General features: G+C 70.7%; 47 protein-coding genes and 1 tRNA gene (2 of these 48 only partly in view). 26 read left to right on the top strand and 22 right to left on the bottom strand.

Going from position 1 to position 57671, the window contains the following annotated elements:
* The 4 genes from ACZ303_RS01045 to pepN form a co-directional block, all read left to right on the top strand.
* On the top strand, positions 1-865 hold the 3' end of the coding sequence (locus tag ACZ303_RS01045; RefSeq protein ID WP_467333718.1) for an endo-alpha-N-acetylgalactosaminidase family protein. Its footprint begins 2240 nt before the window's first position; 865 of the gene's 3105 nt are visible here — the last part of the coding sequence; its start codon lies beyond the left edge, outside the window; its stop codon occupies positions 863-865.
* Between the two features lie 99 nt (positions 866-964).
* Positions 965-1846 carry a helix-turn-helix domain-containing protein gene (locus ACZ303_RS01050; protein ID WP_467333720.1) on the top strand — a complete coding sequence of 294 codons (882 nt, stop codon included), beginning with the start codon at positions 965-967 and terminating at the stop codon, positions 1844-1846.
* A gap of 11 nt (positions 1847-1857) precedes the next feature.
* Positions 1858-2163: a chorismate mutase gene (locus ACZ303_RS01055; protein ID WP_467333722.1), complete on the top strand. Its 306-nt coding sequence runs from the start codon at positions 1858-1860 to the stop codon at positions 2161-2163.
* Positions 2164-3033: 870 nt separating this feature from the next.
* Positions 3034-5748 (top strand): aminopeptidase N, encoded by a 2715-nt coding sequence (pepN, locus tag ACZ303_RS01060; protein ID WP_467333724.1) that lies wholly within the window; start codon positions 3034-3036, stop codon positions 5746-5748.
* A gap of 87 nt (positions 5749-5835) precedes the next feature.
* Here the strand turns inward: pepN and atpF are convergent, their stop codons facing one another.
* The gene (atpF, locus tag ACZ303_RS01065) at positions 5836-6390 is read right to left on the bottom strand and encodes a F0F1 ATP synthase subunit B (RefSeq protein ID WP_467333726.1); all 555 of its coding nucleotides are present in this window, start codon (positions 6388-6390) and stop codon (positions 5836-5838) included.
* Between the two features lie 268 nt (positions 6391-6658).
* On the opposite strand from atpF, the gene ACZ303_RS01070 reads away from it, so the two are divergent.
* A complete protein-coding gene (locus tag ACZ303_RS01070; protein WP_467333728.1) occupies positions 6659-8041 on the top strand; it encodes a pyridoxal phosphate-dependent decarboxylase family protein in 1383 nt (460 codons plus the stop codon).
* A complete protein-coding gene (locus ACZ303_RS01075) occupies positions 8038-9492 on the top strand; it encodes a lysine N(6)-hydroxylase/L-ornithine N(5)-oxygenase family protein (RefSeq protein ID WP_467333730.1) in 1455 nt (484 codons plus the stop codon). The genes ACZ303_RS01070 and ACZ303_RS01075 overlap by 4 nt, the downstream gene beginning before the upstream one ends.
* Here ACZ303_RS01075 and ACZ303_RS01080 read toward each other — a convergent pair.
* Positions 9448-11256, bottom strand: coding sequence for a bifunctional metallophosphatase/5'-nucleotidase (locus ACZ303_RS01080; protein ID WP_467333732.1), 1809 nt, complete (start codon positions 11254-11256; stop codon positions 9448-9450). The two genes, ACZ303_RS01075 and ACZ303_RS01080, sit on opposite strands and share 45 nt — an antisense overlap.
* Before the next feature lie 148 nt (positions 11257-11404).
* On the opposite strand from ACZ303_RS01080, the gene ACZ303_RS01085 reads away from it, so the two are divergent.
* Both ACZ303_RS01085 and pyk read left to right on the top strand, forming a co-directional pair.
* Complete coding sequence (locus ACZ303_RS01085; RefSeq protein WP_467333734.1) at positions 11405-12115, top strand: SIMPL domain-containing protein; 711 nt, start codon at positions 11405-11407, stop codon at positions 12113-12115.
* A gap of 145 nt (positions 12116-12260) precedes the next feature.
* Entirely contained in the window at positions 12261-13688 is a 1428-nt protein-coding gene (gene pyk, locus ACZ303_RS01090; RefSeq protein WP_467333736.1) for a pyruvate kinase, read from the top strand.
* Between the two features lies 1 nt (position 13689).
* Here the strand turns inward: pyk and ACZ303_RS01095 are convergent, their stop codons facing one another.
* Both ACZ303_RS01095 and ACZ303_RS01100 read right to left on the bottom strand, forming a co-directional pair.
* Positions 13690-14463 (bottom strand): transposase, encoded by a 774-nt coding sequence (locus ACZ303_RS01095; protein WP_467333738.1) that lies wholly within the window; start codon positions 14461-14463, stop codon positions 13690-13692.
* A gap of 110 nt (positions 14464-14573) precedes the next feature.
* Positions 14574-14646 (bottom strand) — tRNA-Leu (locus ACZ303_RS01100).
* 99 nt (positions 14647-14745) lie between these two features.
* On the opposite strand from ACZ303_RS01100, the gene ACZ303_RS01105 reads away from it, so the two are divergent.
* A complete protein-coding gene (locus ACZ303_RS01105) occupies positions 14746-15396 on the top strand; it encodes an ANTAR domain-containing response regulator (protein WP_467333740.1) in 651 nt (216 codons plus the stop codon).
* Between the two features lie 68 nt (positions 15397-15464).
* Here the strand turns inward: ACZ303_RS01105 and ACZ303_RS01110 are convergent, their stop codons facing one another.
* From ACZ303_RS01110 to ACZ303_RS01135, 6 genes are all read right to left on the bottom strand, one after another.
* Positions 15465-16181 carry an ABC transporter ATP-binding protein gene (locus ACZ303_RS01110; RefSeq protein WP_467333742.1) on the bottom strand — a complete coding sequence of 239 codons (717 nt, stop codon included), beginning with the start codon at positions 16179-16181 and terminating at the stop codon, positions 15465-15467.
* Complete coding sequence (locus tag ACZ303_RS01115; RefSeq protein ID WP_467333744.1) at positions 16178-17044, bottom strand: ABC transporter ATP-binding protein; 867 nt, start codon at positions 17042-17044, stop codon at positions 16178-16180. The genes ACZ303_RS01110 and ACZ303_RS01115 overlap by 4 nt, the downstream gene beginning before the upstream one ends.
* Entirely contained in the window at positions 17041-18879 is a 1839-nt protein-coding gene (locus ACZ303_RS01120) for a branched-chain amino acid ABC transporter permease (protein ID WP_467334591.1), read from the bottom strand. Before ACZ303_RS01120 ends, ACZ303_RS01115 begins: the two co-directional genes overlap by 4 nt.
* A gap of 5 nt (positions 18880-18884) precedes the next feature.
* Positions 18885-19814: a branched-chain amino acid ABC transporter permease gene (locus ACZ303_RS01125; protein WP_467333746.1), complete on the bottom strand. Its 930-nt coding sequence runs from the start codon at positions 19812-19814 to the stop codon at positions 18885-18887.
* 246 nt (positions 19815-20060) lie between these two features.
* The gene (locus tag ACZ303_RS01130) at positions 20061-21278 is read right to left on the bottom strand and encodes a branched-chain amino acid ABC transporter substrate-binding protein (protein WP_467334593.1); all 1218 of its coding nucleotides are present in this window, start codon (positions 21276-21278) and stop codon (positions 20061-20063) included.
* 560 nt (positions 21279-21838) lie between these two features.
* Positions 21839-22267 carry a MarR family winged helix-turn-helix transcriptional regulator gene (locus ACZ303_RS01135; protein ID WP_467333748.1) on the bottom strand — a complete coding sequence of 143 codons (429 nt, stop codon included), beginning with the start codon at positions 22265-22267 and terminating at the stop codon, positions 21839-21841.
* Positions 22268-22403: 136 nt separating this feature from the next.
* On the opposite strand from ACZ303_RS01135, the gene ACZ303_RS01140 reads away from it, so the two are divergent.
* Positions 22404-23288 (top strand): MBL fold metallo-hydrolase, encoded by an 885-nt coding sequence (locus ACZ303_RS01140; RefSeq protein ID WP_467333750.1) that lies wholly within the window; start codon positions 22404-22406, stop codon positions 23286-23288.
* Positions 23289-23376: 88 nt separating this feature from the next.
* On the opposite strand, the gene ACZ303_RS01145 is transcribed toward ACZ303_RS01140, so the two are convergent.
* Together ACZ303_RS01145 and ACZ303_RS01150 are read right to left on the bottom strand one after the other, a co-directional pair.
* Positions 23377-23859 carry a PaaI family thioesterase gene (locus tag ACZ303_RS01145; RefSeq protein ID WP_467333752.1) on the bottom strand — a complete coding sequence of 161 codons (483 nt, stop codon included), beginning with the start codon at positions 23857-23859 and terminating at the stop codon, positions 23377-23379.
* A gap of 81 nt (positions 23860-23940) precedes the next feature.
* Positions 23941-26229, bottom strand: a complete 2289-nt coding sequence (locus ACZ303_RS01150) for an FdhF/YdeP family oxidoreductase (RefSeq protein WP_467333754.1) — start codon at positions 26227-26229, stop codon at positions 23941-23943.
* A gap of 196 nt (positions 26230-26425) precedes the next feature.
* On the opposite strand from ACZ303_RS01150, the gene polA reads away from it, so the two are divergent.
* From polA to ACZ303_RS01170, 4 genes are all read left to right on the top strand, one after another.
* Positions 26426-29143 (top strand): DNA polymerase I, encoded by a 2718-nt coding sequence (gene polA, locus ACZ303_RS01155; protein WP_467333756.1) that lies wholly within the window; start codon positions 26426-26428, stop codon positions 29141-29143.
* Between the two features lie 190 nt (positions 29144-29333).
* On the top strand, positions 29334-29468 hold the full coding sequence (locus ACZ303_RS01160) for an SPW_0924 family protein (protein ID WP_467333758.1): 135 nt from the start codon (positions 29334-29336) through the stop codon (positions 29466-29468).
* Between the two features lie 18 nt (positions 29469-29486).
* Entirely contained in the window at positions 29487-30530 is a 1044-nt protein-coding gene (gene pgfA, locus ACZ303_RS01165; RefSeq protein ID WP_467333760.1) for a cell envelope lipid trafficking protein PgfA, read from the top strand.
* 16 nt (positions 30531-30546) lie between these two features.
* Positions 30547-30738 carry a hypothetical protein gene (locus ACZ303_RS01170; protein WP_467333762.1) on the top strand — a complete coding sequence of 64 codons (192 nt, stop codon included), beginning with the start codon at positions 30547-30549 and terminating at the stop codon, positions 30736-30738.
* Between the two features lie 69 nt (positions 30739-30807).
* Here ACZ303_RS01170 and ACZ303_RS01175 read toward each other — a convergent pair whose 3' ends face one another.
* Together ACZ303_RS01175 and ACZ303_RS01180 are read right to left on the bottom strand one after the other, a co-directional pair.
* Positions 30808-33561 carry an ATP-dependent RNA helicase gene (locus tag ACZ303_RS01175; protein WP_467333764.1) on the bottom strand — a complete coding sequence of 918 codons (2754 nt, stop codon included), beginning with the start codon at positions 33559-33561 and terminating at the stop codon, positions 30808-30810.
* Between the two features lie 45 nt (positions 33562-33606).
* On the bottom strand, positions 33607-34425 hold the full coding sequence (locus ACZ303_RS01180; protein ID WP_467333766.1) for a class I SAM-dependent methyltransferase: 819 nt from the start codon (positions 34423-34425) through the stop codon (positions 33607-33609).
* Between the two features lie 534 nt (positions 34426-34959).
* On the opposite strand from ACZ303_RS01180, the gene rpsA reads away from it, so the two are divergent.
* The 6 genes from rpsA (at position 34960) to ACZ303_RS01210 (ending at position 40169) form a co-directional block, all read left to right on the top strand.
* Positions 34960-36468 carry a 30S ribosomal protein S1 gene (rpsA, locus tag ACZ303_RS01185; RefSeq protein WP_467333768.1) on the top strand — a complete coding sequence of 503 codons (1509 nt, stop codon included), beginning with the start codon at positions 34960-34962 and terminating at the stop codon, positions 36466-36468.
* Between the two features lie 232 nt (positions 36469-36700).
* On the top strand, positions 36701-37645 hold the full coding sequence (locus ACZ303_RS01190) for a PAC2 family protein (RefSeq protein WP_467333770.1): 945 nt from the start codon (positions 36701-36703) through the stop codon (positions 37643-37645).
* A gap of 25 nt (positions 37646-37670) precedes the next feature.
* Complete coding sequence (coaE, locus tag ACZ303_RS01195) at positions 37671-38270, top strand: dephospho-CoA kinase (protein WP_467333772.1); 600 nt, start codon at positions 37671-37673, stop codon at positions 38268-38270.
* Between the two features lie 216 nt (positions 38271-38486).
* Positions 38487-39068, top strand: a complete 582-nt coding sequence (locus ACZ303_RS01200) for a hypothetical protein (protein WP_467333774.1) — start codon at positions 38487-38489, stop codon at positions 39066-39068.
* 32 nt (positions 39069-39100) lie between these two features.
* Positions 39101-39427, top strand: a complete 327-nt coding sequence (locus ACZ303_RS01205; protein ID WP_467333777.1) for a hypothetical protein — start codon at positions 39101-39103, stop codon at positions 39425-39427.
* Positions 39428-39434: 7 nt separating this feature from the next.
* On the top strand, positions 39435-40169 hold the full coding sequence (locus ACZ303_RS01210; RefSeq protein WP_467333779.1) for a WXG100 family type VII secretion target: 735 nt from the start codon (positions 39435-39437) through the stop codon (positions 40167-40169).
* A 274-nt stretch (positions 40170-40443) separates the two neighbouring features.
* On the opposite strand, the gene ACZ303_RS01215 is transcribed toward ACZ303_RS01210, so the two are convergent.
* Positions 40444-41178, bottom strand: a complete 735-nt coding sequence (locus ACZ303_RS01215; protein WP_467333781.1) for a hypothetical protein — start codon at positions 41176-41178, stop codon at positions 40444-40446.
* A 145-nt stretch (positions 41179-41323) separates the two neighbouring features.
* On the opposite strand from ACZ303_RS01215, the gene ACZ303_RS01220 reads away from it, so the two are divergent.
* Positions 41324-43489 carry a tetratricopeptide repeat protein gene (locus tag ACZ303_RS01220; RefSeq protein ID WP_467333783.1) on the top strand — a complete coding sequence of 722 codons (2166 nt, stop codon included), beginning with the start codon at positions 41324-41326 and terminating at the stop codon, positions 43487-43489.
* Here ACZ303_RS01220 and ACZ303_RS01225 read toward each other — a convergent pair.
* The 4 genes from ACZ303_RS01225 to ACZ303_RS01240 form a co-directional block, all read right to left on the bottom strand.
* A complete protein-coding gene (locus tag ACZ303_RS01225; RefSeq protein ID WP_467333785.1) occupies positions 43486-43758 on the bottom strand; it encodes a DUF6343 family protein in 273 nt (90 codons plus the stop codon). The two genes, ACZ303_RS01220 and ACZ303_RS01225, sit on opposite strands and share 4 nt — an antisense overlap.
* 125 nt (positions 43759-43883) lie before the next feature.
* On the bottom strand, positions 43884-45317 hold the full coding sequence (locus ACZ303_RS01230; protein ID WP_467333787.1) for a WGR domain-containing protein: 1434 nt from the start codon (positions 45315-45317) through the stop codon (positions 43884-43886).
* 110 nt (positions 45318-45427) lie between these two features.
* Entirely contained in the window at positions 45428-46000 is a 573-nt protein-coding gene (locus ACZ303_RS01235; protein WP_467333789.1) for a methylated-DNA--[protein]-cysteine S-methyltransferase, read from the bottom strand.
* A gap of 4 nt (positions 46001-46004) precedes the next feature.
* Complete coding sequence (locus ACZ303_RS01240; RefSeq protein ID WP_467333791.1) at positions 46005-46934, bottom strand: glycerophosphodiester phosphodiesterase; 930 nt, start codon at positions 46932-46934, stop codon at positions 46005-46007.
* 224 nt (positions 46935-47158) lie between these two features.
* On the opposite strand from ACZ303_RS01240, the gene uvrB reads away from it, so the two are divergent.
* The 4 genes from uvrB (at position 47159) to ACZ303_RS01260 (ending at position 53372) form a co-directional block, all read left to right on the top strand.
* A complete protein-coding gene (gene uvrB / locus ACZ303_RS01245; RefSeq protein WP_467333793.1) occupies positions 47159-49279 on the top strand; it encodes an excinuclease ABC subunit UvrB in 2121 nt (706 codons plus the stop codon).
* 159 nt (positions 49280-49438) lie between these two features.
* Positions 49439-50017 (top strand): TerD family protein, encoded by a 579-nt coding sequence (locus ACZ303_RS01250; RefSeq protein ID WP_467333795.1) that lies wholly within the window; start codon positions 49439-49441, stop codon positions 50015-50017.
* 136 nt (positions 50018-50153) lie between these two features.
* Positions 50154-52145, top strand: a complete 1992-nt coding sequence (locus tag ACZ303_RS01255) for a TerD family protein (RefSeq protein ID WP_467333797.1) — start codon at positions 50154-50156, stop codon at positions 52143-52145.
* 201 nt (positions 52146-52346) lie between these two features.
* Positions 52347-53372, top strand: coding sequence for a TerC family protein (locus tag ACZ303_RS01260; protein WP_467333798.1), 1026 nt, complete (start codon positions 52347-52349; stop codon positions 53370-53372).
* A 29-nt stretch (positions 53373-53401) separates the two neighbouring features.
* Here ACZ303_RS01260 and ACZ303_RS01265 read toward each other — a convergent pair whose 3' ends face one another.
* From ACZ303_RS01265 to ACZ303_RS01275, 3 genes are all read right to left on the bottom strand, one after another.
* On the bottom strand, positions 53402-54685 hold the full coding sequence (locus ACZ303_RS01265) for an MFS transporter (RefSeq protein ID WP_467333799.1): 1284 nt from the start codon (positions 54683-54685) through the stop codon (positions 53402-53404).
* Positions 54686-55070: 385 nt separating this feature from the next.
* Entirely contained in the window at positions 55071-55727 is a 657-nt protein-coding gene (locus ACZ303_RS01270) for an MBL fold metallo-hydrolase (RefSeq protein ID WP_467333801.1), read from the bottom strand.
* Positions 55728-55736: 9 nt separating this feature from the next.
* Positions 55737-56426 (bottom strand): maleylpyruvate isomerase family mycothiol-dependent enzyme, encoded by a 690-nt coding sequence (locus tag ACZ303_RS01275; RefSeq protein WP_467333803.1) that lies wholly within the window; start codon positions 56424-56426, stop codon positions 55737-55739.
* Between the two features lie 221 nt (positions 56427-56647).
* Here ACZ303_RS01275 and uvrA point away from each other — a divergent pair, with 221 nt between their 5' ends.
* Positions 56648-57671, top strand: the 5' end (the start) of a protein-coding gene (gene uvrA / locus ACZ303_RS01280; protein ID WP_467333805.1) for an excinuclease ABC subunit UvrA. Its footprint extends 1934 nt past the window's final position; 1024 of the gene's 2958 nt are visible here — the first part of the coding sequence; its start codon is at positions 56648-56650; its stop codon lies beyond the right edge, outside the window.

The raw sequence follows: 57671 nt of genomic DNA on the forward strand, positions 1-57671 counted from the left end.
CGTCATCGGCCCCGGCGCAGCGGCCACCGTCGGCCAGCGCCTGACCCGCCTGCGCCCCGGCACCTACGCCGCATCCGTCCAGGTCGAGGTCGGCGCCACCGCGGGGGAGCGGCGCCGGGCCGCCCTGGAGGTCCGCACCGCCGACGGAATCACCGCCACGAACTGGACGGACACCTCCACCGCCGTCAACCACGTCGCCGCCGACCGCAAACACGGCACCCGCTTCCAGCGCATGTTCACCTGGTTCACCGTGCCCGCCGGCGGCGGCCCGGTCACCCTCACCCTGACGGCCGCCGCGGGCAGCGCACGGATACGGTTCGACGCCCTGCGCGTCGTCCCCGGACGGCGCGCCACACTCGACGGCGCCCTCCTCTTCGAAAACTTCGAGCACGTCCCCCAAGGATGGGGACCCTTCGTCAAGGGCGACGCCGGCGGCGCCACCGACCCCCGTACACACATCGCCCAACGCCACGCCCCCTACACCCAGCGCGGCTGGAACGGCAAAGCCGTCGACGACGTCATCGACGGCACCCAGTCCCTGAAATCACGCGGCGAGAACCGGGGAATCGTCTACCGCACCGTCCCGCACACCGCCCGCTTCACCCCCGGACACCGCTACCGCGTCACCTTCCGCTACGAGAACGAAACCGCCGGCCAGTACGCCTGGATCACCGCCGTCGACGAACCCGGCACCCGGGAACTGCGCAGCACCCCACTCCCCGCCGCCACCACGCCCACCACCCACACCTACGAATTCACCGCACCACCGGCCGGCGAGGCATGGGTCGGACTGCGCAAGACCGGCGACAGCGGCACCGCCGAATTCGTCCTCGACGCCTTCACCGTCCACCGGCTCGACGACTAGCCCCCCGCCACGCTAGGGGGAACGCCGCCCTCTGGCGGGGGAGAGGACCATCGAGGAAGATCCGTCCTGGACGAAGCCGACAGGGCGGGAGGCCGGGGCATGTACCAGACCTGGATGCGGTACTTCACCCCCGCACCGGTCCACCACCGGCTCGGCCTCGTCTGCCTCGGCGTCGGCCTCCAGCACGGCGCCCTCCCCGCCGTCGGCCCCCGCACCCTCGACCACCACGTCGCCGTCGTCATCAGCGCGGGCACCGGCTGGCTCCGCACACCCGACGGCCGCACCCACACCGTCACCGCCCCCGCACTCCTCTGGCTCACCCCCGGCACCCCCCACCACTACGGCGCCGCACCCGGCCACGGCTGGGACGAGAGCTTCGTCGACTTCACCGGCCCCGCGGTCGCCGCCTACACCGAACTCGGCTGCATACAACCCCATCGGCCCCTCGTACCCCTCACCGACACCACCGCCGCCCGCGCCGCCGTCCACCGCATCGCCCGCGCCGCCCGCCGCGGCAACCCCCTCCTCGAAATCGAGACCTCCGCCGCCGTCCACGAACTCCTCATCGCCCTGCGCCGCGCCCGCCTCGACCCCGGCGACCCCGTCCTCCAGGCCCTCGCCCGCGACGCCTTCCTGCCGCTGTCCGTCGCCCAGCACGCCGCCCGCCACGGCATGACCCCCACCGAACTGCGCACCGCCGTCCGCCGCGGCGCCGGGTGCAGCCCCAAGGACTACCTCCTCGGCATCCGCCTCGGCCGCGCCAAGGAACTCCTCGCCGCCACCGAACTGCCCGTCTCCGCCGTCGCCCGCCGCGTCGGCTACACCGACCCCGCCTACTTCAGCCGCCTCTTCACCCGCCGCGTCGGCACCGCCCCCGTCCGCTTCCGCGAAGGCCAGGGCCGCGCCGTACCCGGCGGCTGGAGCGACCGCGTCCCCGATCCGGACCACCCGCCGGTCATCGGACCCCGCCCGTCCGCATAGGCTCGGTGACCATGAGCGACAGTGCCAACGACGAGTCCGTGACGGCCGAACTGAGCCGGCTGCGCGACAGCATCGACAACATCGACGCCGCGGTGATCCACATGCTCGCCGAGCGTTTCAAATGCACCCAACAAGTCGGCCACCTCAAGGCCGCCCACAAACTCCCCCCGGCCGACCCCGCCCGCGAGGCCCGCCAGATCACCCGCCTCCGAGAACTCGCCGAAAACGCGAAACTCGACCCGGCGTTCGCGGAGAAGTTCCTCAACTTCATCATCGCGGAGGTAATCCGCCACCACGAGACGATCGCCCGGGCGTAAGAGGGGAGGGCCGCAGGGCGGCCCGGGGCGGGCCGGGCGCGGTACGGGGACGGCCTCTCCCGACCGGCCGACACCACCGACGACCGACTCGTCGGCCCGTCCGATCCGGCGGCTGCCGGATCCGACGCGACGAGCCGGCGGCACCTCTGCGTGCTGCCCGACGCCGCCCGCCACCCCTTCCCGCCGCGACGGCGAGCGACTCCGACCGTGGGGGTCCGGCGGCGTGGGAGCCTGCTGGCTGGGGGCGCCTGCGTCGGCACGTCCCGAGCCTGTCCGGTGTTTGCCTCCGGCGGCTGCGGCCGCCAGTTCTTCCCGCCGCGAGGGCGAGCTGCCCCATCGTGAGGGTCCGGCGGCATGGAAGCCTGCCTGCTGTGAGGCGTGGGGCATCCTGGGCCTGTCCGGTGTTTGCCCCCGGCGGCTGCGGCCGCCAGTTCTTCCCGCCGCGAGGGCGAGCTGCCCCATCGTGAGGGTCCGGCGGCATGGAAGCCTGCCCGCTGTGAGGCGTGGGGCATCCTGGGCCTGTCCGGTGTTTGCCTCCGGCGGTTGGGGCCGCCACCTCTTCCCGCCGCGACGGCGAGCGACTCCGGCCGTGGGGGTCCGGCGGCATGGAGACCCCCGCCAGGTGGGCGGTCGGCCGCCCCGGCCCGTACGCCCGGCGGCCGCGTCCGCCAGCCCCCCCGCCGCCACGGCGAGCCCCGCACGGCGGCCCGCCGAGGCGGCCGACCGGCCCGGGCCTCGACCGGCCCGCCCCCGCCGCGACAGCGAGACGCGCCAAAGGCCGCACCCACCCCCGCCGCGACGGCGAGACGGCCCACCCCCAACCCCCAAACCCCCAAAGGCCAGCGCCCAGCGATACGGCAGCATGAGCCCATGCCCGTACTGACGCGCGACGAAGCGCAGACCCGTGCCCGCCTCCTCGACGTCCACCGGTACGAGGTCGACCTCGACCTCACCCGTGGTGACGAGATCTTCGGATCCACCACCGTCATCCGCTTCACCGCCCGCCACCCGGGCGACACCTTCGTCGAACTCCGGCCGGCCACCCTCCGCACCGTCACCCTCGACGGCAGACCCCTCGACCCCGCCACCCTCGACGACAACCGGCTCCCCCTGCCCGGCCTCGCCCCCGGCGCCCACGAACTGCGCGTCGAAGCCGACATGCGCTACTCCCGCACCGGCGAGGGCATGCACCGCTTCACCGACCCCGCCGACGGCGAGACCTACCTCTACACCCAGGCCTTCCTCGAAGACGTCCAGCGCGTCTTCGCCGCCTTCGACCAGCCCGACCTCAAGGCCGTCTTCGACGCCACCGTCACCGCACCCCCCGCCTGGACCGTCCTCGGCAACGCCACCGCCACCCGCGTCGGCCCGCCCGCCGAAGGGCGCTGGCGGCTGGCCACCACCAAGCCCCTCAGCACCTATTTCGTCGCCTTCGCCGCAGGCCCCTGGCACTCCGTGCACACCGAACACGCCGGCCTGCCCTTCGCCCTGCACTGCCGCCGCTCCCTCGCCCCCCACCTCGACGCCGACGCCGAGGAAATCCTCGACATCACCCGCCGCTGCTTCGACCGCTACCACGAGATCTTCGACGAGCCCTACCCCTTCGACTCCTACGACCAGGCATTCGTCCCGGAGTTCAACGCCGGCGCCATGGAGAACCCCGGACTCGTCACCTTCCGCGACGAATACATCTTCCGCTCGGCCGTCACCGACACCGAACGCCAGACCCGCGGCGTGACGATCGCGCACGAGATGGCCCACATGTGGTTCGGCGACCTCGTCACCCTCCGCTGGTGGGACGACATCTGGCTCAACGAGTCGTTCGCCGAGTACATGGGCTACCAGGTCCTCGCCGAGTCCACCCGCTTCGACGGCGCCTGGACCGACTTCGCCTGCGCCCGCAAGAGCTGGGGCTACGACGCCGACCAGCGCCCCTCCACCCACCCCGTCGCCCCCGCCCCCGAAGCCGTCCACGACACCGCCTCCGCCCTCCTCAACTTCGACGGCATCTCCTACGCCAAGGGCGCCTCCGCCCTCCGCCAACTCGTCGCCTGGCTCGGCGAGAAGGACTTCCTCGCCGGCATCAACGACCACTTCACCCGCCACCGCTTCGGCAACGCCACCCTCGCCGACTTCATCGACTCCCTCGCCCGCGCCTCCAGCCGCGACGTCCACACCTGGGCGCAGAGCTGGCTGCGCACCAGCGGAGTCGACACGATCACCCCCCACGTCACGGCCGACGACGCCGGAGCCCGCGACCACCAACCGGTCCCGCCGCCCCCCGGCCACCCCACCGCCGACACCCCCCAGCCCACCGCGGGGGCCTGGCGGCTCGACCTCCACCACGACGGCACCCGCCCCCACCACCTCGCCATCGGCCTCTACGACCACCCGCAGACCGACCACCCGCAGACCGACCACCCGCAGGCCGACCACCCGCAGGCCGACCACCCGCAGGCCGACCACCCGCAGGCCGACCACCCGCCGACCGACCACCCCACCGACGGCACCGACCGCGCCGAGCTCGTACCCCGCGACCGCGTCGCCATCGACCTCCCCGCCGGCGGCGGCACCCACAGCATCGAACTCCCCGGCCCCCGCCCCGCCCTGCTCCTCCTCAACGACGGCGACCTCACCTACGCCAAGGTCCGCCTCGACCCGCACTCCTGGGACACCGCCCTGCGCTCCCTCTCCGCCCTCCCCGACCCCCTCAGCCGTGCCGTCCTCTGGAACGCCGCCCGCGACATGGTCCGCGACGGCGAGCTCGCCCCCGCCGCCCACCTCGACGCCGCCCGCGCCCACCTCCCGTACGAGACCGACACCGCCGTCACCGCCGGCGTCCTCGCCTTCGCCCGCCACCACATCACCGACCGCTACACCACCCCCACCGCCCGCCCCATCGCCCTCGCCACCCTCACCGACCTCTGCCACGACCTCCTGCACCGCACCGAGACCCCACAAGGCGACCACACCGACACCCAGGGCCTGCGCCTGACCGCCGTCCGCACCCTCATCGACAGCTGCACCACCCCCGACACCCTCCACACCTGGCTCCACGACGACACCGTCCCCGGCGGCCCCGCCCTCGACCCCGAACTGCGCTGGCGCGCCCTCACCCGCCTCGCTGTCCTCGGCGCCACCACCCCGCGGGAGATCGACGCCGAACTCGCCCGCGACCCCAGCGCCACCGGGCGGGAAGGCGCCGCCCGCTGCCACGCCGCCCTCCCCGACCCCGCCGCCAAGGCAGCCGCCTGGGAGGCCATGTACACCGGCGACGAGCTCTCCAACTACCTCTTCGCCGCCACCGCCGACGGCTTCTGGCAGGCCGACCAGCTCGACCTCCTCCGCCCCTACCGCGACCGCTACCACCCCGCCGCCGTCGCCCTCGCCGCCCGCCGCGGCCCCGCCCTCGCCGCCCTCGCCGGCACCCGCGGCTTCCCCCACCCCCTGATCGAGGAGCGCACCCTCGCCCTGGGCGAGGAGTGCCTGCGCACCGCCGACCCCACCCCGGCCCTGCGCCGCAAGCTCGTCGACCAGCTCGACGACCTCCGCCGCGCCCTGCGGATCACGGCCGCGCGGGCATAACGCCCTGCACAAACGGCGAGGCTCCCGGAACCCTGTCCAGGGTTCCGGGAGCCTCGCCGTACGAGCCCGCGACGCGCGGGCCGCGTATCAGTCGCGCTTGTCGCTCACCGCGTCCGACGGCTCCGCCGTCCGCAGCTCCTCCAGGAAACGGTCCACGACGCCGCTCTCCCGGGCGAAGTCCGTGACCGGCTCGCCGACGATCCGGCCGGCCAGCTCCGTGGCCAGCACGCCGACCTGCTCACGCAGCTCGGCCTCGGCGACCGCGCGCTCCGCGTCGATCACGGCGTGACCCGCGGCGATGATCTCCTCGCGCTGGCGCTGACCCTCGGCCCGCAGCTCGGCGATGATCGCCGTACCCTGCTCGACCGACTCCTGACGCAGCCGCGCCGCCTCGTGGCGGGCCTCCGCCAGCAGCTGCTGGTACTCGGCGTGGACGCGCTCGGCCTCCGCGCGCGTCGCGTCCGCCTCGTCGAAACGGCCCTCGGTGGCCTTCTCGCGCTCGACGAGGACCTTGCTGATCCGGGGCAGCAGCACCTTCGCCATGACGGCGAAAAGGATGAAGAAGAGGACGAACCCAAGGACGAGCGGCGCGGGCTCGGGCTTGAGCGGCCCTACGTCGATAGCGAGAAAGTTCATGGCCATGGGTGCAGATTAGTCGACGCGCCGCCCCGGGTCCGCCCCGCACCCCATTAGCAGACTCCAGCCGGCCCCGCCGCAGGGCGGTCCCCCCATCGGGCGAAACCCATCCGGAGCACCGTCACCGAACGTGCCGCGCCGGTAACTTGATGCAATTGACGCCTGCCAACGCCCTGCCGCACCCGCATCGACGGGTTCACAGTCCCTCCCGACGACTCCGCGACCCCCTCCCGGTATCCCAGCAAATTAGCTCAAAAGGGTCACCATCATGTCTGTGTCCGACATCGCACCCCTCGCCGGCGGCCCCCACGGCCCCCACGCGCTCCGCCCCCTCCTCGACACCACCCTCCAAGCCCTCGCCCAAGGCGCCACCACCCGCGCCGGCCCACTCCCCGCCGGCGGCCCCGACGCCGTCACCGCACGCCTACGAGCCGCCGCCACCCCCGTACTCCCCGAAACCGGCACCGGAGCACACGACGCCCTCCGCACCCTCGTCCAAGCCCTCGCCGAAGGATCCGCCGACCCCGCCCACCCCCACTGCGCGGCCCACCTGCACTGCCCACCGCTCGCCGTCGCCACCGCAGCCGACCTCGCCGCCGGCGCCCTCAACGCCTCCCTCGACTCCTGGGACCAGGCGCCCGCCGCCTCCGCCCTCGAAGCCCTCACCACCCAGGCCCTCGCCGCCCTCGCCTACCCCCACCGCCCCACACCCGACGCCCTCGTCACCACCGGCGCCACCGAGTCCAACCAACTCGCCCTGCTCCTCGCCCGCGAAGCCGCCCCCTGGCCCCTCCACATCATCTGCGGAGCCAACGCCCACCACAGCATCCACCGAGCCGCCTGGCTCCTCGGCCTCCCCAGACCCCACACCCTCCCCACCCCCACCGGCGTCATCAACCCCACCGACCTCAAAACCGCCCTCACCGCACTGCACAACGCCCCCACCCTCGTCATCGCCACCGCAGGCACCACCCACACCGGCCAGATCGACCCCCTCACCGACATCGCCGACCTCTGCACCACCCACCACACCCCCCTCCACATCGACGCCGCCTACGGCGGACCACTCCTCTTCAGCGACACCCTCCGCCCCGCCCTCGACGGCCTCGACCGCGCCCACACCATCGCCCTCGACCTCCACAAACTCGGCTGGCAACCGATCGCCGCCGGCCTCCTCGCCGTCCCCGACACCGCCGACCTCCACCCCCTCGCCACCCACGCCGACTACCTCAACGCCCCCGACGACACCGAAGCCGGCCTCCCCGACCTCCTGAACCGCTCCCTGCGCACCACCCGCCGCCCCGACATCCTCAAGATCGCCGTCACCCTCCGCGCCCTCGGCCGCCAAGGACTCGGCGCCCTCGTCGAACGCGTCTGCGCCACCGCCCACCAACTCGCCGACCTCATCGACGACCACCCCCGCTTCGACCTCTACACCCGCCCCACCCTCAGCACCGTCCTCTTCCGCCCCACCCACACCGACGACCACACCACCGCCGACATCCGCCGCCAACTCCTCCACAACGGCCACGCCACCCTCGGCCGCACCACCACCCCCGACGGCCTCTGGCTCAAAGCAACCCTCCTCAACCCCCACACCACCACCGAAGACCTCCGCACCCTCCTCACCCTCGTGGAAGGCCACACCCCTCAATGACCAACAACAACAAACCACCCCAGAACCCCAAGAACACCCCCCGCGCCACCCCCGACCACCCCCTCGACCTCGCCGGCATCGGCATCGGCCCCTTCAACCTCTCCCTCGCCGCCCTCGCCCACGGCCTCCCCGACCTCCACACCGCCTTCTACGACCAGACCCCCACCTTCCGCTGGCACCCCGGCCTCCTCATCGACGGCACCACCCTCCAAGTCCCCTTCCTCGCCGACCTCGTCACCCTCGCCGACCCCACCAACCCCTGGACCTTCCTCAACTACCTCAAAACCCGCGAACGCCTCTACCCCTTCTACTTCGCCGAGCGCTCACACATCCAACGCGCCGAATACGACGCCTACTGCCGCTGGGTCAGCCAAAACCTCCCCCACCTCCACTTCAACCACCAGATCGACGCCCTCCGCTGGAACCCCGAACGCAACCTCTTCGAAATCGACTACACCCAACTCGACACCGACGGCGAAGCCGAAGCCCTCGGCCGCGCCTACGCCCGCAACCTCGTCCTCGGCGTCGGCACCACCCCCCACATCCCCGAACCCCTCCGCCCCCTCGCCGAAGCCCCCACCGTCCCCGTCATCCACTCCGCCGACTACCTCGACCACCGCGACACCCTCCTCGCCGCCGAACACATCACCGTCATCGGCGCCGGCCAATCCGGCGCCGAAGTCTTCCTCGACCTCCTCCGCAACCGCCCCGCCGGCCGCGAAAAACTCCACTGGCTCGCCCGCACCCCCGCATTCGCCCCCATGGAATACAGCAAACTCGGCCTCGAACAATTCACCCCCGACTACACCCGCTACTTCCACACCCTCCCCGAATCCGTCCGCAACCAACTCCTGCCACAACAATGGCAACTCCACCGCGGCATCGACGCCGGCACCCTCGCCGACATCCACGACGAGCTCTACCGCCGCAGCCTCCACGGCGGCTGGCCCGACACCGTCCTCACCCCCGGCGTCTTCGTCCGCACCGCCGGCCGCGTCGGCACCACCCGCGTCGAACTCCACCTCGAACACGCCCAACAAGGCACCCGCTCCCGCATCACCACCGACGCCGTCGTCCTCGCCACCGGCTACCGCGAACGCCGCACCGACACCCTCCTCGCCGCCCTCGACCCCTACATCCGCCGCGACCACAGCGACCGCCCCCGCATCGACGAACACCACCGCCTCGTCCTCGACCCCCTCGTCACCGGCGCCATCCACGTCCAGAACGCCGAACGCCACACCCACGGCATCGGCACCCCCGACCTCGGCCTCGCCGCCTGGCGCAGCGCCGTCATCCTCAACGCACTCACAAAAAAAACGGCCTACCCCCTCCCGGAGCGGACCGCCTTCACCACCTTCGGCCTGGAGCCGCGACCACAGCCACGGCCCCACACCAACCACCACTCAGAAGACCGGCACACCGTCCCGCGTCAACTTCCAGTCCACTGACGCAAAACGGCCCACATCAATAGACCCCTGGGCCTTCACCCACGCGATCAACGTATTACGGATCTCCTCCGAATTGGCCCACACCTGCTTCGCCCGCGCGACATGCGGGAAATTACCCCCACCACTCGCCCGGTAATTATTCACCGCCAACACAAACTGCGCCGCGTCATCCAGCGGCTTCCCGTCGAACGACAACTTCCCGATCCGCGCCCCCGGCGCCTTCGCGATGTCGATCTCGTACGAGAGGCCGCTGACCGCATCATAGTTGTAATCCGGAATACTCTCCGCATTCGTCAGACGCGCCGGATCCACCGGATCACCCGCAGCCGTCCGCACGTAATACCGCGCCGAGAACTCCAAATACTCCCGCAACTGCGCACCCGTCAACACCCGGGCCTCCAGCGTGTTCTCGAACGGATACAGACCCGCCACCTCGCGAATCGTCACCTTCCCCGCCCGCACCGCCGCCGTACGCGAGAAACACGACGCCTGCGACAAAACCGGCAACGACGCGTACGCCGTACCCGCCAGCGCCGCCCGCACCGTCTCCGCCTGCACATGATTGATGAAATCGATGATCGGCGTGTCCTTGTACGGAGCCTCCGCCGCACCCATCGCCGCCGACGACGTACCGATCACCTGATTCACATACGCCACCACCTTCTCGTGCTCATCACGCAACAGACCCGTGATCCGCCGATCCTCGGCAGCCGTATTGGAGTTCAACACCTTCGCCGACACCGACTCCACCCGCCAACAACCCCGCTCCCACACCAGACCGAAGTCGAACAGCGTCAACCGCTGCCCCCACTTCAACGGCTCCGAGAGCACAACCTCCTTACCCGTCTTCTTATTGGCCACCCGATACTCCGGAATCTCCGTATGCGCATGACCCACCAGAATCGCATCGATACCCGGCACCTGCTCGGCCACCAACGCCGCCGCATTCTCCACATACGGCAACTGATCCCCGTACGACGACGTACCACTCGAACCCGAATGCGCCGACACGATCACCACATCCGCCCCCATCGACCGAAGACGCGGCACCCACTTCGCCGCCTGCTCCTCCAGCCCCGGGAACGTCATCTTCCCCTGCACATTCGCCTTGTCCCAGATCGCGATCCCCGGATTCGTCAACCCCAGAATCGCCACCTTCACATCACGACCATGCGGCGTACGCACCCGCTTCATCACATACGGAGCGAACGCCGGCCGCAGAGTCTTCGCATCCAGCGCATTCGCCCCCAGCAGCGGAAAATCACACTGCTCCTCGAACTTCCGCAGCACCGGAATACCATAATTGAACTCATGATTGCCCAGCGCCGCCGCGTCATAACCGATCGCGTTCATCGCCTGCGCCATCGGATGCACCGGACCATGCTTCCGCGTGATCGGATCCACCTTGGCGTAGTAATACGACAGCTGCGTACCCTGAATCGTGTCACCGGCATCGATCAGCAGCGTATTCCGGCGCCCCTTCTCCGCCCGCACCTCATTCACCAGCGTCGAGATCTTCGCCAGCCCCACATCGTTGTGAGCCTTGTCGTCGAACTCCGCATCGGTGAAATAGTCCCAGTTGAAGACATTCCCGTGCAGATCCGTCGTGCCCATCACCGTGAACGCGTAGCGAGCCTTCCGGTCACCCCGCACCGGCCCCGCCTCAGCCGCCTCGGCCGACCCGACACCCCCCGCCCCCACCAAAGCCACACCCGCACCCGTCGCCGCGGTACGCCCCAGAAAATCCCGCCGGTCCAGCGCCACTTCAATCTCCCCACTCGGTCATATCGCGTCACATACAACGCGCGTAGATTCTGGCCCCGAGACCCCCGCCCCCAACACCCCCACAAGGTTGCGATCCGGTGACCGACCAGTAACCTCACCCCCACAACCCACCTGAGACGCTGACCCCATGACCACACCCCAACCCCTGCCCTACGGCACCCCCGACACCCCCCGCCTCGCCGTCCGAGGCGAAGCCCGCCTCGAAGTCGACCCCGAAATCGCCCGCATCACCATCACCATCAGCGCACGCGGCACCGACCGACGCACCGCCCTCGAAGACCTCACCCACCGCAACAAACAAGCCCTCGACCTCCTCAAGTCCTACGGCGACACCGTCGAAAAACTCGAAACCGGCTCCTTCACCATCACCCCCCAACTCACCGACAAGGGCCGCAACGAACGCATCCGCGCCTACCACGGCAGCGTCCGCCTCACCGCCACCCTCAACGACTTCACCACCCTCGGCGAACTCACCACCCGCCTCGCCGACCTCGACCTCACCCGCATCGACGGCCCCTGGTGGGCCTTGCGCCCCACCTCACCCGCCCACCGCCAGGCCCGGCAGCAAGCCGTACGCGAAGCCGTCCAACGCGCCCGCGAATACGCCGAAGCCGTGGGCGCCCACCTCGACGCCCTCATCGAGCTCGCCGACGACGGCGCCGAGAACGCCGGCGTCCCCGGCCCATCCCCCTACGCCGGCGCGCGCCCCCGCTTCGGAGGCGCACCGGCCGCCCCCGGCGGCGCCGCCCCCGCCCCCGCACTCGACCTCGAACCCCGCCGCCAGACCGTCCACGCACAGGTCAGCGCACGCTTCACCATGAGCCGCCCCAGCCTCTGAAACACCAGCGCGGGGCGCACGCCAAACGCTCATCAGAGCACCCCCGCGCACGTTTCACATCTCGTCAACAAGCTTTTACTCAAAGGCCGTTGAGGTGTCTCCGGCAGCCAATTGCCTACCCATCAGTAGGTCATAAGGTCGTGCCATGCGCCGAGCAAAAATCGTCTGCACCCTGGGGCCCGCCACCGACTCGTACGAGCAGATCAAGGCACTCGTCGAAGCCGGCATGGACGTCGCACGCTTCAACCTCAGCCACGGCACCTACGCCGACCACGAGGCGCGGTACCAGCACGTACGAAAAGCGGCCGAGGAAACCGGCCGCAACGTCGGCATCCTCGCCGACCTTCAAGGCCCGAAGATCCGCCTCGGTCGATTCCACGAAGGCCCCGTACTCCTCGAACGCGGCGACGAATTCACCATCACCGTCGAAGAAGGCGTCCAAGGCGACCGCCACACCTGCGGCACCACCTACGACGGCCTCGCCACCGACGTCACCAAAGGCGAACGCATCCTCGTCGACGACGGCCGCGTCACCCTCGAAGTCACCGAGGTCGACGGCCCCCGCGTCAAGACCATCGTCATCGAAGGCGGCATGGTCTCCGACCACAAGGGCCTCAACCTCCCCGGCGTAGCCGTCTCCGTCCCCGCCCTCTCCCGCAAGGACGTCGAAGACCTCCGCTGGGCCATCAACACCGGCGCCGACATCATCGCCCTGTCCTTCGTCCGCAGCGCCCACGATATCCACGACGTTCACCGCGTCATGGACGAGGAAGGCCGCCGCCTCCCCGCCATCGCCAAGATCGAAAAACCCCAGGCGGTGGAGAACCTCAACGGCATCGTCGACGCCTTCGACGGCATCATGGTCGCCCGAGGCGACCTGGGCGTCGAAATGCCCCTGGAAACGGTCCCGATCGTTCAAAAGCGCGCCATCAAGCTCGCCAAGCGCAACGCCAAGCCGGTCATCGTCGCCACGCAGATGCTCGACTCCATGATCGACGCGTCCCGCCCCACGCGCGCGGAAGCCTCGGACGTCGCCAACGCGGTCATCGACGGCACCGACGCGGTGATGCTGAGCGGCGAGACGAGCGTGGGCAAATACCCTGTCGAAACGGTCAAGACGATGGGCCGCATCGTCGCGGCAGCGGAGGAGGACGTCCTCGCGAAGGGCCTCCCACCGCTCAGCGAACGCAGCAAGCCCCGCACCCAGGGCGGCTCGGTGGCCCGCGCCGCCGCCGAAATGGGCGACTTCCTGGGCGCGAAGTTCCTGGTGGCCTTCACTCAATCCGGTGACACGGCCCGGCGGCTCTCGCGCTACCGGTCACCGATCCCGCTCCTGGCGTTCACGCCGGAGCCGGGGACGCGATCGCAACTGAACCTGACGTGGGGAGTGGAGACGTTCCTGGGCCCGATGGTCCAGACGACGGACGAGATGGTCGACCAGGTCGACGAGTACCTGCTGAGGATCGGCCGCTGTCGCCAGGGCGACATGGTCATCATCACGGCGGGGTCCCCGCCGGGGGTGGCGGGGACGACGAACCTGGTGCGGGTGCACCACATCGGGGAGGACCGGTAGGTCAGTATTTGGGGCCGATGTGGGCGTCCATGAGAGCGACGGAGTCGCGGCGTGCGACGGAGATGTTGAACGGGTCCTTGCCGCGACGGGTCATGGTCCACTCGACGCCGACCATGTCGAGGGCGTAGGCGTAGATGCCGAGGATGTCCTCGGATTTGTTGGCGAAGAAGTACCGGGGGTACTCGTAGCGCTTGCGCTCACCCGCGACGAGGCGGGTGGTCCAGTTGGTGATGCGGCAGCCGTCGGAGTGGATGAGGCCGCGTATGAACTCCCACGGGTGTTCCTCCACGATGGCATCCTGCCAGTCATGGAGCTGGATGAGCCGTTCGTGCTTCTTGCCGGGGCCATGCTGAGGGAACAGGCAAGTCCAGTGCTGTGTACAGGACTTCACTTCAGTACAGCCGTGTTTTTGGCGGCGGCTTACGCGGTATTGGGGCATGACCGCGCGCATCGCCGCTTCGGCGGCTTCGATCAAGCCGGGCCATGCGTCGGCGCAGAAGATGGACAGGTGGTGTTGCTTGGGCTTGGAGATGATGTGACCGTCGCCGAGATAGAGGCCGAACAGGTAGGCATACGCCTTGTGGTCCAAGTCGCAGCCTGTGCACTTCGGGCAGTGGTTGGGGCGGACGAAGACCTCTCCTCGGCGTCTCCGATCTTCATGCCTCCACCAGCTGATGGTTCCCAGAGGTATGCCGAACTGCGCCGCCACCACTTTGTTGGACACGCCGTCCCGCATCATCGCAACCGCGCGAGTGCGCGTTTCGAGGTCGTACATAACAGCGAGCGTGGCTGGGATTCGGCACAGCCGAGGCTGGTTCGTGGGTGCGTTCACCGCACTGAGTGAAGATCGCCAATCATTGGCTGACCTTGGAAACGAAGGGAAAGTGCCCCGAGTCGGATTCGAACCGACGCTGTATGGGTTTTGAATCCATGGCCTCTACCGCTGGGCTACCGGGGCTAGCCTATGAAACCAAGGTTAGCGGAAACCCTCCGTGCGTCAAACATACCGCAGCTAGGTAGGCTCATGAGGCACCACCTGCCCTGATCGAGGAGACCCGTGACCGCCGCCGAGCCCACGCCGCCCGTCGACGACGAGCAGCCGCACACCCCTCCGCACACCACCCGCGTCGTGATCGCCGAGGACGAGGCCCTGATCCGCCTCGACCTGAAAGAGATGCTGGAGGAAGAGGGCTACTCCGTCGTGGGCGAAGCCGGCGATGGTGAGACCGCGGTCGCGCTGGCCCGGGAGCACAAGCCGGACCTCGTGATCCTGGACGTGAAGATGCCCGTCCTCGACGGGATCTCCGCCGCCGAGCAGATCGCCGCCGACTCGATCGCCCCCGTCCTGATGCTGACCGCGTTCTCCCAGCGCGAGCTCGTCGAGCGGGCCCGGGACGCCGGCGCGATGGCCTACCTCGTGAAGCCGTTCAGCAAGAGCGACGTCGTGCCCGCCATCGAGATGGCGGTGTCGCGGTTCACCGAGCTGAAGGCCCTGGAGCAGGAGGTCGCGGACCTCTCCCAGCGGCTGGAGACGCGGAAGCTCGTCGACCGGGCGAAGAGCGTGTTGCAGACGCAGTACGGGCTGACGGAGCCGGCCGCGTTCCGGTGGATCCAGAAGACGTCGATGGATCGCCGGCTGTCGATGCAGCAGGTGGCCGAGGCGGTCATCGAGGACGCCGAGGAGAAGAAGTCGGCGAAGGGGCAGTAGCCCCGCGCAGCGAGTGCATGGGCCCGCCGGTGATCGTTCCGGCGGGCCCTTCGCGTGCGTACGTACCCTCAGTCCTCGCCCAGGTAGGCCTTCCGTACTGACTCGTCGTGCAGCAGGTCCGCCCCCGTCCCGGACAGGACGATCTTGCCGATCTCCATGACGTGACCATGGTCGGCCAGGGAGAGCGCGGCCTGTGCGTTCTGTTCGACGAGGAGGATCGTCGTGCCGCCGGCCTTGAGCTCGGCGATGGTCTCCATGATCTTCTGCATCATGATCGGCGAGAGGCCCATGGAGGGCTCGTCGAGCATGAGGAGCTTGGGGCGGGACATCAGGGCGCGCCCCATGGCGAGCATCTGTTGTTCGCCGCCGGAGAGCGTGCCCGCGGCTTGGCGTGAGCGTTCGCCGAGGATGGGGAAGAGGTCGTAGACGCGCTGGGTGTCCTTCCGTATGCCGTCGGCGTCCTTGCGGAGGAACGCTCCGAGCTGGAGGTTCTCGGCGATGGTGAGGCGGGGGAAGATGTGGCGGCCTTCGGGGGAGTGGGCGAGGCCGAGGGCGACGATCTTGTGGGCGGGGGTGCCGGTGAGCGGGCGGCCGTCGAAGCGGATCGTGCCGGCGAGGGGTTTGAGGAGGCCGGAGAGGGTGCGGAGGGTGGTGGTCTTGCCGGCGCCGTTGGTGCCGATGAGGGTGACGACCTGGCCGGCCTCGACGGTGAAGGTGATGCCCTTGACCGCTTCGATCTTGCCGTAGGCGACGCGGAGGTTCTCGACTTCGAGGAGGGGGGTCATCGGTTGTCCTCCGTACGGGCGTCGGCCTCTGCGGCTTCGACTTCGGCGAGTTCTTCCTGGCCGGGGGCGCCTTCGAAGGGGGTGCCGAGGTAGGCGGCGATGACGCGTTCGTCGGCCTGGACGATGTCCGAGGTGCCTTCGATGAGCTTTTCGCCCTGGACGAGGACGGCGACGCGGTCGCAGAGGTTGAAGATGAAGCGCATGTCGTGCTCGATGACGAGGACGGCGGTGCCTTGGGCGCGGATGTCGCGGACGAGGGTTTCGGTGGCGCGGGTTTCCTGGGGGTTCATTCCGGCGGTGGGTTCGTCGAGGAGGAGGAGGCCGGGGTCGCTGGCGAGGGCGCGGGCGATTTCGAGCTTGCGTTGTTCGCCGTAGGGGAGGTTGCGGGCGAGGTGGTCGGCTTTGGCGGCGAGGCCGGTGAAGTCGAGGAGTTCCATGGCGCGTTGTTTGGAGGCGGCTTCGGCGCGGTGGAAGCGGGGGCTGCGGAGGAGGGCGGAGAAGAGGCCTTCTTTGGTGCGGGTGTGGCGTCCGACGAGGACGTTTTCGAGGACGGTCATGTTGGCGAAGAGGCGGATGTTCTGGAAGGTGCGGGCGATGCCGGCCTGGGTGACGAGGTGGGGTTTGGGGGGTAGGACGGTGTCGCGGTAGGTGACGGTGCCTTCGGTGGGTACGTAGAGGCCGGTGAGGCAGTTGAAGAAGGTGGTTTTTCCGGCGCCGTTGGGGCCGATGAGGCCGACGATTTCGCCGGGGGAGACGGTGAGGTCGACGCTTCGTACGGCGGTGAGTCCTCCGAAGCGCATGGTGACGCCGGTGGCGCTGAGGACCGGGGTTTTGGTCGCGGTGGTGGTGGCCATGGGGGTCATGCCTCCGCTTTGGTGATGCCGACGGTGTTGTCGGGGAGGCGTGGTTCGGGTACGGCGAGTTGGTCGGTCTCGTGGAATTCGAGTTGTTTGCGGCGGTCGGCGACCAGGCCCTCGGGGCGGAATCGCATCAGGAGGATGAGTGCGACGCCGAAGAGGAGGAGTTGGTAGTCGGCCATGAAGTCCATCTTGTTGGGGATGAGGTAGAGCAGTGCCGCGCCGATGACGGGGCCGCTGATGGTGCCCATTCCGCCGAGGATGACGGCGGCGAGGAGGAAGGCGGAGTTGGGCGGGACGGTGCCGGCGAATTGGTATTGGTCGGGGGTGGCGGTGGTGATGACGTGGGCTTGTACGGTGCCGGCGAGTCCGGCGAGGGAGGCGCCGAGGGCGAAGGCGAGGAGTTTGAGGCGGAAGGCGTTGATGCCCATGGCGGTGGCGGCGGTCTCGTCCTCGCGGATGGCGACCCAGGCGCGGCCGATGCGGGATTCGGCGGCTCGTCGGAAGACGAGGACGACGAGGAGGGTGGCGAGGAGCATCAGCAGGTAGTAGTTGCCGAAGCGGCCGATGGGTGCGCCGAGGATGTCGTGTGTTTGGCCGAAGTTGAAGCCGAGGATTTCGAGTTCGGGGATGTTGGGGATTCCCATGGCGCCGTTGGTGATGTCGGGGCCGGTTTTCCCGTTGAGGTTGAGCATGGTGATGCGGAAGATCTCGCCGAAGCCGAGGGTGACGATGGCGAGGTAGTCGCCGCGGAGTCGCAGGGTGGGGGCGCCGATGACGATGCCGAAGACGAGGGAGGCGCCGATGCCGGTGAGGACGGCTGCCCAGAAGGGGAAGTGGACGCCGATCGCGGATTCGGGTGAGCCGGAGACGAGGGCGGCGGCGTAGGCGCCGACGCCGAGGAAGGCGACGTAGCCGAGGTCGAGGAGGCCGGCGAGGCCGACGACGACGTTGAGGCCGAGGGCGACGGTGGCGAAGATCAGGATGCTGGTGGCGAGGTTGGTGTAGGCGTCGTTGGTCTGGGTGAGGGGGAAGCAGGCGGCGGCGATGAAGGCGGCGGCCAGGGTGATGTTGCGGTGTTTGGCGGTGAGGTTGCTGAGGCGGGTGGTGAGTCCGGCGCGGGCGAGTGCGAGGAGGCCGGCGCAGGTGAGGAGGAGGTAGCCGACGAAGAGTTCGCCGTATTCGGTGTCGATGCCGTAGGTGAAGAGGTGGAGGCCGAGGGCGTAGGCGGCGGCGATGACGAGGATTTCGGCCCAGGTGGGGAGTGGTTGGGGGCGGGGTGGTCGGCGGGTGGTGAGGGTGTGGCGGAAGCGGCGCCAGGGGGTGGGTGGTGTGGTGCCGCCGGCGTCGTCGTAGGGCTGGTCGGTGGGGAGGGCGAGGGTGCCGATGAGGGTGATGAGGGTGGTGGTGGCGGCGATGTAGCCGCCGGGTTCGAGGTTGGCGAGGCCGCCGAGGTCGGTGGTGATGGCGCCGAGGGTGTACCAGGTGGTGGCGAGGGTGCCGAGGGCCAGGAGGAGGGTGGGTGCGGTGGAGCCTGCGGGGGTGAGCCAGCGCAGGCCGGGGGTGGGGCGTCCGGCGAGGGCGAAGAGGAGGGTGAGGAGGGCGCCGGTGAGGGTGATGGTCTGGAGGCCGCCGGGGTAGCCGTTGACGGTGAGGTTGCCGGGGAAGGCGGTGGTCCAGGTCCAGGCGAGGAAGGTGGAGATGATGGTGAGGGTGGCGCCGGTGAGGGTGGTGAGCCGGGCGGCGGTGGTGGGGAGGGGGATGAGTTGAGTGGGGCGGGCTGCTGTGGGGTGGTTCGTTGTGGTGGTTGTCTTCTTGTTGGTCGTCTTCTTGTTGGTCATGGGGGTCACGCCCGATCCGCGACGCGTTCGCCGAGCAGCCCTTGTGGGCGGAGCAGCAGGACGAGGATGAGGAGGACGAAGGCCCAGACGTCTTTCCAGGAGCCGCCGCCGAATTGGGTCATGCCGGGGATCTCCTCGATGTAGCCGGTGGCGAGGGCTTCGGCGACGCCGAGGACGACGCCGCCGAGCATGGCGCCGTAGATGTTGCCGATGCCGCCGAGGACGGCGGCGGTGAAGGCTTTGAGGCCGGTGATGAAGCCCATGCGGAAGTCGACCTGGCCGTATTTGAGGCCGTGGGCGACGGCGGCGATGGCGGCGAAGGCGGCGCCGATGGCGAAGGCGATGACGATGATGCGGTCGGTGTTGATGCCCATGAGCTTGGCGGTGTCGGGGTCCTGGGCGGTGGCCTGCATGCCGCGGCCGGTGCGGGTCTTGGCGACGAAGAGGCCGAGGGCGAGCATGCACAGGGGGGCGGCGACGAGGAGGAAGATTTCGCCGCGTTGGACGGTGGCGCCGAGGATGTCGAGGGATTCGCCCTTGAACTGGGGGAAGACTCGGGCCTTTTTGGCGTCGGGGTACCACTTCCAGATGGCCTGTTGGAGGGCGATGGACAGGCCGATGGCGGTGATGAGGGGGGCGAGGCGGGGGGCGTTGCGGAGGGGTCGGTAGGCGAAGCGTTCGGCGGCGACGCCGACGGCGACGGAGGCGAGGATGCCGCCGAGGATCATGAGGGGGAGGGCGAGGGCGAGTGCGGTGCCGTCGGGGAGGATGAGGTGGGCGGTCAGTGCGCCGAAGCCGCCGACCATGAAGATCTCGCCGTGGGCGAAGTTGATGAGCTGGACGATGCCGTAGACCATCGTGTAGCCGATCGCGATGAGTCCGTACATCGCGCCGAGGATGAGTCCGTTGGCCAGCTGTTGCGGCAGTTCGTGCACCGCCGGGCCTCCGTGGGTGGGTTGGGGTGCTGGGCCGTTCGCGGCGGGCCGTGCGGGGTGGGTGGTGCGTGTGGTGGTTTCCCGCACGGCCGGGGCCGTTGTTGGGTGCGGTGTTTTGTCACCGCGGTGTGGGTGCTGGTGTGCGGTGGCGTGGCGGTGCCGGTGTGAGCTTTGTGCTCAGGGCGGTGCCGGGTGCCGGCGCTCGCGCTTGGCGCGTGGGTGTGAGGTGGGCGGCGGGCGCCCGGGTCAGCCCTTGTATTCGGCGCTGTGGCGGGACTTCCAGGCGTTGTTGTCCACCTGGTAGGCGGTGATCATGGTGTTGGTGGTGTCGCCGTATTTGTCGAATCCGATGGTTCCGGTGACGCCGTTGAAGGTGACCTTGTTGAGGGCTTCGACGACCTTGGTGCGGGCGTCGTCGGGGAGTTTGCCGTTGTTGTCGGCGACGACGTTCTTGACGGCCTGGATGAGGGCCCAGGCGGCGTCGTAGGTGGAGCCGCCGTATGCCTCGTAGCGGTCCTTGTAGCCGGCTGCCTTGTAGTCGGCGATGAATTTCTTGGCGGAGTCGAGTTCTTCGACGGGCTTGCCGACGGAGGTGGCGTAGTCGCCGGCGGATTTCTTGTTGAGGTTGATGTAGTCGGCGCTGTACATGCCGTCGCCGCCCATGAGCGGGATCTTGAGGCCGCCGTCCTTGATCTGCTGGCTGAGGGGTGCGGCCGCGGGGTATTCGCCGCCGTAGAAGACGAGGTCGGGGTTGGCGGTCTTGGCCTTGGAGACGATGGCCTTGAAGTCGCGGTCCTCGGGGTTGACGTGTTCGGTGCCGACGACCTTGCCGCCGAGTGCGGTGAATTTGGCGGAGAAGGCGGCGGCGAGGCCGACGCCGTAGGTCTTCTGGTCGTCGATGACGTAGACGGTCTTGGCCTTGATCTTCTCGTAGGCGAATTGGCCGCCGAAGGCGCCTTGTACCTCGTCGGTGGTCGAGGTGCGGAAGTAGGTCGTGAATTGGCGTTTGCGGTTGTTCTGTTTCCAGTCCTTGCCCTGGGTGAGGTCGGGGGTGGTGTTGGCGGGGGAGATGAGGGGGACGTTGTTGGCCTGGGCGACTTGTTGCATGGACTGGGCGACGCTGGAGTTCAGGGGGCCGACGATGCCGAGGACTTGTTTGTCGCCGGCGAGTTTGGTGGCGTTCTGCTGGCCGGAGGTGGGCTGTGCCTGGTCGTCGAGGGCCTTGAGCGCGAAGGTGATGCCGGGCACCTCTTTGGCCTTGTTGGCGTTGTTGACGGCGAGTTCGGCGGAGTTCTTGATGCCTTGGCCGAGTGCGGAGAGGTCACCGGTGAGGGGGGCGTCGACGCCGATCACCACGGTGGTGTTCTTCCCGCCGCTGTTGTCGCCACCCCCCTTGTCGTCGCGTGAGCCGCAGGCGGTGAGGGTGAGGGCGCCTGTGGTGAGCGCGGTGGTGAGGATGAGCAAGGAACGGTGTCGCACGGTGATTCCCTTCCCTGGCGAGGCCCCCTCTGCTGAGGTGCCGTTTCGCGTGCCGGGTGGCGAGGTGAGATGTGGTGGCGAAGTGCGGGGCCGCCCGGCGGGGTGGTGACTGGCCGTGACTCTAAGGCTGTGTGGCGATCTGGGGCAGAGGTGCTGGCCATGATGTGACTGTCTTGTTATGACGCAGGTCACTCCTGCCTCATCTGTGTAGCGGGAACGCATGGACAGTTCGCGCTTATGCGGAGATTCCGATTTCTCGGTGGGTGGGAACGTGCAGCTCCGCTAAGGAGTCGGGGGAGGTGTGGGCCCTGATCCGGGTGGCGCGGCCGTCGAAGGGCCGTGAAGATCGCGAAAGCGGCGCCCGCGTGAAGTGGATCAGCGGCGCCGCTCGGCGTGAATGTTACGCACGGTGACGTGCGGTGGTTTTTCTCGGTGCTCCGGAGGGCGCGCCTGGAGGGGGCTCCGGGAAGGTCGTCGCGGCGAGCCCATGGAAGGGTGCGGCCCGCCCCCGGGTGGCCCGGACCCGCCCTGGCGCCGGCGCCGGCTCACGGAGAGGTGACGGCCTGCTCCAGCAGTCCGTGGAGGGCGCGCTGCTCCTGCGGCGTGAGGCCGGACAGCGGGGAGTCCACGGCGAGGAGTTCGAGGAGGCGTGCGCGCAGTGCGGTGCCCTCGGTGGTGAGGACGAGGTGCTTGGCGCGGCGGTCGGTGGGGTGCGGGTGGCGCTCGACCAGGCTCTGCTTTTCCAGCTTGTCGACGACGAAGGTGGTGTTGGAGGGCTCGCAGCTCATGCGTTCGGCGAGCTCCCGCATGGTCATCGGCCCGCTCATCTCCCGCAGCGCGGTCGCCTGGGGTGCGGTGAGGCCCAGGGTGGCGGCGCGCTCGCGGACGTGCTCGTTGATCCGCTGGGCCAGTCCGTTCACCAGACCGCACAGCTGTCGCTCGGCGATGGCCTGCGGTTCGGAGGGCGTCGTCATGCCCTCACCTTAGCAAGTCCGTCAAGACGAAACATTTACAGCTTGAATGATTCGAGCTTGATGCTTATGGTGGGCGTCGTCGCCGCGGGAGACGCCGTGACGACCTGATGACGGCTCAACTCGCGGGAGAGAACCCATGGCTGACGTGACGGTGGATCGGGACGGGCGACTGCGCCGGCCGGCGGGAATCCGCTCGATACGGCTGGGCGACACGAAGGTGTCGTACGTGCCGGACGGCGATGTGCGCCTCCGCCCGCTGGAACTGCTCCAGGACACCACCGACGAGGTGTGGGCCGCGCACCCGGAGTACCTGGACGCCACGGGCCACCTCGTGGGGAGCGTCGGCGGTCTGCTGGTGGAGCACGGCGACCGCGCGCTGCTGATCGACGCGGGCTTCGGCCCGCAGACGCTCGAGGCTCCGGACGGCCCCCTCGGCGTGATCCACGGAGGCGCGCTCCCGGACAGCCTGGCCGAACTCGGCCGCCGCCCCGAGGACATCGAAGCGGTGGCCTTCACCCACCTCCACTCCGACCACCTCGGCTGGGCCTGCCATCCCGCCCCCGGCGGTGACCGGCCCGTGTTCGCCCACGCCGACTACCTGGTCTCCGAGCCGGAGTGGGACCGGCGCGACCTCCTGGAGGCCCAGGGCATGACCGAGCAGGTCGCGGCCCTGGCGCCGCGCGTGCGGACGATCGCGGACGGGCAGGAGATCTTCCCCGGCGTGCGCGTGCGGATCACGCCCGGCCACACCGTCGGGCACGCCGAGTACGTGATCACCGGGGGCGGCCGGCGCCTGATCGCCTTCGGTGACGCCATGCACTCGCCGATCCAGGTCGACCACCCGGAATGGTCCTCGGCCTTCGACCACGACGGCGTCCGGACGGCCGACCACCGCCACCGCCTCGTCGCCGAGCTGGCGGAGCCCGGCACGATCGGCTTCGGCGTCCACTTCGCCGACGTGGTGTTCGGACACGTCCGGCAGGACGGGGCCGGCCCGGCCTGGCGGCCCCTGGACGCCTGACCGCCGGGGCCGGGGACTGTCCCGGCTACCCGGGCCCGGCCGATGCCCGCCTCGGGCACGGCCGGACAAGCCCCGGGCGGCGCGTTCCTCAGGCGCCGTTGCCGTTGCCTCCGGCGGTGTCGTTCGGGCGCAGGAGGCAGGTGAGGCGGGCGCTGCAGACCCGCTTGCCCTGGTCGTCGGTGACGACGATCTCGTACGTGGCGGTGGTGCGGCCCCGGTGGACGGGGGTGGCGATGCCGGTCACCAGTCCGGAGCGGACTCCGCGGTGGTGGGTGCAGTTGAGGTCCACGCCGACGGCGAGGTTGCCGGGGCCGCCGTGCAGCATCGCGCCGACGGAGCCGAGGGTCTCGGCGAGTACGGCGGAGGCGCCGCCGTGCAGGAGTCCGTACGGCTGGGTGTTGCCCTCGACCGGCATCGTGCCGACGACGCGGTCGGGGGAGGCCTCGACGACGCGGACGCTCATGCGCTCGCCGAGGTGTCCGGCGGAGAACAGGGCGGGCAGGTCGAGCCCGCTGCCGGCCCATTGGTCCAGGACCTCCTGCGGGAACGTGGTCCGGCTCTGCTCACCCATGTCCTGCTCCGATCGTCCTTGGTCGTTGCGTCTCGAACGTCTTATCAGGCCAACGGCCTTGGCCGGCGTTCGGGGTGGTGTTCACGCGGGGTCGGGCAGCTGCTGCTCCACCCTGATGACCAGGGACTTGCTGGCGGGGGTGTTGCTGGTGTCGGCGGTGTGGTCGAGGGGGACCAGGACGTTGGTCTCGGGGTAGTAGGCGGCGGCGCAGCCGCGTGCGGTGGGGTAGTGGACGACGCGGAAGCCGGGTGCGCGGCGTTCGGTGCCGTCGGTCCATTCGCTGACGAGGTCGGCGTAGGAGCCGTCGGCCAGGTCGAGTTCGCGGGCGTCGTCGGGGTTGACGAGGACGACGCGGCGGCCGTTCTTGATGCCGCGGTAGCGGTCGTCGAGGCCGTAGATGGTGGTGTTGTACTGGTCGTGGGAGCGCAGGGTCTGCAACAGCAGGCGGCCTGGGGGTACTTGGGGGTACTCGACGGTGGCCGCGGTGAAGTTGGCCTTGCCGGTGGTGGTGGGGAAGCGGCGTTCGTCGCGGGGCGCGTGGGGGAGGGTGAATCCGCCGGGGCGGGCGACGCGGGCGTTGAAGTCCTCGAAGCCGGGGATGACGCGGGCGATGCGGTCGCGGACGGTGCCGTAGTCCTTCTCGAACTCTTCCCAGGGTGTGGTGCTGGTGGTGCCCAGTACGCGGCGGGCGAGGCGGCAGACGATGGCCGGTTCGGAGAGGAGGTGGGGGCTCGCGGGGGCGAGGCGGCCGCGGGAGGCGTGGACCATGCCCATGGAGTCCTCGACGGTGACGAACTGGTCGCCGGCTGCCTGCCGGTCCCGCTCGGTGCGGCCGAGGGTGGGCAGGATCAGGGCGCGGGCGCCGGTGACGGCGTGCGAGCGGTTGAGCTTGGTGGAGACGTGGACGGTGAGCCGGGCGCGGCGGACGGCGGCCTCGGTGACGTCGGTGTCGGGGGTGGCGGAGACGAAGTTGCCGCCCATGGCGAAGAAGACCTTGGCTTGGCCGTCGCGCAGGGCGCGGATGGCTCGTACGACGTCGAGGCCGTGTTCGCGTGGTGGGGTGAAGTCGAATTCCTTCTGGAGGGCGTCGAGGAAGGCGGGGGCGGGGCGTTCGAAGATGCCCATGGTGCGGTCGCCCTGGACGTTGCTGTGGCCGCGGACGGGGCAGACGCCGGCGCCGGGGCGGCCGATGTCGCCGCGCAGGAGGAGGAGGTTGACGACTTCCTTGATGGTGGGGACGGCGTGCTTGTGCTGGGTGAGGCCCATGGCCCAGCAGACGACGGTCCGGCGGGAGTCGAGGATCATGCGGGCGGCGCGTTCGATCTCGTCGCGGCGCAGGCCGGTGGCGCGGAGGGTTTCGGCCCAGTCGGTGGTGTCGGCGGCGCGCCGGAATTCCTCGAAGCCGTGGGTGTGGTCGCGGATGAAGTCGGTGTCGAGCGCGTCCTCGGTCCGCAGGACGATGTGGTTGAGGGCGCGGAAGAGGGCCTGGTCGCCGCCGAGGCGGATCTGGAGGAAGAGGTCGGTCAGGGGGGTGCCGCCGGCGGTGAGGCCGCGGGCGTTCTGGGGGTTCTTGAAGCGTTCCATGCCCGCTTCGGGGAGCGGGTTGACCGTGATGATCTTCGTGCCGCCGGCCTTGGCCTTTTCGAGGGCGCTGAGCATGCGGGGGTGGTTGGTGCCGGGGTTCTGTCCGGCGACGATGATCAGGTCGGCTTTGTAGAGGTCTTCGAGGAGGACGCTGCCCTTGCCGATGCCGATGGTCTCCGTGAGGGCGGAGCCGGAGGACTCGTGGCACATGTTGGAGCAGTCGGGCAGGTTGTTGGTGCCGAATTCGCGGGCGAAGAGCTGGTAGAGGAACGCGGCTTCGTTGCTGGTGCGGCCCGAGGTGTAGAAGACGGCTTCGTCGGGCGAGGAGAGCGCGGTGAGCTCCTCGGCGATGATGTCGAACGCCTTCTCCCAGGTGACGGGCTCGTAGGCGGTGGCGCCCTCGGCCAGATACATGGGGTGGGTGAGGCGGCCCTGCTGGCCGAGCCAGTAGCCGCTGCGCTGGGCGAGGTCGGCGACGGGGTGCGCGGCGAAGAAGTCCGGGGTGACGCGGCGCAGGGTGGCTTCCTCGGCGACGGCCTTGGCGCCGTTCTCGCAGAATTCGGCGGCGTGGCGTTTGTCCGGCTCGGGCCAGGCGCAGCCGGGGCAGTCGAAGCCGTCCTTCTGGTTGACCTTGAGGAGGGTGAGAGCGGTGCGGCGCACGCCCATCTGCTGTTGGGCGATGCGCAGGGTGTGGGCGATGGCCGGGAGTCCGGCGGCGGCGTGCTGCGGGGCGGTGACGTCGGGTGCGTCCTGGACCGGATCGCCTGTCGGCGGCTTGCCTGCCATCTCGCTCCCCCTTGAGCGGTCGGTGCGGTCGCGTCGGCGGTGTCGTGCGCGGGCGCGGTCCGCGGTCGTGTGTACGTGCTGATCCTGTCACGGGGTGCTGACAGTGTGCCGTGGAGGCGGTGGGGGGAGGTGCGCGTGGCCCGCATTGTCAGTGGGCCGTGGCAGGATCGGGGGCGTGGCAGCAAAGGCAACGAAGATGAGCGCAGAGACCGGCACCGACGTGGTGGAGGGAGGCCGCCCCCGCCTGCTCCTGATGGACGGGCACTCCATGGCGTACCGGGCGTTCTTCGCGTTGCCCGCGGAGAACTTCACGACGGCGACGGGGCAGCCGACGAACGCGGTGTACGGCTTCGCGTCGATGCTCGCGAACACGCTGCGTGATGAGAAGCCTTCGCATTTCGCGGTGGCGTTCGATGTGTCGCGCAAGACGTGGCGCTCGGAGGAGTTCCCGGAGTACAAGGCGACGCGATCGAAGACTCCGGACGAGTTCAAGGGTCAGGTGGAGCTGATCGGTGAGCTGCTGGACGCGATGCGGGTGCCGCGGTTCGCGGTGGACGGTTTCGAGGCCGACGATGTGATCGCCACGCTGGCCACGCAGGCGGAGGCGGCGGGTTTCCACGTCTCGATCGTCACCGGTGACCGGGACTCCTTCCAGCTGGTCTCCGACGATGTCACGGTGCTGTATCCCACCAAGGGTGTCTCGGAGCTGACCCGGTTCACCCCGGAGAAGGTGCTGGAGAAGTACGGCCTGAGCCCGGCGCAGTATCCGGACTTCGCGGCGCTGCGCGGTGACCCGTCGGACAATCTGCCGGGCATCCCGGGTGTGGGGGAGAAGACGGCGGCGAAGTGGATCAACCAGTTCGGTTCGTTCGCGGAGCTGGTGGAGCGCGTCGAGGAGGTCAAGGGCAAGGCGGGGCAGAATCTCCGGGATCATCTGGAGGCCGTCAAGCTGAACCGCCGCCTGACCGAGATGGTGCGGGACGTGGAGCTGTCGGTGGGCCCGGAGGGCCTGGTCCGGGAGGCGTACGACCGTAAGGCGCTGACGGCGTTCCTGGAGGGTCTGGAGATCCGTAACCAGGGTCTGCGGGACCGGTTGCTGGCGGCGGACCCGGGTGGGGCGGTCGCCGAGGAGGAGCCGCCGGCGGCCGGTGCCGAGGTGGACGGTGTGGTGCTGGGCGCGGGTGAGCTCGCCCCGTGGCTGGCCGAGCACGCCGTCCATGTGCTCGGTGTGGCCGTGGTGGACTCCTGGTCGCTGGGCAGCGGCCGGGTCGCCGAGATCGCGCTGGCCACGGGTGAGGGCCCGGCCGCGTGGTTCGACCCCGCCGAGCTGGACGAGGCGGACGAGCGGGCGTTCTCCGCGTGGACCGCGGACGCGGGCCGGCCGAAGGTGATGCACGACGCCAAGGCCATCATGCGGGTCTTCGCCGAGCACGGCTGGTCCGCCGTCGAGGGCGTCACGATGGACACGGCGCTGGCCGCCTATCTGGTCAAGCCGGGCCGCCGGTCCTTCGACCTGGAGGCGCTGTCGGTGGAGTATCTGGGCCGTGAGCTGGCCACGGCCGCCGCCGGTGACGGCCAGCTGGCCTTCGGTGCGGACGAGCAGGCCGAGGCGGACGCCCTGATGGGCCGGGCCCGTACGGTGCTCGACCTGGGCGAGGCGTTCACGGGCCGGCTCAAGGACGTGGGCGCGGCCGGGCTGCTCACCGATGTCGAGCTGCCGACGAGCACGCTGCTGGCCCGCCTGGAGCGGGCGGGTATCGCTGCGGACCGGGGCTGGCTGGAGCGGATGGAGCAGCAGTTCGCGGCGGCTGTGCAGCAGGCCGTCACGGAGGCGCACGCGGCGGCGGGGCACGAGTTCAATCTCGGTTCGCCCAAGCAGTTGCAGGAGGTGCTCTTCGGTGAGCTGGGCCTGCCGAAGACGAAGAAGACGAAGACCGGGTACACCACGGACGCCGATGCCCTCGCCTGGCTCGCCGCCCAGACGGAGAACGAACTCCCGGTGATCATGCTGCGCCACCGTGAGCAGGCCAGGCTGCGGTCCACGGTCGAGGGCCTGATCAAGGCGATCGCCCCCGACGGGCGGATCCACACGACGTTCAATCAGACGGTGGCGGCCACGGGCCGGCTGTCGTCGACGGACCCGAATCTGCAGAACATCCCGGTGCGCACGGACGAGGGCCGGGCGATCCGTCGCGGCTTCGTCGTCGGTGAGGGCTATGAGTCGCTGATGACGGCCGACTACAGCCAGATCGAGCTGCGGGTGATGGCCCACCTGTCGGAGGACGAGGGTCTGATCGAGGCGTTCGCCTCGGGTGAGGACCTGCACACCACGGTCGCCTCGCAGGTGTTCGGCGTCGCCAAGGGCGAGGTCGATCCGGAGATGCGCCGGAAGATCAAGGCCATGTCATACGGGCTGGCCTATGGTCTGTCGGCGTTCGGTCTCTCGCAGCAGCTCAACATCGCGCCCGCCGAGGCGGGCAAACTGATGGACACCTTCTTCGAGCGGTTCGGCGGTGTGCGGGATTACCTGCAGCGTGTGGTCGTGGAGGCCCGTGCCACGGGCTATACGGAGACGATGCTGGGCCGCCGTCGCTACCTCCCTGATCTCAACAGCGACAACCGCCAGCGTCGTGAGACGGCCGAGCGGATGGCGCTGAACGCCCCGATCCAGGGCACGGCCGCCGACATCGTGAAGGTCGCGATGCTGCGGGTCGGTCAGGCGCTGGAGGCCGGGGAGCTGTCCTCGCGGATGCTGCTCCAGGTGCACGACGAAATCGTGCTGGAGATCGCGCCGGGTGAGCGGGAGGCGGTGGAGAAGCTGGTCCGCCGTGAGATGGCGGGGGCCGTGTCGCTGCGGGCTCCGCTGGATGTGTCGGTCGGTGTCGGCGGGGACTGGGAGTCCGCGGCGCACTGACCGGGCCTGATCCATGGCCGCGTACCGCCCTCCCGCCCTTCGGCGAGGGGGCGGTTCGGTGTTTCGGGGACCGCTCGTGCGGGACGTGTTCTCATCCGGGCCGGGCGTTGCTACGGTGCCTCAGCCCCGATTTTCTGATGACCCATCAGTTTTCTCATCAGTTCTCCATCGGTTCCGGGAGGCCGTGAACATGCGCGCACTGGCCGCCGCGGCCATCGGACTGGCCGCGGCCCTCGCCCTCGTCCTCACCGTCACGGCCATCGGCCCGCCCCGGGGCGAGACCTCACCCGAGCCGCTGCTCACCTCCGTCCCCGCGCACCCCTAGCGGCGGGGAGACCTCGCCATGCGCCGCAAAGCGAGCCTGATCCTCCTCGCCCTCGCCGTCTTCCTCACCGCCCTGTCGCCGCTGCTGCGCTGGTACGCCTTCCCCCGCCTGGCCAAGGTCCCGGCGGGCCGCTACCAGACGGCCGTCATGGAGGCGAAGGACGCGACCCTCATCGACTACGCCACGATGGAACCCAAGAAGGTCCCCCGCCTCACCGTGGTCCAGACGATCAAGGGCAATGTGGAGCAGGCCGACAAGGTCAAGAAGGCCACCGGCCGCGACGTCGTGGTCTGGGACACCCTCAGCTATATGGCGGGACCCGACGGCGCCATGGTCTCGCGCATCCCCGAGCGGTACGTCTTCGACGCCCACAGCCAGCAGCCCGTGCACGCGGGCGGCGAACACGTCGACGGCACCCCGGTGCGCCGCGACGGCATCGCGTACAAGTGGCCCTTCCTGGTGCGCAAGCACGACTACCAGTACTTCGACATGCAGACCCGCACCTCCGCGCCCATCCACTACCGCGGCACCCGCACCTTCCGCGGCCTGCGCGTCTACTACTTCGAGCAGACCATCCCCTGGACCCAGGTCCCCGTACCGCGCGCGCTGCCCCTCGGCATCACCCCCGACACCGTCCGGCAGCTCGGCCTGGAGCGGTGGTACTCCACCCGGCGGATGTTCTGGGTCGACCCCACCACCGGCGCGCCCGTCAACGGCGAGGAGATCCACCGGGAGGAGATGCGCTGGACCGGCCACCCCGAGAAGAAACCGATCACCGCCTTCGCCGGCCACGTGAAGATGCGCCCCGACTACGTCGACTCCACCGTCGCGCTCGTCACCTCCCAGCGCCGGCTCGTCCTGCTGCTCACGACGTACCTGCCGTGGGGCTTCGCGGGCCTCGGCACGGCGCTGCTGGCCCTGGCCCTCGTACTGGAAGCCCGCTCCCGCCGCGCGCGGGCCGACGCCGGGGTCTCGGCGACGGGAGATCGGTATGCACTCGCGGAGGAAATGTCACAGGATGGAGGGACACCTGAATGGCCGACCCCAGGCAGGGGCCGCTGAGTGAAGGAGGCCCACCGTGAAGGAGAGCCCCGAGGACACGTCCACCACGTCCCGGCCACGCCGCCTCTACACCGGCGGCGAGCGCCCGTACGACCCCGAAGACCTGGTCATGGCATCCGGCCGGGACGTCACGCCCGAACGGGTCGAGGCGGCCAGGCGGCTGATCGAGGAGAAGGGGGCGGCGGCGGTCGAGCGGTACCTCCCCTGAACCCCACTCCACCCCGGCGGCGCCGGGCGGCCCCACGACCCGCCCGGCGCCGCCGGCTTTCGCCCGACGTCAGCGCCGGGCGTTCGTACGCCGCGTCGCCACCGCCGTCGAGGGGTCCTCGGGCCACGGGTGCCGGGGATAGCGGCCCCGCAGCTCCGCCCGCACCGAGCGGTAGCCCTCCTTCCAGAAGGACGCCAGGTCAGCGGTGACGGCCGCCGGACGGCCCGCCGGTGACAGCAGGTGGACCAGTACGGGCACCCGGCCGCCCCCGACGCGCGGCGTTTCCTGGAGCCCGAACAGCTCCTGCAGCTTGACCGCGAGGACAGGCTGCTCACCGCCGTAGTCCACCCGGATCCGCGAGCCGCTCGGCACCTCGACGCGCTCGGGCGCCAGCTCGTCCAGACGCGCGGCGTCGCCGCTCGCCCACGGCAGCAGCCGCTCCAGCGCCTTCCCTGCGTCCAGCCGCTCCAGATCCGACCGCCTACGGGCCCGCTCCAGCTCCCAGGCCAGCCACTCCTCGGCCCGCGCCAGCAGCGCCTCCTCCGACACGTCCGGCCACGGCTCCCCCAGCGCGCGGTGGACGAACGCCAGCCGCTGCCGCAGCCCGGCCGCCTCGGCCGACCAGCGCAGCAGCCCCAGCCCCTCCCGCCGCAACCCCTCCAGCAGCGCCGCCCGGACGAGCCCGGCGTCGGGCGACCGCAGCGGCCGCTCCGCCAGCTCCACCGCGCCCAGCCGCTCCACGCGCCGCGCCACCACGTCCCGCCGCTCCTCCGACCAGCGGACCTCCTCGACCTCCGCGTACAGGGCCCCGGCGGCCGCCCGCGCGGTGTCCTCGTCGATCAGCGCACCCAGCGTCACCCGCGCCGACGCCGCCGCGACGGGCCGGTCCGCGACGGCCACCGCCAGCCACCGCCCACTCCGCAACCTCGACCCGTCCCGCAGCTCGGCCCCGGTCCCCGACACCATCAGATACGAGCCCTCGCCCCGCGCCCGGGCGACCCGCTCGGGAAACGCCAGCGCGGCGACGAGCCCGGCGACGGCGTCGTCACCGGGGGCGGCGTCGGGCCGGCCGCCGGGGCGCTGCCGCTCGGCCCCGCCACGAGCCGCCGAGCCCGGGCCTTCGCCGCTTCCGGCGGATCCGCGCACCGCCGAGGTCTCAGGGGTACGAGCCGCCGAGCCCCGCCCTCCGCCGCCCCCGGCGGTCCCGCGCACCGCGGCCTCCTGCGCTTCGGCCGGCCCCGCCCCGGCCTCCGGCCCGCGCCCCGCCGCTTCGCCGCCCGCCGCACCCCGTACCGCGCTCTCCAGCCGGCGGGCCTCCGCGCGCCAGCGGGTCGCGTAGGCGTCGCCGCCGCGGCGCGCCGTGCGCCACGCCGCCGCCAGGTCGTCGCCGTACTCCCGAGGGGGCTCCTCGCTCAGCAGGGCCACGACCTCCGCCGCCCGGCGTGCGCCGACCTCGTGCGCGCCGTCCAGGAGGGCGCGCGCCAGCCGGGGGTGGACGCCCAGGCGGGCCATCCGTCGGCCCCGGTCCGTGGGGCGGCCCTCCGCCGTGATCGCGCCGGTGGCGTTCAGGACCTCGCGCGCGGCCGCCATCGCACCGGCCGGCGGCGGGTCGAGGAGGGCGAGGCCCGTCGCGTCCGGGTCGCCCCAGCACGCCGCCTGCAAGGCGAACGCCGTCAGGTCCGCGACCGTGATCTCCGCCGCCGGGAAGCGCGGCAGCCGCGCGTCGTCGGCCTCCGTCCAGCAGCGGTACACCGCGCCGGGGGCCTCGCGCCCCGCCCGTCCCGCGCGCTGCCGGGCGGCGGCCCGGGACGCCCGTACGGTCGTGAGCGCGCTCAGCCCGCGCGCGTGGTCCACGCGCGGCTCCCGCGCCAGGCCCGCGTCCACCACGATCCGTACGCCCGGCACCGTCAGGCTCGACTCCGCCACCGACGTCGCCAGGACCACCCGGCGGTGGTCCGAGCCACCGGCCAGCACCGCGTCCTGGACGGCCGCCGGAGCCCGCCCGTGGACCTGGAGGACCTCGGCCCCCAGCTCCCCGGGCCCGCCCAGCCGGCCCGCCACGCGGGCGATCTCCCCGACGCCGGGCAGGAAACACAGCACATCCCCCGGCCGCTCGCGCAGCGCCCGCCGCACCACGCCCGCGACGTGCTCCAGCAGGGCGGGGTCCACCCGCATCCCGTGCGGCGGCCGCACCGGACGCTCCGGCGGGGCCCACACCACCTCCACCGGGTGGGAGACGCCCCGCGCCTCCACGACCGGCGCGTCGCCCAGCAGCCGGGCCCAGCCCTCCGCGTCGGTGGTCGCCGACGCCGCGACCAGCCGCAGCTCGGGCCGCAGGGCGGCCCGTACGTCCAGGAGGAAGGCGGCGACGGTGTCGGCGTCGAGGTGGCGTTCGTGGCACTCGTCGAGGATCACCGCGTCGACACCGGCGAGCTCCGGGTCGCGCTGGAGGCGCTGCAACAGCACACCCGTGGTGACCACCTCCACCACCGTCCGGGGCCCGACACGCCGCTCGCCGCGCACCGTGAACCCCACCCGGCCGCCCACCGCCTCGCCCAGCAGCCACGCCATGCGGCGCGCGGCCGCGCGCGCCGCGATCCGGCGGGGCTCGGCGACCACGACGCGCCGCCGCGGCCCGTCGCCGACGAGCCCGGCCAGGACGAGCGGCACCAGCGTCGTCTTGCCCGTGCCGGGCGGCGCGCACAGCACCGCCACGCCGTGCTCGTCGAGCGCGCGGGCCAGGGCGGGCAGGGCGGTGCGTACGGGCAGCCGGTCCAAAGGGGACAGCTGGGACTCGGGGGAGGGGCCGTCGGCGTGGATCACACGCCCCAGTCTCGCCCAGGCCCGGACGGGCCCGGAACGAACCGGTCAGGCCGGCCCGCGCTCACAGACGAAGATCGCCGTGCCCGGGATCAGATGGCCGCGCAGCGGGGACCAGCCGCCCCACTCCTGGGTGTTCCACTCCGGCCACTCCGGCTCCACCAGGTCCACCAGGTGGAAACCGCCCGCGACCACGTCGCGCACCCGGTCGCCGATCGTGCGGTGGTGCTCCACATAGACGGCGCGCCCGGCCTCGTCCTGCTCCACATACGGCGTGCGGTCGAAGTAGGAGGCCGCCACCGACAGCCCCTCGGGGCCGGGCTCGTCGGGAAACGCCCAGCGGATCGGGTGGGTGACGGAGAAGACCCAGCGCCCTCCGGGCCGCAGCACCCGGCGCACCTCGCGCATCACCCGTACCGGCTCGGCGACGAAGGGGACCGCTCCGTAGGCCGAGCACGCCAGGTCGAAGGAGCCGTCCGCGAAGGGCAGCGCCCCCGCGTCCGCCTCCACCAGCGGTACGTCACCGCCGATGCGCAGGGCGTGCTGGAGCTGGCGGTGCGAGAGGTCGAGGGCCACCGGCCGGGCGCCCTGCGCCGCCAGCCAGCGCGAGCACTGCGCCGCGCCGGCGCCGATCTCCAGGACGTCGAGGCCCTTGAGGCCGCTCGCCGGGCCCAGCAGCGCCGCGTCGGCCTCGTCGAGGCCCTCCGGACCCCAGATGAAGCGATCGTCGCCGAGGAAGGCGCCGTGCTCGCTCTGGTATTCGTCGGCGTTGCGGTCCCACCAGCCGCGGCTGGCCCGGCTGCTCTCCGTCTCCCCGCTGGCCCGCCGGGTCGCTTCCGGTTCGTACTCGTGGATCTCTGAGCTCATTTTGGACCGTCGTGCCCTCGGCAGTAGTGGTTCAGTGGACTTTGTCGTATCTTCTGGGTTCTTCTGCGGTCTTCCGCGGCCGATACGAGGGCCGATACGGGGGCCGGTGCCGTGCCGTGCCGGGGCGCGGGGGCGATCCGGGCCGTTCCGAAACCGGAACAGGGGACCGGAGCGTGAAGCTCCGGGGTGCGGCGGGGCCCTCGTGGCCTCGCAAAACATAAGTTGTGCCCGATGTGGGGGGTTTCGTCCCGGGTGTGCGCCTTCGCGCATTGACCGTGCCCGGCTGCCCCCGTATGCTACAAGTTGCGCTGCGGGCCTGCGCGCCTCAGACGGAGCAGGTCGCGCTCGCACTTGTTGTATGTCCCCTCGGTCGTCGAGGCGCTTTCGATCTTCTTCGAGAGCCTCCGGGAGTCTTCGGATTCCTGGGGCCCTCGGGTTGTGCGCCTTCAAGGCTGTCCGGCTTCGGCGGTGCGATACGGGTTCTCGGCGTAGCAGTACCTACGACTCACTGTCCGTACCGGAGCCTTTTCCCACATGACGAGCAGCACCGAGACCACCGCCACCACCCCGCAGGTTGCGGTCAACGACATCGGTAACGAGGAAGCCTTCCTCGCCGCGATCGACGAGACGATCAAGTACTTCAACGACGGCGACATCGTCGACGGCGTCATCGTGAAGGTCGACCGGGACGAGGTCCTGCTCGACATCGGTTACAAGACCGAAGGCGTCATCCCTTCCCGCGAGCTTTCGATCAAGCACGACGTCGACCCGAACGAGGTCGTCAAGGTCGGCGACGAGATCGAGGCCCTGGTTCTCCAGAAGGAGGACAAGGAAGGTCGACTCATCCTGTCCAAGAAGCGCGCTCAGTACGAGCGTGCCTGGGGCACGATCGAGAAGATCAAGGAAGAGGACGGGATCGTCACCGGTACCGTCATTGAGGTCGTCAAGGGTGGTCTCATCCTCGACATCGGCCTCCGTGGCTTCCTCCCGGCCTCCCTGGTCGAGATGCGCCGCGTTCGCGACCTCCAGCCCTACGTGGGCAAGGAGCTCGAGGCCAAGATCATCGAGCTGGACAAGAACCGCAACAACGTGGTCCTGTCCCGCCGTGCCTGGCTGGAGCAGACCCAGAGCGAGGTCCGCCAGACCTTCCTCACGACCCTGCAGAAGGGCCAGGTCCGCTCCGGCGTCGTTTCCTCGATCGTCAACTTCGGTGCGTTCGTGGACCTCGGCGGCGTCGACGGTCTCGTCCACGTCTCCGAGCTCTCCTGGAAGCACATCGACCACCCCTCCGAGGTTGTCGAGGTCGGCCAGGAAGTCACCGTCGAGGTTCTCGACGTCGACATGGACCGCGAGCGTGTCTCCCTGTCGCTCAAGGCGACGCAGGAAGACCCGTGGCAGCAGTTCGCCCGGACCCACCAGATCGGTCAGGTCGTCCCGGGTAAGGTCACCAAGCTCGTTCCCTTCGGTGCGTTCGTGCGCGTCGACGAGGGCATCGAGGGCCTGGTCCACATCTCCGAGCTGGCCGAGCGCCACGTGGAGATCCCGGAGCAGGTCGTCCAGGTCAACGACGAGATCTTCGTCAAGGTCATCGACATCGACCTCGAGCGCCGTCGCATCAGCCTCTCGCTGAAGCAGGCCAACGAGTCCTTCGGTGCCGACCCGTCCGTGGTCGAGTTCGACCCGACCCTGTACGGCATGGCCGCGTCCTACGACGACCAGGGCAACTACATCTACCCCGAGGGCTTCGACCCCGAGGCCAACGACTGGCTCGAGGGCTACGAGAAGCAGCGCGAGGAGTGGGAGCGCCAGTACGCCGAGGCGCAGCAGCGCTTCGAGCAGCACCAGGCGCAGGTCATCAAGTCCCGCGAGGCCGACGAGCAGGCCGCTGCCGAGGGTGCTGCCGCTCCGGCCGCCGCCTCGACCGGCGGTGCCACCGTCTCCGGCGGTTCGTACTCCTCGGAGTCGGCCGACAACTCCGGCGCCCTGGCGTCGGACGAGGCGCTTGCCGCCCTCCGCGAGAAGCTCGCCGGCGGCCAGAGCTGACGCTCTGACCGGCAGCAGCTGACAGCTGACTGAGGTAAGGCCCGTTCCCCTTGGGGAGCGGGCCTTACTCATGTCCGCGGCCTGTCCAGCCCCGACCGCTCCTGACCGCTCCCGTTCATTACCCTCCGCTCTTGCCGTGAGTGTGTCCGCGGTATTGCGCGCGGCGGACGGCGGGAATGGTCGGGCCCTCCCCATGCGTTCCCCGTACGGAACATGAGGAGGAACGGTCACTGTGTTGGATCCGCAGGGTTTGTACGAATGGGAGCCCAAGGGGCTCGCCGTGGCCGACCTGGCATTGGCCCAGGACACGGCCGGCCTGGTCATGCTCTATCACTTCGACGGCTACATCGACGCCGGAGAGACCGGCGACCTGATCGTCGAGCGGCTCCTCGACAGCCTGCCGCACCAGGTCGTCGCCCGCTTCGACCACGACCGGCTCATCGACTACCGGGCGCGCCGCCCGCTGCTCACCTTCCAGCGCGACCGCTGGAGCGCGTACGAGACCCCGAAGATCGAACTGCGACTCGTGCAGGACGCCACCGGCGCCCCCTTCCTCCTGCTCACCGGCCCCGAGCCGGACGTCGAGTGGGAGCGCTTCGCGGCCGCCGTCGGACAGATGGTGGAGCGGCTCGGTGTCCGGCTGTCCGTCAACTTCCACGGCATCCCCATGGGCGTCCCGCACACCCGGCCGGTCGGCATCACCCCGCACGGCAACCGCACCGACCTGATGCCCGGTCACGGCGGCTTCTTCGACGAGGCGCAGGTGCCCGGCAGCGCCGAGTCGCTCGTCGAGTACCGCCTGGCGGAGGCCGGCCACGACGTCCTCGGCGTCGCCGCGCACGTACCGCACTACGTGGCCCGCTCGCCCTACCCCGACGCCGCCCTGACCGTCCTCGAAGCGGTCACCGCCGCCACCGGCCTCGTCCTGCCGAACACGGCACACGCGCTGCGCACGGCCGCCCTCCGTACGCAGGAGGAGATCGAGCGGCAGATCGCCGAAGGCGACGAGGAACTCGTCACCCTCGTCCGGGGACTTGAGCACCAGTACGACGCGGTGTCCGGCTCCGAGACCCGCGGCAACCTCGTCGCCGAACCCGTCGAACTGCCGTCCGCCGACGAACTGGGCGCGGAGTTCGAGCGCTTCCTCGCCGACCGGGAGGGCGACGGCGGCCACTGACCGCCCGCCCGATACCGTGGGGCCCATGCTGAATGTGGGCCTCACGGGCGGGATCGGCGCGGGCAAGAGCGAGGTGTCGCGGCTCCTCGCGTCGTACGGAGCGGTGGTCGTCGACTCCGACAAGATCGCCCGCGAGGTGGTGGAGCCGGGGACCCCCGGGCTGGCCGCGGTGGTCGCCGAGTTCGGCGACGCGGTCCTCACGCCCGAAGGGGCGCTCGACCGCCCCAAGCTGGGCGCCGTCGTCTTCGCCGACCCCGACCGGCTCGCCGCGCTGAACGCCATCGTGCACCCACTCGTGGGAGCCCGCTCCGCCGAACTCACCGCGTCCGCCGGCCCCGACGCGGTGGTCGTCCACGACGTCCCCCTCCTCACCGAGAACGGCCTCGCCCCCCTCTACGACCTGGTCGTCGTCATCGACGCCTCCACCGAGACCCGCCTCGACCGCCTCGTCCGCCTGCGCGGCATGACCCTCGACGAGGCCCGCGCACGCATGGCGGCCCAGGCCACCCGCGAGGAACGCCTCGCGGTGGCCGACCTCGTCATCGAGAACGACGGGTCCCTGGAGGAACTGGAGCCGCGGGTACGGGAAGTCTGGGCGGAGTTGACGGGGCGGGCGACGCGGTAGGGCCCTGTCGGCGCCGTTCGTCATATCGGGTGATGTGACGAGGGCGCCGCCGACACGCTTTCCGGCCCGATCCGCGGCTTCATCGCGGGGATGCGGGGCTTCGTCCTCCGGTGCGGCCCAATTCCACCCTCACGCACGCCGGTTCAGGGGCACGGGTGTGTGCGTAGGGTTTCCTCTCGATCACCGAAATCGATGCGAGGGGATTGCCGCGTGGCCATGCCGGAACTGCTCGGCGTGAGACCCGTCGCGCCGCCGCCCGGTCCGAGATACAGGGCGCGGGCGCTGGGGCTCTGCATCATGCTGGCCGGCCTGGCCGGAATGGGATTCTGTCTCTCGCGATCGGTGAAAGCCGCCGGTTACGCGGCGGACAAGGGCACGGTGACCATCGGCCATTGCTGGACGACACACCGGTCATCGAGCCGCTCCTCGCACGACGAAACGCGGTGTTCCGGCGTCTTCCGGCCGAAAGGCGGCCGGTCCGTACGGACGGACGCCGAGCTCAGGGGCTTCTATGTGCCCGGCGAGCGGGTCGAGGTCTACCGCGAGGGCTCCGATTACTCCCTGGTCAGTCCGCGCGCGTGCTGGGGCTGGCTGTGCGCCGTGTTCTTCGGGGTGATCGCGTTCTCGCAGGGGCTGACGGCGGTCGTCGTCGGTTTCCACGCGCGAAGCCTCGAAGAGTTCCATGCCGCTCGCGAGCTGATCAGCAGGTCGCCTTGCGCGAGCTACGTCAAAGGTCTGCTGCTGGTCGGGGGCGCGGGCATGGCCCTGTGTCTGGTGCTGGCCTGCGTTTCGCCCTGATCGTCGCCCACACCCGGGAGAGAGGAATCCGCATGACTCTTCGAGTGCGGCCCGTGGAGCTGGAAAAGTATGCCGGTCAGGTGCGCCGTGCCGCCGACGACGCGCAGGAAATGCTCGACTACGCACGGAAGTTCACCAAGGTCTCCGCCGCTGAGGCGGGGCTGCTGGCGAGGGCGATGGAGCAGCACGAGGAATTACGCGGCAACGTGCTCCGTGTCCTGCGGCACCTCGCGGACATCCTGAAGGGCTCGGCGGGCGAACTCGACGCCTCCGCCTCCTTCTACCGCCGCACCGACCGGTCCGTGGCCGCTTCCATGGATGGGACCGTGACCGCGGCGCCCGGCGAAGCGGGGCGTTGATTCCCGCATGGCATTCACCGACAGCGCGGAGCCCACGGCGCATCTCACCCCTCCCGGGAAGCCGGCGGACTTCATCGACCCGCTGAGCCCGATCAACGCGGTCTGCGATGTCCTCAGCCCCGGGTCATGGTTGCTGAAAATCATCGAACTCGTTCTCCCCCACGACCCGGTGAAATGGCTGGAGGACACCTTCGCGGGGGACTGGGAGGCCTACGCGAAATGCGCCGAGTCCTGGCGGAACCTGGGAAAGGCGTGCGATGCCGTCGCACGGAACCTGGACAGTGGGAACAAGGCCCTGAACCGGACCTGGGACGGGGCCGCCGGTGATGCCGCTTTCCACTACTTCGAGGCTGTGCGCAAAGACCTGCGCGAGATCAGTGCCTCCTTGACGGCGATGAGCGACGAATACACCGCTGTCGCCCAAGGGGTCGCCGCCGCGGCCGAGGCCATCGCGGAGTGCGTCAGCGCGATGATCGACGCCGCCATGACCGTATGCATCGTGGGAGCCGCCGCGACGGCACTGAGCTGGACCGGCTGGGCCACGGCGATGGGCTATGCCCTGGGCGCGGCGGAAGCGACGGTCATCGCGAAGGAATGGGAGAAGGCGACCAAGCTCGTGAACAGCGCTCAGCTGCTGATGAACGCCGGCTATGCGGTGCTGGGACGGGCCGGCGGCGAACTCGCGGCGAAACTCGAGAGGTTTCCCCTTCCGCGACATGCCTATGACCATCCCGCTGTGTGAGCGCTGTGTGATCGCCGTGTGAGCGGTGTTGCGGCCGGTTGTCCGACGACTGACGTTTTCAGGAGGTTGTGGAGAGTGGCGGAACGCCACGTGGGACCCGAGGAATTCCTGACGCCGGGGCGCGATCCGGCCCGTGCGCGCATGGTGCACACCTCGCTGCGGGCCCTGGCCGAAGGAGGGGCCGGGAAGGTCCTTCAGGAAATGGCCCGGGAAGTGCTCAGCGGCAGAATGGGGCTGCGCGAGTGTCTGACCGTCGACACGTACGCCGAGACGCTCACCAGCAGGGCCGTCGAGGCGTACGAGGAGTGGGAACGCCTCCCCGCCGCCGACCGGGAGCGGCATATGGCCGAAGCGCGCCGCTTCCTCGACGGTGAAGGCGACGGCGGCGGCCGCGCGCCACAGCGCTTCTGACCCCCCGCCGCCTCAGCTCACCCCGTCCGGCCTCCGGGGGGGGGTATGGCGTGGTGGCCGGTCGCAGCAGGTCCGCCGAGCCCGCCACTTCCGCCAGCGAGTTCGCCAGGGCGACCAGCACTTCCCGTACCCGCGAGATCTCCTCCCGCAGCGCCGCCGCGTGTTCCCAGACGCGCTCGTACGACACCGGGTCCACGTCCGCCGGGCGCAGCGACTCGTACGCGGCCAGGCGGGGGTGCCACGCCGCCAGCACCGGGCGCAGTGCCTGGTTGAGGACCGTCACGGCCAGCGCCCCGAAGGTGATCTGGCCGGGGCCGCGGCGCGGGGCGACATCGGGGCCGTAGCGGCGCAGGATGTCGCGGGTGGTGCCGAAGAGGCTGTAGAAGGAGGACAGCGCCTCTCTCAGGAAGCCTTCCTCGGGGCCGAGTTCGACGGTCGAGATGCGCGTGGCCAGCTCCGCGTACAGCTCCCAGGCGGCCTTGCGCTCGGCTTCGACCGGTTCCCAGACGCCGGTGATGTCGCCGAGCATCGGGATCGCCATCCGGACCGTGATCTGCTTGGGCCTGGTCCGGCCGGCGGCGTTGCGTATCCGTCGCATGATCTTCCTCCCCGGGGCCCACAGTAGGCTAGGGCCGGCCGAGGCAGGCAGGGATCGGCCGGAACGCCGCCGGAATCCGGCAAGGAGAAGCGGCGGAGGCGGGCGGGACCTGCGAGGCTGAGGAGACGGAGAAGGAGAAGCGGGCGTGGAGGGACAGGGCTCCCGGAGCTGGGACGTGTTCCTCAGCTACAGCCGCGGCGACGCCCACCGCGTCGCACCGCTCCGCGAGCGCCTGCTCGCCTCCGGTCTGGACGTCTTCGTCGACGAGGTCACGGTCGCGGGTTTCGCGGGCATCAGCGACGCCATCCGTGACGGGCTGGCCCGCTCCAAGGCGCTGCTGGCCTGCTATTCCGCGGCGTACCCGGAGCGGCAGGCGTGTCAGTGGGAGCTGACGGCCGCGTATCTGGCCGGGCTGCGCGAGGGCGATCCGCGCCGCCGCGTCATGGTCGTCAACCCCGAGCCGACCGCCGATCACATCCACCCCGTCGAGCTGCGCGACGCCAAGCACTGGGCGCTGCCGGACGGCGCGGTGGCGCTGGACGCCCTCATCGCGGACGTACGGGCCCACGTCTCCGCCCTGGCGGACCCCATCGGGCCCCCGGAGACGCCGCCCGCCGCCCACTGGCTGCCGGGCCCGGCGCCCTCGCCCGCCCCGGCGTTCACGGGCCGGCTGCCGGATCTGTGGCAGGTGCACAGTTCCCTGCACCGCCACGCCGCGCCGCTCACCACCGGCCACAGTGCCGCGCGTCCGGTGCAGATCCGCGGCATGGCGGGCATCGGGAAGACGCTGCTCGCCCAGGAGTACGCGACCCGTTTCGCCGCGGCCTATCCCGGCGGCATCCACTGGCTCGCCCGCGACGCGGCGGGCGCCGGCGACCTGTACGGGACGGCCGCGCCATACGGCCCGTACGAGCCCTACGAGAAGAGCCTGCGCGCCCTCGCCGCGGCGCACGGGCTGCCGCGCGGAGGGTCTCCGGAGGAGGTGGCCGGCCGGCTCGGGGACCGCCTCGCGTCCATCGGCGAACCGTTCCTGTGGATCGTCGACGACCTCTCCGACCAGCTCACCGCCCACCAGGTCGCCCGCCTGTGCGCGCCCCATCCGCTGGGCCGCACACTGCTGACCACGCGCAGCCGCCGGTACGACGCGCTCGCCACGCCCGTCGAGCCGGGGCCGCTCGGGCCCGAGGAGTCGTACGCGCTGCTCACCCACGCCGCCACCCCCGGCGGGCCGGAGGAGCGCGCGGCGGCCGAGGCGTTGTGCGCGGCCGTCGCCGGGCATCCGCTGGCGCTGGACCTGCTGTCGTCGGCCACCGCCGACGGCTACACCACCCTGCACGACCGCTTCCACACCCCGGGGCGCTCCCTCCTCGACGTCCTCGCGCGCGGCCGTGTCCTGCCGACCGGCTATCCCGCCGAGGTGACGGCCGCGCTGGTCCGGGACGTGCCGGCGGCCGGGCCGTGCGCCATGGACGTGCTGCGCCTCGCGGCGGCATTCTCGCCGACGCCGCTGACCAGGGACGACGCGGTACGAGCCCTGTCGTCGGCAGCCACCGTCCCCGATATCGCCACGGCCCGCCGCCTCGACTCCGGCATCGCCGAACTCCGCGGCCGCAGCCTCCTCGCCCCCGCCGGAACCCGCTCCTGGTCGGCGCACCCGCTGCTGATCCACGCCTGGTCGCGCCACGACCCCGAACCGGCGCGGGCCGAACGGCTGCGCCACGCCGTGCTGCGGACGCTGCGCACCTCCTACGGCACTACGCTGGGCCGCGTCGGAGCCCGCCCCGGCACCGCCGGCACGTCCACCGGCACGAGGGAGCCGCAGATGAAGCCGCACATGCCCGCGCAGCGGGACGCCGCGCCCAGCGAGCTGGAGCGCATGGCCGCCTTCGACCTCCAGGTCGAACTGGCCACCCGGATCGGCGTCCAGGAGCTCGCCCCCGGCGCCGGCAGCCTGCGCGAGGCGCTCGCCTCGCTGCACGCGATGTTCGAGTTCACGCGCACCACCTTGCGGCAGTACAGCATCAACCTGGCCGACCAGCCGGCTCCCAAGGGCACCCGGACCGTCCACAGCATCGCCGACGACCTGCTCAACCGCACCCTGCGCCCGTTCACCAGCGAGTGGCACACCCGGCTCGCCGCCCATGAGGCCGTGCGCCCCGACGGTACGAGCCCGGTGGCCCACGAACAGTCCTGGCCGGACGCACCGGCCATGCGCACCGCCCTCGCCGGCCTCCGCGAGCCCCTGCTGCGCATCGTCGGCGAGCTCGCGGACATCTCGGGCGCCGACTTCGGCCTCCCCGCGGCGAGCTAGGGCTTGCGCCGGGTGTCCCTGACCGGTTCGTACGGGGGGACGTCGCGGCCCGGCTGGTAGTGGGGTCCCTGCCGGATGTGCCGGATGACCAGGGCCAGGTCCACGGCGGTGACCACGACCAGCACCGCGCAGGCGATCGCCCACCCAGGGTGCCCGGCCCAGGCGAAGAGCACCGTCCCGGCAACCGCCCAGACCAGCCCCCAAGCGGCCAGCCCACACCGCAGCCGCAGGGGACTCCGGGCCGTCGCCGGTTCACTGCCTGTACGCATGGCGCACCATCTCCCACTACCAGGAAACACCTCTCCGGTCGCGGGGGCAGGCATGGCGGGGAGCCGTCGTCAGCGCTCCCGGAGCGGCCCAGGACGGGCGGCCCAGCCGCTTCCACGGCCGCCGCTCAGATCAGGCGCTGGATCTCGCCCCGGACGCGGTAGAAGCCGGACGACGGGGACAAGGCGTCCACCACGTACCGCGCCCCCGGCTGACGTATGTGGCGGGGGAACTGGACGTTCCAGGCGGGGTCGTAGCCGGGGGTGACGACGTGGACGCGGAGACGGCCGGATTCCTGGACGCATTCGACGACGATGCCGGTCGTGGGGGCCGAGGCGGTGGTGACAGTGCGGACCGTGGTGGCCGGGGTGTAGGTGGGGACGGCGGCGGCGGACTTGATGTCGAGGGGGACGGGGACCGTGCCGGAGCGGGCGGCCGCGATGGCCTGTTCGCTCGCGTCGACGCAGACCAGGGAGCCGTCCGTGGTGACCATGTAGAGCTTCTCGTCGCGGTACTGCATGGACAGCGCCGAGCCGCCGCCCGTGCCGAGCTTCCACAGGCGGGTGCCGTCGGCGGCGAAGCAGTAGATGGACGAGGCGGAGTCGCCCGCGAAGACGTAGCGGCCGCCGGGGGCGGTGGCGCAGGAGTAGACCACGCTGTCGCAGGGGTACGTGGCCTCGACGCGGCCGGTGGTCTTCGACAGGCGCTGGACGACGCGGCGGTTGGTGCCCGCGTAGACGGAGTGGTCCTCCTGCCAGCCGAAGAGCACCGCGCCGGTGGTCGGGGTGTGCCACAGCTCGCCGGTGCCGTCGGGGGCGTAGGCGGTGACGCCCTCGCTGTGGCCGTGGTAGACCGCGTGGGCGTCGCGGCGGACCATCCACGCGTGCGCGCCCGCGCTTCTGCGCGACCACTGGTGCTCGTCCTCGTGGTCGATGACGGTCAGGCCGCCGTTCCGGTCGGCGACGTCGAGGACGCCGTCGTGGATGTCGAGCCAGAAGATGTCGACGTCGGAGGCGATCTCGTAGGCGGCGAAGGGGAGCTTGGAGGAGAGGTCGTAGACGGTCCCGTCGTCGCACCCGGCGTAGATCCAGAAGTCGTCGGCCACCAGGCACTTGACGCCGTCCGGCAGCTGATAGCGGGCCAGCACCTCGCCGTCGTGGCCCAGGGTGTAGACGTCGCCGGACTGGTTGCCCACCCAGCAGCGGTCCTCGTCGATGTGGATGCCGAAGGCGGAGGAGCCGGTGCCGAACCGCCACAGCACGGGGGCGACGGCCCGCGCCGTCGAGGGCGCCGAGGTGACCTGACGGCGCGTCACCGCGCGGGCGGCGCGCCCGCCGGGCACGGCCGGGGCGTAGCCCTTGCGCACCTTCTCGCCGACCTTCTTCGCCGCGGCCGCCCGCGCCTTCTCGACGGTCGGGAAGGTGGAGGTCTGAGCCTGGCCCGCCGCCCCGATCCGCCCGTAACGCACCGAGACGGTCGTGCCGTCGACCGTCACCTCATAGAACTTGTGCGCACCGCCGCCATCCTGGGACAGCTCCAGATACGTCGTGTTCGCAGACATGGCAAAGCCCCTCTCCCCTCGGCCGCGGTGGCCGATCTCCACTGACGGGAACGCTAGGGGCTGCCACTGACAATCGGCCCTCGGCGCCGGTGCGCCGAGGCCGTCGCGGGTCAGAACAGGGGCTGCGGAAGCACCCCTTCGAGGGACAGCAGGGCCCGCTTGACCTCCAGCCCGCTGCCGAATCCGCCCAGGCCACCGCCGCTTTCGACGACGCGGTGGCAGGGCACGACGATCGGCAGCGGATTGCTGCCCATGGCCGTGCCCACGGCGCGGGCCGCGCCGGGCTCGCCGACGCGGTCGGCCAGGTCCTGATAGCTGACCACGGAGCCGTACGGGACGTGGGCGGCCAGCTCGCGCAGCACCTCGCGGTTGAACCCGGCGGTCAGCGACCAGTCCAGCGGTACGGAGAACGTCTCCCGGCGGCCGGCGAAATAGGCCGCCAGTTCCGCCGACGCCTCGGCCAGCAGGTCATGGGAGGCGGAAGGGCTCGCCCCGGGGCCGGTGCCCAGGCGCCGGGTGAGGCGGTCGACCATGCTGTCCATGATGGTCCGGTCGGCGCACAGGGCGACCTCCAGGAGCCCTCTGGGCGTCGCCGCGAGGCCCACGGGGCCTATGGAGGAGTCGATCGTCGTCCACGCCCACCCCTGCGGCCGGGGCGGCGGGGTCCGTTCGGTGTCCGTCACACGATCAGCGTAGGGCGTCCCCCGCCCCGGCGGCCATGGACGTACGCGGCCGCCCGGCCAGCGCCGCCTCCACCACGTGCGCGGCGTTGCTGATGATGCCGTCCACCCCCATCCGGGCGAGCTCCACGGCCCGGTCGCCGTCGTCGACGGTCCACGCCGAGATCTCCAGCGGCCTGCCGTGCGGGCCCTTCACCGCGTGGACGGACCGGACCCACGCGGCGGTGACGCCGCGGTGGCTGGGGTTGATCTGATCGGCGAACTTCGCGTACGAGCCGAGCTCCGCCGGTTTCGGCGCGCCCAGGAAGCCCGTCTTCACGTCCGGGCGCAGGCCGTGGAAGGTCTTGAGGAAGTCCGCGTTGAAACTCTGGACGATCAGATCGCGCTGGACGTGGTCCCGGTCGAGCCACCCGGCGCGGCGCAGCTCGGTCAGCAGCTGCCGCTCGATGCCCGGGTAGAGCTCGGGGGCCTTGGCCTCCAGCAGCAGCTTCTGGTGGTTGCGGTCGACGCGCTGGAGGTAGCGCTTGAGCGTCGGCACCCGCTCGCCGGCGAACCTGCGGTCGTACCAGCTCCCCGCGTCGAGCTTCTCGATCTCCGCGAGGGTGAAGTCCGCGATCTTCCAGGGCGCCCGGCCGGGGTAGCGCTTCTTGGCGTCGGTGGTCCGTTCCAGGGTGGTGTCGTGCATGACGACCAGAACGCCGTCCTTGGTGCGCTGCACGTCGTTCTCGACCCAGCGGGTGCCGAGCCGGGCGGCTCTGTCGATCGAGGCCAGGGTGTTCTCCGGCGCCTCGGCCGGCACCCCGCGGTGGCCGATGGCGACCGGGGTGTGCGTCCGCGCGGCGGCGTGTGCGGCGGCGTGGACGGGGGGAGTGGCGAGGGTGATCGTGGACAGACCGAGCAACGCGCTGGTCACGGCGGAGACGGGGCGGATGCGCATTCGGGCTCCTCGCGGCGTCTGGACACGGCGGGACCGCGGACGCGGTCGCGTCACGGTCCCCGGTGTACGGGAAGGGGCTGCACCACACAAGTACGCGATGGCGATGGGCGCGGCACGCGGAGCCGCGCGACCTTTGCCGGTTCTTCGCCCTGCGTTCGCCCGGGAAACGGGGGCGGAACGGCCGGCGCCCGACGGTTGTCAGTGGTGAGCCGTACGGTGGTTCCATGCGGCCCGTATCGAAGATCGAACGCAAGGTGGCGCCTTTCGAGGTCGTCAGCCCCTTCCAGCCCAGCGGTGACCAGCCCACCGCCATCGCCGAGCTGGAACGGCGCATTCGCGCAGGTGAGAAGGATGTCGTCCTGCTGGGTGCGACCGGCACCGGCAAGTCGGCGACCACCGCGTGGATGATCGAGAAGCTCCAGCGGCCGACGCTCGTGATGGCGCCGAACAAGACGCTCGCGGCCCAGCTCGCCAATGAGTTCCGCGAGCTGCTGCCCAATAACGCCGTCGAATACTTTGTGTCGTACTACGACTACTACCAGCCCGAGGCGTACGTCCCCCAGTCGGACACGTACATCGAGAAGGACTCCTCGATCAACGAGGAGGTCGAGCGGCTGCGCCACTCCGCCACGAATTCGCTGCTCACCCGGCGTGATGTCGTCGTGGTCGCCTCGGTGTCCTGCATCTACGGCCTCGGCACCCCGCAGGAGTACGTGGACCGCATGGTGCCGCTCAAGGTCGGCCAGGAGTTCGACCGCGACCAGCTGCTGCGCCGCTTCGTGGAGATCCAGTACACCCGTAACGACCTGGCCTTCACCCGGGGCACCTTCCGGGTGCGCGGCGACACCATCGAGATCTTCCCGGTCTACGAGGAGCTCGCCGTACGGATCGAGATGTTCGGCGACGAGATCGAGGCGCTCTCCACGCTCCACCCGCTCACCGGCGAGGTCATCTCCGACGACCAGGAGCTCTACGTCTTCCCCGCCAGCCACTACATCGCGGGCGCCGAGCGCATGGAGAAGGCCATCGCGGGGATCGAGGCCGAGCTGGAGGAGACCCTCGCCCGCATGGAGAAGCAGGGCAAGCTCCTGGAGGCCCAGCGGCTGCGCATGCGCACCACGTACGACATCGAGATGATGCGTCAGATCGGCTCCTGCTCCGGCATCGAGAACTACTCGCTGCACATGGACGACCGTGAGCCCGGCTCGCCGCCCAACACCCTGCTGGACTATTTCCCGGAGGACTTCCTCCTCGTCATCGACGAGTCGCACGTCACCGTCCCGCAGATCGGCGCCATGTACGAGGGCGACGCCTCCCGCAAGCGCACGCTCGTCGAGCACGGCTTCCGGTTGCCGTCGGCCATGGACAACCGGCCGCTGAAGTGGGAGGAGTTCACCGAGCGCATCGGGCAGACGGTCTACCTCTCCGCGACCCCGGGGAAGTACGAGCTCTCCCGCGGCGACGGCTTCGTCGAGCAGATCATCCGGCCCACCGGCCTCGTCGACCCCCAGGTCGTCGTGAAGCCGACCGAGGGCCAGATCGACGACCTGGTGCACGAGATCCGTACGCGCACGGAGAAGGACGAGCGCGTCCTGGTCACCACCCTCACCAAGAAGATGGCCGAGGACCTCACCGACTACTTCCTGGAGCTGGGCATCCAGGTGCGGTATCTGCACAGCGACGTCGACACGCTGCGCCGCATCGAGCTGCTGCGCGAGCTGCGCGCCGGTGAGTACGACGTGCTGGTCGGCATCAACCTGCTGCGCGAGGGCCTCGACCTTCCCGAGGTGTCCCTGGTCGCCATCCTGGACGCCGACAAGGAGGGGTTCCTGCGGTCGGGGACGTCCCTGATCCAGACCATCGGCCGTGCGGCGCGCAATGTCTCCGGACAGGTCCATATGTACGCCGACAAGGTCACCCCGGCGATGGAGAAGGCCATCGAGGAGACCAACCGCCGTCGCGAGAAGCAGATCGCGTACAACAAGGAGCGGGGCATCGACCCCCAGCCGCTGCGGAAGAAGATCGGTGACATCGTCGCCTCGCTCGCCCGCGAGGAGATCGACACCCAGGAGCTCCTGGGCACGGGCTACCGGGAGGGCAAGGGGAAGGCGCCCGTGCCCACGGCGGCCGCGGGTGGGGCCGCGACGAAGGGCAAGGGCAAGGCGAAGGCCGTGGTGGCCACGGACCGTCCCGCGGCGGAACTGGCCCAGCTCATCGAGGACATGACCGACCGTATGCGGGCCGCCGCGGCGGAGCTGCAGTTCGAGGTCGCGGCCCGGTTGCGGGACGAGGTCGGCGAGCTGAAGAAGGAGCTGCGGCAGATGAAGGAGGTCGGGCTCGCCTGACGGCGGGCGCCGCTCCTTCGCGGAAGCGCCCTGGCATGTTGCAAGACCGCCACAAATCCCGCCCGGGTGCATGCGCGCCCGACGGCAGTGCATAGGGTCGTTCGAGGAGGCCGTGCGGACGCGCGGTCACGGGGAAGAAAGAACGAGAAGGGACTGCGCGTGACGGTCAACTTGTCCAAGGGTCAGGGCATCAGCCTGCAGAAGGCCGACGGGGGAACCCTGACCGCGGTGCGGATGGGGCTCGGCTGGCAGTCGGCCCGCCGCCGCGGACTGTTCGGGTCGCGCACGAAGGAGATCGACCTCGACGCGTCGGCGGTGCTCTTCGCCGGTGACCAGCCGGTGGACGTGGTCTTCTTCCGCCACCTGGTCAGCGACGACGGGTCCGTGCGGCACACCGGTGACAACCTCGTCGGCGGCGCCGGCACCGGCGGCGACGACGAGGCGATCCTCGTCGACCTCCAGCGCGTTCCCGTGCACATCGACCAGATCGTCTTCACGGTGAACTCCTTCACCGGCCAGACGTTCGCGGAGGTGCAGAACGCCTTCTGCCGCCTCGTCGACGAGACCAACGGCCAGGAGCTGGCCCGCTACACCCTCGACGGCGGCGGCCAGTACACCGCGCAGATCATGGCGAAGGTGCACCGGGCGGGCGCCGGCTGGCAGATGACCGCGATCGGCACCCCCTCCAACGGCCGGACGTTCCAGGACCTCATGCCGGCGATCCTGCCGAGCCTGTAGGGCTCGACGGCGCACGCGCGCAAGGACGGACCGGGCCCGGCGGAGACTGTCTCCGCCGGGCCCGCGCGCGCGAAGGATCAGCAGCACGACAAGCACGACACGCACGGCGAGAAACACACAACAAGGGGGCGCAGGGATGACGGCCGAGCTGGTGCGGGGACAGAACCACCCGCTGTCGCAGACCCGTCTGGAGATCCGGATCTCGGCGGATGAGCCGATCGTGGCGGGAGCCACCCTCGGTGACGCCGACGGCAAGGTCGCCGGTCCCGAGTGGGTCGTCCACCCCGCCTCGCACCGGCTCCCCGGCCTGGAGGTGTCCCGGCAGGCCGCGGCCGAACACCGGCTGGCCGTCGACCTGGACGCCCTTCCGGAGTCCGCGTACCACGTCAATGTGCTGCTCGCCCTGCCGGACGGCGCCGGCGGACCGGCGCGCTTCGGTGCCATGGCCGCGCCGTTCGTCGCCGTCACCGGCCTCGACGGCACCGAGGTCGCCAGCTACACCGTGACCGACCTCGACTCCGAGTCGGCCGTGGTCGCGGTGGAGCTCTACCGCAGGCAGGGCGCCTGGAAGGTGCGCGCCGTCGGTCAGGGGTACGCGGGCGGCCTCGCCGCGATGCTGCTCGACCAGGGGCTCGTCGACGCGGCCGCCATGGCGACGGCCATCAACGAGGCGGTCACCCAGCGCATGGCCCGGTCGGTCGCGCCGCCGCGCCCGCGCCCCGCCGGCGGCAGCGAAGCCGACGGCCGCCGGACGGCGCCCGTCGGCGGCGGCACCACCGCGGACGCCCGGGCCGCGGGCGATCAGGGCGCGGGCGACCGCGCCGCGGACGGCCGGCCGGGTCCGGCACCCGCCGCCCGGCCTTCCGGCGCCGCCCCCGACCAGCCCCGTCCGCCCGCCCCGGCGGGACCCGTCAGCTATCAGCACCCCGGCCGCCAGACGGCCACCCCGCCGGCCCCGGCGCCCGCCGTGCCGCCCGCCGAGCCCGGGCAGCCGCCGCGGCCCGTGGCGGGCGACGCCACCGGCTGGACGATGGACGAGCGGCTCTACAACCAGGTGTGGGGCATGTTCGAGGACCTGGCCCGCTCCACGGCCGCCTACCGCAGTGCGGTCGACTTCGCGGAGTCGCGCCTGGAACGGGAGCTGGACACGGTGCTCTCCGACCCGCGCACCCGCGTCGGACCCGCGGCCGACGCCGCGCGGGAGGAGGCGCGCGCCAAGCGGACGGCCCTCGTCGAGCAGGCCCGTGCCGTGCTCGACCGGGACCTCACCCAGCTCGTCGCCGAGTCCGAGGTCGTCGAGCACGCCCTGCCGCCCGCCTTCGCCCGCTGGGACAGCCCCGTGTGGCAGGGCTACCAGGTGCCGCTGGAGACGCCGATGGCGCTGCGCCTGGGCGACCTGCACCTGCCGGAGCGCACCGATCTGCGGATCCCCATGCTGGTGCGGCTGCCGCTGGAGCGCGGCCTGTGGATCGACAGCGGACGGTCGTCCGGCTCGTCGGCGGCCCTGGTGGACTCCTCCGAGCTGCGCCGGCTCGCCATGGACGCCGCCGTCGCGATCGCCGCACGCCTGCTGGCCGTCTACCCGGTCGGCGACTTCACGCTGCACGTCATGGACCCCGCCGGGTCCGCGGGCACCTCGCTGGCGCCGCTGCTGGGGTCCGGGGCGCTGCGGGAGCCCCCGGCCGCCGGTGCGCAGGGTGTGACCGCGCTGCTGGAGCGGCTGACCAAGCGCGTGGACCTGGTGCAGATGGCGGTCCGCAGCGGTGCCGTCGACTCGCTGCCGCCGGACCTCGACACGGCCGAACAGCTGCTCATCGTCAATGACTTCCCGCACGGTTTCGACGACCGTGCCGTGACGCAGCTGCGCTATCTCGCGGACGAGGGGCCGTCCGTGGGGGTGCATCTGATGATGGTCGCCGACCGCGAGGACGCCCGCGCGTACGGGCCGGTCCTGGACCCGCTGTGGCGGGCCCTGCTGAGGGTCACGCCGGTGCCGGACGACCACCTGGCCGACCCCTGGGTCGGGCACGCCTGGACGTACGAGCCGTCGCTGGCGCCCGCCGGGAGCGATGTGCTGGGGCAGGTGCTCCGGCGGGTCGGGCAGGCGCGTCAGGCGTACGGCATCTGAGTCCGGCGGGCCGGATCCGGCTGGCTCCGGCCCGCGTCGACCGGCACCCCTCATAACCCCTGGCCAGGGCTTTTGGGGATTCCTTTACCGTTCCTTGGGTCTTCCTGTACTGTTTTTGGTGCGGAGGCGTCCCGAGATGTATCCGGGGCTCCTCCGGCAGCGACGACGCTGGCAGTTGCCGTACGAGTGCCGGAGGACCCCATGGACGTCTCCTTGACCCTGTGGGCGCTGACCATTCTCGGTCTGTGCGCCCTCGTCACCGCCGACTTCTTCATCGGCGGGCGCAAGCCGCACGAGGTCTCCCTCAAGGAGGCCGGCGTCTGGACCGCCGTCTGGGTGGCCCTGGCCGGACTCTTCGGGCTGGGGCTGCTGGTCTTCGGCGGCGGCCGGCCCGCCGGTGAGTTCTTCGCGGGCTTCATCACCGAGAAGTCGCTCAGCGTCGACAACCTCTTCGTCTTCGTCCTCATCATGGCGAAGTTCGCGGTTCCGCCGATATGCCAGCAGCGCGTCCTGATGGTCGGGGTGCTCATCGCCCTCGTCCTGCGGGCCGTCTTCATCGGCGCGGGCGCGGCGATCATCGCCAACTTCGCCTGGATCTTCTACATTTTCGGCGCCTTCCTCATCTGGACCGCCTGGAAGCTCATCCAGGAGGCGCGCGCCGACGAAGAGGAGGAGTTCGAGGAGAACCGCTTCCTGAAGATGGTCGAGAAGCGCTTCCCTTCGACCGACCGCTACCACGGCACCAAGCTGTTCGTCATCGAGAACGGCAAGCGCCTGATGACCCCGATGCTGATCGTCATGCTGGCGATCGGCACCACCGACGTCCTCTTCGCGCTGGACTCGATACCCGCGATCTTCGGCCTCACCCAGGACCCGTACATCGTCTTCACCGCCAACGCCTTCGCCCTCATGGGCCTGCGCCAGCTGTACTTCCTGATAGGCGGCCTGCTGAAGAAGCTGGTCCACCTCTCGTACGGCCTGTCGGTCATCCTCGGCTTCATCGGCGTCAAGCTGGTGCTGCACGCCCTGCACGAGAACGGCGTGCCGGTCCCGGAGATCAGCATCCCGGTCTCGCTCGGTGTCATCTGCGCGGTGCTGGTCATCACCACCGTCACCAGCCTCCGGGCCTCGAAGAAGCAGGCGGCCGCCGAGGCCGCCGCGCTCGGCGACGGCCCCCACGACGGCCAGGACGACCCGCGCGGCGTGACCAGCGGCACCCGGGCCTGACGCCCGACCGCCGTGCCGACCGCCCGGCCTCAGGCGGGCGCGCCCTCGGCGAGGGGTCCGGCGGCGGTCGAGGGACGGGTCTCGGGAAGCAGCGCGAAGCACCCGAGGCTAAGCAGGGCGACGGCGGTCAGATAGACGGCCACGCCCCAGGGCGGGCCGCCACCCCGGGACACGGCGGTCGCGACGAGCGGGGTGACGGCGCCGCCCAGCACCCCGGCCAGGTTGTAGCCGACGGCCGCGCCCGTGCAGCGCACCCGGGGCTCGTACAGCTCGGGCAGATACGCCGCGACGACGGCGAACATCGTGACGAAGGCCAGCATCCCGACCGTGAAGCCCAGCAGCATCCACACCGGACGCCCGGTGTGCAGGAGGGCGATCAGCGGAACCATCCACAGCGCCATCGCCACGCCGCCGACCAGGCACAGCGGGCGGCGCCCCCAGCGGTCGCCCAGGTAGGCGAGCGGCGGTGTGGCCACGCCCGAGACGGCGATCGCCGCCATGATGCAGCCGAGCATGACCGTACGGTCCACGCCGAGCCTCTCGGTGGCGTAGGCGAGGGACCACGTCGTGATCGTGTAGTAGACGGCGTAGCCGATGGAGAGCCCGCCGGCGGTCAGCAGGACCAGCCGCCAGTGGCCGCGGACGACCTCGGCGAGGGGGACGTCGGCGACGTCGCCCCGGTCGGCCAGCTCGCGGAACTCCGGGGTCTCCGTGAGCCGGGCGCGCAGCAGCAGCCCGCCCACGGCCAGGACGCCCGCGAACCAGAAGGGCACGCGCCAGCCCCAGGACAGGAACTGCTCGTCGGTGAGCGTGGCGGACAGGGTGAGGGTGATGCCGTTCGCGAGCAGGAAGCCCACCGACGGTCCGACCTGCGGGAAGCTCGACCACAGGACGCGGTGGCGGGCGGGGGCGTGTTCGGCGGTCAGCAGCACCGCGCCGCCCCATTCGCCGCCGAGCCCCAGCCCCTGGGCGAAGCGCAGGACCAGCAGCAGGCAGGGCGCCGCGATGCCGATGCTGTCGTAGGCCGGTACGAGGCCGACGGCCACGGTCGCGAGCCCCGTCAGCAGCAGTGACATGATCAGGACCGGCCGCCGCCCGCGCCGGTCGCCGATGTGCCCGAAGAGCACCGAGCCGAGGGGGCGGGCGAGGAAGCCGACCCCGAAGGTCCCGAAGGCGGCGAGGGTGCCCATGAGCGGTGAGACGGTCGGGAAGTAGAGCCGGCCGAGGACGAGCGCGGCGGCGGTGCCGTAGACGAAGAAGTCGTAGAACTCGATGGCGGTGCCCGCCAGGGACGCGGTTGCCAGGCGGAGCATGCCGGTAGGGCGGTCACCCGGTGAACGGTCGCGTTGCATGTAACGCCCAACTTCCGGTGGGCAGGGAAGGAAACGGGGCGTGCGGAGGTGCGACCGGGGGCGTGCGGGGAGATCGCCGACGGGCCGTCGTACGGGATCGCGCCACCGCCTGCGGGCGGCGCCCGGGGCGGCGTCCAGGAAGGTCGCGAAAAAAATTACGAGTGAGGGCTTGCGGTCCCTTTGGGGCGGAGTATGGTGGTTTGTAGAGGCCGCCACACCCGGAGTTTGAGTGGGACGGCCTCACTGATGTCCGGACCCGCCGCAGCGGCCGGAGCAGAGCGGAACGGGCGCCCAGGGCGCCCGTTTTTTCATGCCCGCAGGCCTCTCTCCGCAGGCCCCGCGCAGGTCACCAGCCGCGTTCGCGCCACTCCGCGAGGTGCGGGCGCTCGGCGCCCAGTGTGGTGTCCGAGCCGTGTCCCGGGTAGACCCAGGTCTCGTCCGGAAGCCGCCCGAAGAGCTTGGTCTCGACGTCGTGCAGCAGGTCGGCGAAGGCCTTGGGGTCGTCGTGGGTGTTGCCGACGCCGCCCGGGAAGAGGCAGTCCCCGGTGAAGAGGTGGGGGTGGCCGTGTGGGTCGTCGTAGACCAGGGCGATGCTGCCCGGTGTGTGACCGGTCAGGTGCCGGGCGGTGAGCTCGACCCGGCCGACGCGGAGGGTGTCGCCGTCCTCCACGAGCACGTCCGTCGGTACGGGAATCCCCTCGGCGTCGTAACGGCCCGCGTAGGTGCGCGCGCCGGTGGCGTCCACGATCTCGCGCAGGGCGCCCCAGTGGTCGGGGTGCTGGTGCGTGGTCACGACCGAGGTGATCCCGCTGTCCCCGATCAGGCTGAGCAGGGTGTGGGGCTCGGCGGCGGCGTCGATCAGCAACTGCTCGTCCGTCGCGCGACAGCGCAACAGATAGGCGTTGTTGTCCATGGGGCCGACCGCGACCTTCGAGATCATCAGGTCCGTCAGCTCGTGCACGTCCGCCGGTCCGCCGACCTTCACCGCTCCGCTGTACGTCATGATCCCAGCCTATAGCGGGGGGAGCGGCCGCAGGGCGGCTCCGTCGGCCTGCAGTGTCGCCCCTCCGTCGCCTCGCCCGGCGAGCCAGCCCAGCAGGTCGGCCCGGGGGCCGGTGACGGTGACCGGGGTGCCGTCGGGGCGGCCCGTGTGCCACTGCCGGCCGTCGTCGGCGGCGAGCGTGTAGGCGGGCAGGTCGGGGTGGCCCGAGAAGCGCTCGGCGAGGAAGGCGATCTCCCGGTCGGTGAACTCCTCCGGCAGGTCGTCCAGTTCGTAGCCGATGTCCAGGTCGACGTGGTGCAGTCGGACCTCGACGAGGCGGCGGAAGGGGACGCGGGCGGCGGAGTCGGTCACGCCGTTGCGCAGGGTGACGGTGCGGTTCCAGTCGGCGGGTGCGTCGGAGGTCCGCAGGAAGCGGGCGGCGCTGTCGCGCAGGTCGGCGAGCTGGAGGTCGAGCGGGCGGAAGGCGTCCCGTTCGATGTCGGCGTCGCGGGCCTCGGCGCTCTCGTACATGGGGCGGCCCTCCAACACGTTCACCAGGGCGTCCGCGTTGCGCGCGAGGTGGGCGAGGAGGTGGCCTCGGGTCCAGCCGGGCAGCCGTGACGGTTCGGAGACCGCGGCGTTGTCCAGTTTGCCGAGGGCGGAGAGCAGCTGGTCGGTTGCCTCACGTACAGAGTTCAGGTCGTGCACATGATCGATCATGTGCCGACGATAGCGCCGCCACTCGTCCGGGTGAAGGTGGCTGAGTCCCGCCGTAAATCGAATGTACGTGCTATATGGTCGTGAGTGGCATCACCTACGACATCCGCGCGCCTCTTGATCGGCAGTCCGCTTGTCAGAGGCCCCCCGTACTCTGGATCGAGGGGCGCGGCCCACCCCGCAGCTCTCCCCAGAGTCGAATCTCAAGAAAGGTGCCGACCGGCGTGGCTGACCGTCTCATCGTCCGTGGCGCTCGCGAGCACAACCTCAAGAACGTCTCGCTCGACCTTCCCCGTGACGCGCTCATCGTCTTCACGGGTCTCTCCGGCTCGGGCAAGTCGTCCCTCGCGTTCGACACGATCTTCGCCGAGGGGCAGCGTCGCTACGTCGAATCGCTCTCCTCCTACGCACGACAGTTCCTGGGCCAGATGGACAAGCCCGACGTGGACTTCATCGAGGGCCTGTCCCCGGCCGTGTCCATCGACCAGAAGTCGACCTCGCGCAACCCGCGCTCGACGGTCGGCACCATCACCGAGGTCTACGACTACCTCCGCCTGCTCTTCGCCCGCATCGGCAAGCCGCACTGCCCCGAGTGCCACCGGCCCATCTCCCGCCAGTCGCCGCAGGCGATCGTGGACAAGGTGCTGGAGCTGCCGGAGGGCAGCCGCTTCCAGGTGCTCTCGCCGCTGGTGCGCGAGCGCAAGGGAGAGTTCGCCGATCTCTTCTCCGACCTCCAGACCAAGGGCTACAGCCGGGCCCGGGTCGACGGGCAGACGATCCAGCTCAGCGAGCCGCCCAAGCTGAAGAAGCAGGAGAAGCACACCATCGAGGTGGTCGTCGACCGCCTCACCGTCAAGGACAGCGCCAAGCGCCGGCTGACCGACTCGGTCGAGACCGCGCTGGGCCTCTCGGGCGGCATGGTGATCCTGGACTTCGTCGACCTCGCCGAGGACGACCCCGAGCGTGAGCGGATGTATTCCGAGCACCTCTACTGCCCGTACGACGACCTCTCCTTCGAGGAGCTGGAGCCGCGCTCCTTCTCCTTCAACTCCCCCTTCGGAGCCTGCCCGGACTGCACCGGCATCGGCACCCGCATGGAGGTCGACCCGGAGCTGATCGTCCCGGACGAGGACAAGTCCCTCGACGAGGGCGCGATCAGCCCCTGGTCGCACGGCCACACCAAGGACTACTTCAGCCGCCTGGTCGGCGCCCTCGCCGACGAGCTCGGCTTCCGTACGGACATCCCCT

Source organism: Streptomyces sp. NPDC023527 (assembly GCF_055560115.1).

Excerpts from the sequence above, each read along its gene's own strand:
- ACZ303_RS01180 (WP_467333766.1), bottom strand. The coding sequence starts at position 34,425 with ATGAGCTCAGAGATCCACGAGTACGAACCGGAAGCGACCCGGCGGGCC.
- pepN (WP_467333724.1), top strand. The coding sequence starts at position 3,034 with ATGCCCGTACTGACGCGCGACGAAGCGCAGACCCGTGCCCGCCTCCTC.
- ACZ303_RS01145 (WP_467333752.1), bottom strand. The coding sequence starts at position 23,859 with ATGGGTGAGCAGAGCCGGACCACGTTCCCGCAGGAGGTCCTGGACCAA.
- ACZ303_RS01115 (WP_467333744.1), bottom strand. The coding sequence starts at position 17,044 with ATGACCCCCATGGCCACCACCACCGCGACCAAAACCCCGGTCCTCAGC.
- ACZ303_RS01205 (WP_467333777.1), top strand. The coding sequence starts at position 39,101 with ATGACTCTTCGAGTGCGGCCCGTGGAGCTGGAAAAGTATGCCGGTCAG.
- rpsA (WP_467333768.1), top strand. The coding sequence starts at position 34,960 with ATGACGAGCAGCACCGAGACCACCGCCACCACCCCGCAGGTTGCGGTC.
- coaE (WP_467333772.1), top strand. The coding sequence starts at position 37,671 with ATGCTGAATGTGGGCCTCACGGGCGGGATCGGCGCGGGCAAGAGCGAG.
- ACZ303_RS01135 (WP_467333748.1), bottom strand. The coding sequence starts at position 22,267 with ATGACGACGCCCTCCGAACCGCAGGCCATCGCCGAGCGACAGCTGTGC.
- ACZ303_RS01215 (WP_467333781.1), bottom strand. The coding sequence starts at position 41,178 with ATGCGACGGATACGCAACGCCGCCGGCCGGACCAGGCCCAAGCAGATC.
- ACZ303_RS01200 (WP_467333774.1), top strand. The coding sequence starts at position 38,487 with ATGCCGGAACTGCTCGGCGTGAGACCCGTCGCGCCGCCGCCCGGTCCG.
- ACZ303_RS01075 (WP_467333730.1), top strand. The coding sequence starts at position 8,038 with ATGACCAACAACAACAAACCACCCCAGAACCCCAAGAACACCCCCCGC.
- ACZ303_RS01255 (WP_467333797.1), top strand. The coding sequence starts at position 50,154 with ATGACGGCCGAGCTGGTGCGGGGACAGAACCACCCGCTGTCGCAGACC.
- ACZ303_RS01275 (WP_467333803.1), bottom strand. The coding sequence starts at position 56,426 with ATGATCGATCATGTGCACGACCTGAACTCTGTACGTGAGGCAACCGAC.
- ACZ303_RS01110 (WP_467333742.1), bottom strand. The coding sequence starts at position 16,181 with ATGACCCCCCTCCTCGAAGTCGAGAACCTCCGCGTCGCCTACGGCAAG.
- atpF (WP_467333726.1), bottom strand. The coding sequence starts at position 6,390 with ATGGCCATGAACTTTCTCGCTATCGACGTAGGGCCGCTCAAGCCCGAG.
- ACZ303_RS01140 (WP_467333750.1), top strand. The coding sequence starts at position 22,404 with ATGGCTGACGTGACGGTGGATCGGGACGGGCGACTGCGCCGGCCGGCG.
- ACZ303_RS01240 (WP_467333791.1), bottom strand. The coding sequence starts at position 46,934 with ATGCGCATCCGCCCCGTCTCCGCCGTGACCAGCGCGTTGCTCGGTCTG.
- pgfA (WP_467333760.1), top strand. The coding sequence starts at position 29,487 with ATGCGCCGCAAAGCGAGCCTGATCCTCCTCGCCCTCGCCGTCTTCCTC.
- ACZ303_RS01210 (WP_467333779.1), top strand. The coding sequence starts at position 39,435 with ATGGCATTCACCGACAGCGCGGAGCCCACGGCGCATCTCACCCCTCCC.
- ACZ303_RS01150 (WP_467333754.1), bottom strand. The coding sequence starts at position 26,229 with ATGGCAGGCAAGCCGCCGACAGGCGATCCGGTCCAGGACGCACCCGAC.
- uvrB (WP_467333793.1), top strand. The coding sequence starts at position 47,159 with ATGCGGCCCGTATCGAAGATCGAACGCAAGGTGGCGCCTTTCGAGGTC.
- ACZ303_RS01260 (WP_467333798.1), top strand. The coding sequence starts at position 52,347 with ATGGACGTCTCCTTGACCCTGTGGGCGCTGACCATTCTCGGTCTGTGC.
- ACZ303_RS01225 (WP_467333785.1), bottom strand. The coding sequence starts at position 43,758 with ATGCGTACAGGCAGTGAACCGGCGACGGCCCGGAGTCCCCTGCGGCTG.
- ACZ303_RS01265 (WP_467333799.1), bottom strand. The coding sequence starts at position 54,685 with ATGCTCCGCCTGGCAACCGCGTCCCTGGCGGGCACCGCCATCGAGTTC.
- ACZ303_RS01085 (WP_467333734.1), top strand. The coding sequence starts at position 11,405 with ATGACCACACCCCAACCCCTGCCCTACGGCACCCCCGACACCCCCCGC.
- ACZ303_RS01050 (WP_467333720.1), top strand. The coding sequence starts at position 965 with ATGTACCAGACCTGGATGCGGTACTTCACCCCCGCACCGGTCCACCAC.
- ACZ303_RS01055 (WP_467333722.1), top strand. The coding sequence starts at position 1,858 with ATGAGCGACAGTGCCAACGACGAGTCCGTGACGGCCGAACTGAGCCGG.
- ACZ303_RS01160 (WP_467333758.1), top strand. The coding sequence starts at position 29,334 with ATGCGCGCACTGGCCGCCGCGGCCATCGGACTGGCCGCGGCCCTCGCC.
- ACZ303_RS01120 (WP_467334591.1), bottom strand. The coding sequence starts at position 18,879 with ATGACCAACAAGAAGACGACCAACAAGAAGACAACCACCACAACGAAC.
- polA (WP_467333756.1), top strand. The coding sequence starts at position 26,426 with ATGAGCGCAGAGACCGGCACCGACGTGGTGGAGGGAGGCCGCCCCCGC.
- ACZ303_RS01095 (WP_467333738.1), bottom strand. The coding sequence starts at position 14,463 with ATGTACGACCTCGAAACGCGCACTCGCGCGGTTGCGATGATGCGGGAC.
- pyk (WP_467333736.1), top strand. The coding sequence starts at position 12,261 with ATGCGCCGAGCAAAAATCGTCTGCACCCTGGGGCCCGCCACCGACTCG.
- ACZ303_RS01230 (WP_467333787.1), bottom strand. The coding sequence starts at position 45,317 with ATGTCTGCGAACACGACGTATCTGGAGCTGTCCCAGGATGGCGGCGGT.
- ACZ303_RS01270 (WP_467333801.1), bottom strand. The coding sequence starts at position 55,727 with ATGACGTACAGCGGAGCGGTGAAGGTCGGCGGACCGGCGGACGTGCAC.